This is a genomic window from Corallococcus terminator (assembly GCF_049194865.1).
In the GTDB taxonomy this organism is placed as follows: Bacteria; Myxococcota; Myxococcia; order Myxococcales; family Myxococcaceae; genus Myxococcus; species Myxococcus terminator_A.
In genome coordinates this window covers 1-57,671 of record NZ_JBLZWL010000009.1, presented here as the reverse complement: position 1 = coordinate 57,671, position 57,671 = coordinate 1, and the positions used below count along the sequence as shown (strand labels likewise).

The following is a 57,671-nucleotide window of genomic DNA, read 5'->3' as shown; positions in this document are numbered from 1 at the left end:
CTTCCTCCACCAGACAGAAGCCCGGGTGAGCGCCCGCCCCGCCGCGGGGCTTCAGTCCGCGCGGCAGGTGTAGCGCCGCGCTAGCGGCCCAGGGGCCCCGCGATGAACTTCGCGATGGCCCGCACCTGCTTGCGATTGCGCTTGCTGTCAATCGTCCGGGTGAGGTCGCGCGGCACCTTGCTCAAGGTCTTCAGGGAGTCGCTCATCGCCTTGCCGGAGTTCTTCATCAAGTCCCGCAGGGCGCCGTCCTTCTTCCTCTCCGCCGAGGCCTTCTGCTCCCGGCGGTAGGTCTTCAGCCCGTCGGAGACCGACGCGGACAGGTTCTCCATCGCACGACTCACGTTGTCGTGCGCCTTGTCCAGGTTCTTCAGCCCCTTGCTCGTCTTGCGCTTCTTCTTGCCCGCCGGGACGGTGCGCTCGACGATCACTTCCGTGGCAATCACCTGCCCGCTGTGGCCATCCACCCGGACTTGCGTCTCGGTGGTCACATCCTTGCCTTGAATGCTCATCGTCTCTTCTCCTTGAATCCACTGCGGGGGTTCACGGCATGAAGGGCGGAACGAAGGGCAGCGACAGCCCGCCGCGCCGCTTCTTCTTGGGCTGCCGCTGGTAGATGAGGACCACCGGCACGAGCTGCTTGCCGAGGACTTCCTCCCCCAGCCTTTCCCGGACCTCATTCAAGGCTTCGCCCACCTCGAGCATCAGCGCGCCCTGGCCTCGCTTGAGGGCCTTGAGCTTCTTGCGCCGCTGCTTGCCCATGTCGATGACGACGGGAATGGAGCTGATGGTGTTCAGGGTTTCGATTGTCATTCCGTGTTCTCCCTTCAAAGCGCGGTACGTGAGCCCGCTTCGCGGTCCTTGTCCGACAGTCGGAAGCTGATGCCCCGCAGCGTCACCGCCACCGCGACCAGCACGGCCCCCAGGAACAGCGGGCTGAGCAGCATCTGGCTCCAGGCCTGACCTGACAGCACCTCCGTGGTGAAGGCCTCGCCCGCACGCTCCCCTCGCCTGGCGACTCCCACCACCGCCGCGCCCACGCGAACCGCCAACGCTCCCAACAACAACCAGCTCCCCGCGCGCAATGCCTGGGACACGGCGAAGGAGAAGGTCCGCTCCGTCACCGCGAACCGATAGGTCGAGGAGTCGAGGAAGCGTTGGAGACGGTAGAAGCCAGCCACAGCCGCGTCGTAGACCTGTTCGTAGCGGATGAACGAGCGGTCCTCGGACAAACTGTCCAGTTTCCGGTTCAATCGCTGTCGCATCCGGCGCCCGAGCTGGACCTCGTACCGGCGGTACTCCCGGTAATGGTCTATGCGGGGTTCCAGCCGGGCCGCCAGGCTGTCGGAGAGCATGGTGGAGCGAATCATCCGCAAGGTGTTGAGGTTCATCGGGACCCTGTACTCCTGGGCCAGCTTGAAGAACCCAATCCAGAGGTTGGCGGAGGTGCGCTCCCACCAGCGCGAGGTGCGACTCTTGTTCGCGTAGAGGTCCTGCCAGAAGATGCCCTCCAGCTTGCGGGAGAACTCCTCCACATCCACCGCGGGCAGCGGCTCGAGCAGCGCGAGCACGGCCGACACCATCCGCCCCACGTCCTCGTTCGCCTGGGCGTCCGCGATTTCTCGCCACACGCGGCGCTCGCGCGCGGTGAAGGCACCACAGGAGCCGAAGTCGATGAGCACCAGCCGGCTGTCTGGTTGGACCATGACATTGGCCGGGTGGAGGTCCGCGTGGAAGAAGAGTCCCTCCTGCGCGCAGAGGCGGGCAATCTTGAGCAGCCTGCGAGCCACCTTGCGGGGGACGATTCCCAGCGTGGCCAGCGACGCCAGGCCCGACTCGTCCTTGCGCTCGGCCGTGGAGATGAGGTCCTTGAGCCAGATGCCGGAGACGAACTCGGTGACGAGCACCTCGTGGTTGGACAGGTCTCCGTACACGCGGGGTGAGCGCACGAAGCGCTGGCCCAGCTTGTCCATCCGGTCCTGGAACAGCTCCGTGTAGCGAGCCTCCCGGACGAAATCGAGCTCCTCATAGAGCATGGTGCTGAGCTCGTGGAGGAGCTGACGCGAGTAGCCGGGAGGAACGAACCAAAGCTCCGCCAGGCCGAGAATCCACCCCAGCGCGCGCATGTCCGCGGCGAAGAGCGAGCCGACGCCGGGCCGGCGGACCTTCACCGCGACCTCCTCGCCGCCATGCAGCACCGCGCGGTAGACACAGGCGACGGAGCCCGAGCCCACGGGCTCCGCGCCCAGCTCGGAGAACACCTCCGCTATCGGCCGCTGGAGGGAGCGCTCCACGAGTTGCCGCACCTGGGAGAAGGGAATCGGCGGCGCGGCGTCGAGCATCTTCTCCAGCTCCTGCGCCACCGGATATGGGAGCAGGTCCACGCGGATGGCCATCTGCTGGCCCAGCTTTATCCACGTCCCGCCCGCTCGCTCAATCAGCCGCCGCAGATGCTGGCCCCGGGATTGGATGGAGTCCCGGCGGCGGAGCACATCCGCGGCGATTCGCATCAGCAACCACAGGGCACCAGAAATCCAGACGCCCAACTGGAGCAGCGTCCGGCCGATGCTGGCGCGGTGCTGCTCCGCTTCGCGTTGGTGAGGCGTCGGTGGAGCCTCCCACGAGCGCGCGCGCAGCTCCTTGCCCAGCGCCTTCGCCGCCTGGATTCGCGAGTCCAGCTCCTCGCGCTTGCGCCAGCGCTGGACAGCGGCGGAGACCCGCTGCTCGCGCGCCACCGCCGGGCGCGCCGGTGAGGAGGGGGCCGCCTCCTTCACCGGCTGCACCGGGTCCACCTTCTCCGGGACGGCGCGGAGCGAGCTCACCGCGCGGCGCCGCGCAGTCGATGGACGATGGTCTCCAGGCTCGCCGGAGAGTGGAACGTCTCCGCGGTGAGGAGCGCGTCCGGGAAGGAAATCTCGAAGGCCCCTTCCAGCGCGAGCATCAGGTTGATGGCATTCATCGAGTCGAGCCCCATCTCGTTGCAGGGGCGCGCCATCTCCACTGGCTCGTCCGGAGCCACGCGGGGAAGGAACTCGCGAATCACCTCGATGAGTCTGGTCCTCACCTCGTCCGTATTCATCGTGTCTCCTCCGACGAAAGCGACCCCTGGATGGGCAGGCGCGTGTGGGGCTCGTGCCCCCAGCGCAGCCGATGCACCGCGATGACCTCGCCGTCCCGATGGACCAGCTCCAGCGGCGGCGGTCGACTCAAGAACCCCGTGAGGCTCGCCGTGGCCCCATAGGCCCCGACGTTGGGAACAAAGACCCGGTCGCCCACCCGAAGCGGCGGGAGCCTGACGTTGCGAGCGAAGCAGTCCAGCGGCGTGCACAGCGGCCCCACCACGTTGACCTCCTCGAGCACCCCAGCCGCGGCCTCCGCGCCGGCCTGGACGACACCGATGCCGACCAGCGGAACCCGCCCCAGGCCCGACATGCCCCCCAGGTGGTGGATGCCGCTGTCGAGGACGACGTACTGCTTGCCCTTCGAGCGCTTCACGTCCATCACCGTGGACCACAGCGTGCCCGAGGAGCCGCAGAGCCTGCGGCCCGACTCGAACCACAGCGCGGCGGATGCGGTCCTCCCGCGCTCCGAGGCCAGCCGGGCGAGCGGCTCGCGCAGGGACTCCAGCTCGGGCCCCACGCCAGACGTGGCGAAGGGCCAGGGGAAACCTCCGCCCAGATCCAACACCTGGAAGGGAAGCTCGAACGCATGGGAGAGCGACTCTCCGACTTCGAGCGCCACTCGCAGCGCGGAGAGCAGCGCCGGCACGTCCGCGAGCTGCGTGCCCTGGTAGACGTGCACGCCCAGCAGCTCGACACCGCTGAGCGCCGCCACCCGCGCGCGGCCCTCGCGCCACTCCGCCTCGTCGAGCCCGAACTGGCTGCTCACGCCACTCATCGCCAGCCGCGCCACGGGAGGCGCCTCCGGGTTGACGCGCAGGAGGACCCGGGCACGAAGCCGAGCGGCGCGCGCGGCCCGGTCGATGCGCTCCAGGTCCGTCCACGACTCGGCGGAGAAGCGCGTCACGCCAGCGCCGAGCGCGCCACGCACCTCCTCGGTGGTCTTGCCCGGGCCGGAGTAGAGCACCCGCTCCGGAGCAAAGCCGGCGGCCATCGCCACCGTCAGCTCTCCGGGCGAAGACACCTCCGCGTCGCAGCCGAGCCGGCAGAGCGCCTCCGCCATCGCCGGAAGCGGGTTGGCCTTGAGCGAGAACAACAGCCGGCTGCCCTCGGGCAGGACGGACATGAGCTCGCGCGTGCGCCGCTCCACGTCCCCCAGGTCATAGACATAGAGCGGCGAGCCGTAGGTCTCCAGCCACGCCGCGGCCCGGGCCGTCAGCGGAGGACTCATCGGCGCGCTCATGGCCGCCCTCCCGCCACAAGCCAGCTCGCGAGGGCCGCGCGGTCCAGCTTGCCATTGGCCGTCCTCGGCAGCTCCGGCACCCAGTGCACCTGGTCGGGGACCTTGTAGGACTCCAGCCGGCTGGAGAGCGCGTCGAGCAGCCCGGCCTCTCGTGGTGGCGGCGCGCCGGGAGTGGACGTGACGAACAGGTGCAGCCGGTCGCCCTGGGCCTCCTGCACCACGCCCGCCTCGGCGACGCCGGGCAGCCCGCACGCCACCTCCTCGATTTCCAGCGGATGCATCCGGAAGCCGCGGCGCTTGAGGAGGAAGTCCCGGCGCCCCACGAACTGGAGGAAGCCCTCCGCGTCCATCCGGAAGAGGTCACCGGAGTACAGCACGCGGCCCAGCCCGCGCGGGTGCGTGCGATAGCGCAGCGCGGTCTCCTCCGGCGCCCGCCAGTACCCGAGCGCGACGTGGCGCCCCTGGATGACCAGCTCCCCCACCTCTCCTGGCGGCAGCGCCTGGCCCTGCTCGTCCAGGATCATCGCCTCCGTCCCGGGCAACGCGCGCCCCACCGAGCCCGGGTGTGCCTCCAGCTCCTCGGGCAGGAGGATGGAGACGCGCTTGCACTCGGTCAGCCCATACATGGGGAACACGGAGACTCCGGGCAGCTGACGCCGGAGCTGCTCCACGTGGCTGGCCGGCAGATGCGCACCCGTGTTGGTGAGCGTCCTCAAGCGGAGCGAGCCCGCCCCACTCCGACCGAGCAGCTTGAGCAACGCGGCGAACAACGTGGGCACGCCGGGAAGCACGGTGACTCGCTGGCGCTCCAGCGTGGTGACCAGCGCGGGTCCGGCCAGCTCCGCGCTCCCGACGAACACGCCCGCCCCCACCTGCGCGGCGAGGAACACCTGATACAGGCCGTAGTCGAAGGAGAGCGGCAGGAAGACGCCCACCACGTCCTCGGCGCGGTACTGGAGCCGCGCCTGGATGGCGTCCACCACGAAGAGGATGTTGTCGTGGCTGAGCGTCACGCCTCGCGGCGCGCCCGTGGAGCCGGACGTGTAGATGAGGCAGACAGGGTCCACGTCCACACCCGCGAAGGGCGGACACTCCACCGGCTCGCTGTCCAGGATTCGCGACAGCCTCGGCGCCGAGGCGGACTGCGAGCCCTCGCCCACCCAGACGATGGGCACGTCGGCGAAGGCCGGCGCGAGGTGCGCGGTGGACTCGTCCAGGAAGGCCACCGCGGGCGTCACCTGCTCCAGAATCCTCCGCAAGCCCGGCTCGCGAATCGCGCCATGCAGCACCGCGAAGAGGCCGCCCAGCCGCGCCGTCGCGAACGCGGCCAGGGCCACCTCCGCGCGGTTGCGGGTGAGGATGACGGCCCTGTCTCCACGCCGGAAGCCCTGGCGCGAAAGCCAGCCACCCAGCCGCCGGGTGGCCGCGCCGAGCTGCGCATAGGTGAAGGAGACCCGTTCGTCGGACAAGAACAGGCGGTCGCCATGATGGCGCTCGGCTTCTTCCAGCAAACCGCAGAGGTGACGGGGCGTCATGCGTGTCTCTCCCAGACAGGTCAGGACAGACGGTCGTCGGTGAAGATCTCCTTCTTCACCATGAACCTCGTTGTCTTCGAAAGGATGCGCTCGTTGAAGGCCACGCGCTCGGGATGGGCCAGGAGCTCGTTGCGAACCTTCAGCGGCTCCGGCAGGCCCACGTCCTTGTAGATGTCCGGGTTGTAGAGCTTCTGCATCGACGTGAGCATGAAGCGCTTGAGCGCGCGCTCCACGTCCCGCAGCCGCTCCACCCCGTGCTTCGCGCGCAGCCCCTGGTGGAGCCGCTCGATGTTCAACCGCCCGTAGCTGATGTGGCGCGTCTCATCCGAGTGGTGCAGCCGGTTGATTTCACGCACGAAGGGAGGCAGCCGCGCGTCCTTCGCCATGTGGCTGTTGTAGCCGTCGACAATCTCCTCGAACACCAGCACCGTGGCGAAGGCCAGGAACTCCTTGATGTCCGTCTCGGGGAAGGTGTCGTAACGGATGCGACGGTCCTTGTATATCTTTCCGCCGTACGTCAGGCAGAACCGCGAGAAGTACCACATGTGCTCATTCTCCTCGAGCACCAGGTGGTGGAGGTATTCGGAGGACACCTCGTAGCCCGGGGTGTGGATCCTGCTGATCATCTCCGTGAGCAGCTCGCGGATGCCCGTCACATTCAGGCTGAAGAAGTTGATGCACTCCCACTTGCTGAGCCGCAGGAGCTGCTCCGGCGTCAGCTTCTCGGCCCAGGGCGTGCCGTGGACGGAGAGCAGCTCCGGACTCATCCAGGGCTGGTCCTCGGGCAGCGACTTCTCCCAGACCAGCTCCCGAAAGGGATTGGAGGTGTCCGCATTGGAGAGGTGGATGAGCCGATCCAGGGTGCGCGCGAAACCATCCTCGGCGGGCTGCACCGGAAGCGCCCCGGAGGGCGCGTGCTGGGCGAAGTCCTCAATCATGGCGGCCATCCCTTCGTCATAGAAATGGGAGAAGTGGTCCGCGTCCGGCTGGAGCACCGTCCGCGCGCCGACGAGCCGGGAGGCCAGGAGCGCCACCTGGTCCGGGTGGGAGATGGCATCCGCGCCACCTCCAAAGACGAGCACGGGCTGCTTCACGGAGGACGTCCAGGCGTCCTCCCGCTCGCCGAAGAGCGCGCAGACCATGTTCGCGTAGCGGAAGAGGCTGGACGGCGTGCGGAACGGCACGCTGGTCATGTAGAGCAGGTGGGGGTCCGTGGAAGTGAGGACGCTGGCCACCACCTTCCGGTCCTCGCTGTGCGGCGCCTCGCCTCCGGGGGCCCCTCCGAAAATCAGCTTGCAGTAGCGCTCCGCCACACGCGGGTTGGCGGCAATCTGGGGGAAGAGCTGGCGGAGGTTCTTCTCGAAGGACGTCATCGGGTGGTCCGGGGTCGCCGGAAGCGACACCGTCCCGTTGAGCAGCACGCCGCTCGCGAAGCGCTCGGGGTGCTCGGCCAGCGCGCGGAGCGCCACCTGCGCGCCACTGCTCCAGCCCACCACCGTCTCCACCCGGGAGATACCCAGCCGGTCGAGCACGGCGACCAGGTCCGCCACATGGACGCTGGAGTCACAACGGGAGGGATTGAAGTCCGGCGTCGGCGTGGGCAGCCAGCGGGTGTTCCACGTCACCACCCGCCAGTGCTGGGCCAGCCGCTGCGCGAGCGGCGCCAGGAACTCCTCGGGCATCGCGTAGGCGTTGCAGAGGACCAGCACCGGACGCGTCGAATCTCCCCGGGTGAAGGCACACACCTCCGCCCCATCCGGGGCGCGAACCTGCACGGGGGTGAACACCAGCCCCTCGCGCTCCCGCGCCAGCTCCGCGAGGTAGCTGGAGAGGTAGACATCCAGGTCCGCGAGCGTGAGCGGCGGGTGCGGGGGAAGGGTGCGGGCGAACCGCTTCGGGTTCAGCCCGTAGCTGGCGTAGAAGGCCCCGCGCAGATCGAACAGCTGTTCGATGGGGGACGCCTCCGTCTCACGGTGGGTGGTGAAGCTCAGGATGGGGAGCCGGAGCGCGTGGGACATCCGGTCCACCATCCCCAGGGCCGGAAGCTCCACCGGCCCCACCAGGTGATGCACCAGCCCCCCCTCGAACCCGGTGGCGCTCAGCCGGAGCATGTCCAGCACCACCTGGTCCACGGGCACCATGTTGACGCCCGCGCCCTCGTGTCCCAGCAGCCGCAGCGGGTCCGTGACTTGCGCCAGCTCCCGGCGCAGCCGGTACAGCTCCCGCACGAAGCCATAGATTCCGAACCGCGTCCCTCCGCTGCGGCGGCTCGCACTGGGGCCGATGATGACCGAGGGACGGACGATGGTGTAGGCGCGACCCGCGGCCTCGCAGGCGCGTGAGACTTCTCGCTCCGCCTGCGCCTTGCTCTCCTCGTAGTAGTTGTTGAAATCCGAGGCCCCCCCCATGGGCTCCGGATGCAGCTGCTCGGGAATCACTCCGCGCCGGGTTCCCGCGGTGTAGGCGGTGGAGACATAGACAAACCTCTCGGCCCCCACCTTCCGCGCGACCTCCAGGATGTTTCTGGTCCCAATGCAATTGTGTGCATGGATTTTATCCCGGTGGCGGTTCTCATACGCGAGGCTGGCCGCGGAATGCCACACCTCCTCCAGTCGCGCCTCCTCCAGTCGCTCCAGGTCCTCGGGTGAGAGACCACAGAGCGGGAGGGTGATGTCACCGACCAGGCAGGTGACATTTTTTTCGACGGCTTCGAGCGGAACGGGGACGTCATACGACGCCGCGGCCTCCGCGAGTGACTCCAGGAGTCTTTCGCGCGCATGCTCCGGCGACGTGCCACGAACCAGCACGAAGAGCCGCCCGCCCGCCCTCAATCGCCAGAGGAGGAAGTGGCTCCCCAGAAAGCCCGTGCCCCCTGTGAGGAGGAGCCGCGTGGGACGAAGCTCTCGACCGTCCAACTCCAGGGGATTCGCATATGTCGCACCCATGGGCCGCTCCGCTGGGTAGAGCTACAATTGCAGCCAGCCTTATGCGGGGCAAATCACAGCATGTCAACACGATCGCGATTATGTCGCATATGTCATTGATTGCATCGCAAGGCGATTGAACCATCTGATTCCAGACAGATGACCGGGAGAGGACGGCGCTCCCCGGCCACCTGCCTCACGAAGGCGTCACCAGACGTTGACGGGCAAGGTCCGGTACGACACCGCGCCCGTGCCGAGTTGACCGTCGGCGTTGCTCCCCCAGCCCCAGAGCTGGCGGTCCTCCAGCACCACCAGGGAGTGGTGGTCTCCCGCAATCACTGACACGGCGGGAGTGAGTCCTTGCACGACCTCCGGCCAGCGCCGCGAGACATTCGTCCCATCCCCCAGCTGCCCGGAATCATTGGCGCCCCAGGCCAGCACGGCCCCATTCACGCCCAGGGCGAGGACATGGCGAGCCCCCGCCGCCATGGCGGTGGAGCCTCTTGTCCAGGACACCGAAGAGGGGAGCGGGTTGTCGCCACCGCCACCGCCCAGTTGCCACTCATCGTTCCTTCCCCACGCCCACACATCGCCGTCCGTCGTCCTTGCCAACGAGAAGTCATCTCCGGTGTCGATGGCAATCACATCCGTCAGGCCGACCACCTGCACGGGAGTCCGACGGTTCGTGAACGAGCCATCTCCCAACTGTCCGTGGGAATTGCCGCCCCAACTCCAGACGGTGCCGTCCGCCTTGAGCGCCAGGGCATGGTTCTTCCGGGCGGAGATGGCCATGACGTCGGAGAGGTTGGACACCAGCACGGGCGAGTGACGCACGTTCAGGGACGTCCCATCGCCAAGCCACCCGCTCGTGTTGTCCCCCCATGCCCAGACAGTGCCATCCACCTTCAACGCGAAGGAGTGAGCCTCTCCCGCGGCGACAGCCACCACGCCCGTCAGCCCGGGAATCGCGACGGGGGTGAGGTGCACGGGCGCACCACCCGGCCCCTGCCCCAGCTGTCCCAGACCGTTGTTGCCCCATGCCCAGACGGTGCCACCCGCGCGGAGCGCCAGCGAGTGCTGGAGCCCCACATCCAGGCTCAGCACCTTCGAAAGCCCGCTGACGGCGACAGGCCACGGGCTCGAAGCCGTCGTGCCATCCCCCAGGAGCCCGGAGGACGTATTGGCGCCCCAACTCCACACCTTGCCGTCGCCCCTCATCGCCAGCGAGTGCCGCCGGCTCGCGATGGCGACCTTCGTCGGACCGAACACCGTTCGCGTGGGCGTCGGATGCATGGCGGAGACGCCGTCGCCCACCTGCCCCGAGGAGGCCGAGCCCCAGGACCACAAGGTGTTGTCGTCGCGGACCGCGAGGAGGTGAGCCTCCCCCGAGGCGAGTGACGTGACATTCGCCAGGCCCACGACGAGCCCAGGCACCAGGCGCTGCGTCGTCGAGCCATTCCCGAGCTGGCCGGCGACATTGGAGCCCCACGTCCAGACGGTGCCATCCACCTGTGTCGCGGCGGACTGCGCGGCTCCCGCGCTGATGGCGACCACATCCGAGAGGCCCGTGACGCGCGTGGGCACCAGGCGAGAGGTGGTGGTGCCATCTCCAAGCTGCCCCACCTCGTTGGAGCCCCAGGCCCAGACGGTGCCATCCATCCGCAGGGCCAGCGAGTGCATGGACTTGGAGGAGAGGGAGACCACTCCCGTCAGTCCCTGCACGGCCACGGGGAGCAGGCGCTGCGTCGTCGTGCCATCGCCGAGCTGTCCCTGGGTGTTGCTCCCCCATGCCCACACGGTGCCGTCCCGCCTGAGCGCCAGGGAATGGGCCTTGCCACCGGCCACCGCCACGACACCGGTGAGCCCTGGGACCTGGACAGGCTCCGGGCGAGACGTCGTGCCGCCGTCTCCCAGTTGCCCGGACGCATTGGAGCCCCAGGCCCACACCGTCCCATCCGCCTTGACCGCGAGCGCATGCGAGTCACCCGCCGAGATGCTCACGACGTCCCACAGCCCCATCACTTCTTGAGGGTAGACTTGCGGGGAGCTCCGCCCATTCGCCAGTTGCCCGTGGGCGTTGTCGCCCCAGGCAAAGACACCGCCCCAGAGACTCAAGCAGAGGGAGAAATCCCCTCCCGCGGCGACGGCCTGAACCCCGCCAGGCACATACACCTGGACCGGCGCGGCCTGGGCGGTCAGCGTGTCGTCACCCAGTTGCCCCAAGGCATTGGCGCCCCAGACCCACAGCGTGCCATCCGGCTTCAGCGCCAACGAGTGACTCCTCCCCGCCGCGAGCTCCACGCGAGTGACCATCCCGGCGGTCCAGGTGGGCGCCGTGCTGAGGATTCGCGAGCCATCCCCCAACTGACCGTCAATGTTGTTGCCCCAGGTGCTGACGGTGCCATCGACCAGCATCGCCACGGAGTGCTGCCCTCCTCCCGCGGCAACGCCGAGCACGCCCGTCAGCGCGGACACCCGCACCGGCGACAGCCGCTGCGTCATCGACAAATCCCCCACCTGCCCCCGCCCATTGCCGCCCCAACCCCACGCCGTGCCGTCGGCCTTCACCACCAGCGAGTGCTGTCCGCCGCCCGCCACCGCCGTCACGTTCGTGAGACTGGAGACACGCACCGGCAAGGAGCGCCGTGTCGTGCTCCCATCGCCGAGCTGGCCGAAGGTGTTCTGCCCCCAGGCCCACACCGTCCCATCGACCTTCAGGGCCAGGGAATGCGAGCCCCCGCCCACGAGGGCCACCACCGATGACAGGGCGGAGACGAGGCCGGGGACCAGGCGCTGCGTGGAGCCGCCATCGCCCAGTTGCCCGTCCGAGTTCGCGCCCCACGTCCACGCCGTCCCGTTCGCCTTGAGTGCCAGCGAGTGCGAGTTGCCCGCGCCAATCTCAGACACCCCGAACAGCCCCGACACGGGCACGGGCAGCAATCGCTGCGTGGTGGTGCCATCACCGAGCTGTCCCGTCGCGTTGTTGCCCCAGGCCCACACGGTGCCGTCCGCCTTCAACGCGAGCGAGTGGGAGAAGCCCGCGACCAGCCGGACCACGTTTGTGAGCCCCGGCACGAGCACGGGAGCCCGTCGTGCCACGGTGTCACCGAGCCCCAATTGGCCTCGCTCGTTGTTCCCCCACGCCCACACCGTGCCGTCCGCCTTCAGCGCGAGCGAATGCAGGTCTCCCGCCGAGACGATGCTCACCGAGGACAGTCCCCAGACTCGCGCGGGCACGGCCCGGGTCCGCAGGGTGCCGTCACCGAGCTGCCCGAAGGTATTCGAGCCCCAGCTCCACGCCGTCCCATCCGGCCGCAGCACCAGCGAGTGGAGACGCCCCGCGGAGACGGTTTGATTCCGGGGAAGCCCCTCCGCGGCCTTCACCGTGCCCACCTCTGGCACGGGGACCTCTCGCGAAACAGGCTCCGTACAGCCCAGGCCCCACAACCCGCACATCAACACCGCGCACACCCATGCCCTCGGGCCGCCCGGCATCGTCTCTTCACGTCTCATGTTTCCCCTCCACAAACACGGTGCGAGCACTTCCCGCACCTCGAACCTGGCTTCGGCGGGTAGCAGCAGCCCCGGTGGTGGAGCCAACTCGCGCTCCACCACCAGAGGCCCGTGTTGCTAGAGGCGCACCAGCTCCACGTCATCCATGTGGATGAAGTTGGCGCCGTTGCCCGTGGTGGCGCGGGTGTGGAAGCCCAGCTCCAGGGAGCCGCCCGTGACGTTGATGGCGGGCGTCTCCACCAGCGTCCACGCGCCATACGTGCCCAGGTCCGTGAAGGCCGGCCCGCACGAGGCGCACGTCTTCGCCTGGATGCGCGCCAGGTCGAACCCGCCGCTCTTCCTCACCCACGCGCGGACCTTGTAGTTGCCCGACACGAGCCCCGACACGGTCTGATACGTCCACACCTCGAAGGGCGTCCCGTTCGTCCAATGCGTCAGGTGGTAGCTGCCCGTGCGGCCGCCGTTGTGCGTCTCGCTGAAGTCCGCGGCCTCGGTGCCGTTGGGGCTCCAGGTCGACCAGCCGCTCATGTTCGCCTCGAAGCTGGGATTGGCCAGCGAGGGGCCACTGGAGCCGCCCGCCTGGTACCAGCGCACCCACTCCACCTCCATCGTCTTGCGCTGCCCGGCGGGCAGGTCGATGGCGGCCGGCGAGGCATTGCCATACCAGTTGCCGCCCAGCGCCAGGTTCAGCAGGACGTAGTGGTTCTGCTGGAACGCCGGGTCGTTGTGGACGAAGTCAGCGTTCGCCCGGATCTGGTTGTCCAGGCGGAAGATCATCCGGTCCGCCGTCCACTCCACCTCGTAGACGTGGAAGGCATCCGCGAGGCTGTAGCCCCGGTTGGCCCCCGAACCCCAGTGCTGCACCCCGTTGGACGAGTGCGTGGCGACCTTCATCCACGACGACTCGTTGGAGTGCCATTCCAGGATGTCGATTTCACCGCTCGCCGGCCAGCCGACGTTGGAGATGTTCGCGCCCAGCGTCCAGAACGCCGGCCACATGCCGTAGCCAGATGGAATCTTGATGCTGGCGACGAGCTTGCCGTAGCGCCGCTCCACCTTGCCCTTGGTGTGGATGCGCCCCGAGTAGAACGAGCGCGGCCCATAACCCGCGCAGCGCGAGTCATACGGCCCATCCGACGTCCGCTCGGCGGTGAGGATGAGCTTGCCGCCGCTCACCGTGACGTTCTGCGCGCGAGGGAACTCCAGCTCTCCCGTGCCGAAGTTGCAGTTGTTCGTGACGGGGTCGTGGTTGCTCGTCAGCACGGTCCAGTTGGCCGCGTTCAAGCTCGTGCCGCCGAAGTCGTCCTGCCACGCCAGGTTCCAACCCGCCCCCGGGTCGTACCCCAGCTCCTTCTGCGCCTGACTCGCCAGCGGTACCGCCTCGGGCTCCACCGCCACTTCGCTGCCACAGCCCGCCAGCACCAGCCCAGCAACCACCCACCACGCCTCGGTCCGTCCTGCCATGCATTCCTCCCGGAAAGGGTTGAGACCTCTCTTTCCAGGAATACCAGCATTTCCAACTTCATTGCAGGGGGCTGTGCGGTCCTCTTCAGATGGCGTAGTCCCCCACGAAGACGGAGGCGGTGAGCACATCGGCGCGCACCGCGTCCCCTTCCACGACGCCGAGCGCGTCGAACTCCGGGCGAGACACCTGCACCGTGACTTCGTCTCCGGAGGGCATGCGCAAGAGCACCTTGACGAAGCCGCCCACGGGCTTGAAGCGCTCCACCCTGCCCGTGAAGGGCGTGACTCCATCGGTGGAGACGGAGCGGGCCAGCTTGATGTCGTGGGGCCGCACGAAGGCATGCACCGCCTCGCCTTCCCGCGCGGCGGCGGGCACGGACAGCGCCAGCGCGCCCAGCGACGCCCTGCCCTCCTGGACATGGCCGCGAAGGACGCTCGCCCCGCCGATGAACGACGCGACGAAGGGTGACGCGGGCCGGTCATAGATGTCCTCCGGAGAACCCGCCTGCGCCACGCGCCCCTCGCTCATCACCACCACGTGCTGCGAGATTTCCAGGGCCTCCTGCTGGTCATGCGTCACCAGCAGCGTCGTCAACCCGGTGCGCTCATGCAGCGCATGGAGCCACTCGCGCAGCTCCTCGCGCACCCGCGTGTCGAGCGCGCCGAAGGGCTCGTCCAGCAGCAGCACCCGGGGGCGGATGGCCAGCGCACGCGCGAAGGCCACGCGCTGCCGCTGTCCGCCGGAGAGCTGCCCCGGATGGCGCCCACCCAGCGCTTCGAGCTGCACCAGGCGCAGCATCTCGTCCACGCGCGCCTCCACCTCCGCGCGAGGCAGCTTCCGCACGTTGAGCCCGAAGGCGATGTTCTCCCGCACCGTCATGTGGCGGAACAGGGCGTAGCTCTGGAAGACGACGCCCACGTTGCGCTGCTGCACGGGCAGCGACGTACAGTCCACGCCGTCGATGAGGACGCGACCGACGTCAGGGACCTCCAGCCCACAGATGAGGCGCAGGAGCGTGGACTTGCCCGCGCCGGAAGGCCCCAGCAGCGAGGTGATGGCGCCCGCGGGCGCGTGGAACGAGACGTCCGAGACGGCGGGACTTCCACCCGGGGAGAACCGCCGGGTGAGCTGCTCGACGATGATGCTCATGACACCTCACTCCTCCACTCCACGTACTTCTTCAGCACCAGCGTCACGAGCGCGAGCAGCGTGAGCAACGACGCCACGGCGAACGCTCCCGCGAAGTCATATTCGTTGTAGAGAATCTCCGCGTGCAGCGGCAGCGTCGTGGTGACGCCGCGCACGTGCCCGGATACCACCGAGACGGCTCCGAACTCCCCCATCGCCCGCGCGTTGCAGAGGATGACGCCGTAGAGCACGCCCCACTTCACCTTCGGCAGCGTGACCCGCAGGAAGGTGCGCCAGCCGCTCGCCCCCAGCGTCAGCGCCGCCTCCTCCTCGTCGCTGCCCTGCGTCTGCATCACCGGCAGCACCTCGCGCACGACGAAGGGCAAGGTGATGAACACCGTGGCCAGCACGATTCCCGGCACGGCGAAGATGACGTGCACGTCATGCTCGGACAGGAACGGCCCCAGCCAGCCCTGCCGTCCGAAGAGCAGCACGAAGATGAGCCCGGCGATGACGGGCGACACACTGAACGGCAGGTCGATGAGCGTCAGCAGCAGCGCGCGCCCCCGGAAACGGAACCGCGCCAGGAGCCACGCCGCCGCCAGACCGAAGACCAGGTTGAGCGGCACCGCGATGGCCGCCGCCGTCAACGTCAGGACGATGGCGGAGCGCGCCTCCGGCTCGGTGATTGCGGCCAGGTACGCCTCCCAGCCCTTCTGGAAGGCGAAGGAGAAGACGGCGAGCAGCGGGACAACGAGGAAGACGGCCAGGAAGCCCAGCGCCAGGGTGATGAGCGTCCATCGGACCCACGGAGAACCCTCCAGCGTCCGAGCCCTTCGTCGGGGCAGATGTATCGTCGGAGCGAACATGCCCGTCACGCTCCAGGCCCGGCTTCCAGCCGGCGGTGGCTCCAGCGCTGGAGCAGGTTGACGATGAGCAGCAGGAGGAACGACGCCAGCAACATGACGACGGCGATGGCCGTGGCCCCCGCGTAGTCGTACTGCTCCAGCTTGGTGACGATGAGCAGCGGGACAATCTCCGTGCGCAGCGGCATGTTGCCGGAGATGAAGACGACGGAGCCGTACTCCCCCAGCGCCCGCGCGAAGGCCAGGGTGAAACCGCTGAGCAGCGCGGGGAAGATGGCCGGGAACAACACGCGCGTGAAGGTCTGCCACGGCGTCGCCCCCAGCGTGGCCGCCGCCTCCTCCACGTCCACGTCGATGTCCTCCAGCACGGGTTGCACCGTGCGCACCACGAAGGGCAGGCCGATGAAGGTCAGCGCCACGGCCACGCCCACGGAGGTGTAGGCCACCTTCAGGCCCCAGGCCTCCAGGTACTGGCCGTACCAGCCCTTCGCGGAGAACAGCGTGGTGAGCGTCAGCCCCGCCACCGCCGTGGGCAGCGCGAAGGGCAGGTCCACCAGCGACTCCACCAATGAGCGGCCCGGGAAGCGGTAGCGCACGAGCACCCAGGCCACCAGCAGCCCGAAGACGACGTTGGCCAGCGCCGCGCAGAGCGACGCGCCAAAGCTGAGCCGGTACGCCGCGAGCGCCCGGGGCGCCGTCACCGTCTCCCAGAACTGGGGCCACGTCAGGGAGAACGTCTTGAGGAACAGGCTCGACAGCGGAATGAGGACGAGCAGCCCGACATACGCCCAGGTGAAGCCCAGGGACAGCCTGAAGCCGGGCAGGACGTGGCGGCGAGTGAGCGAGGCCATGGCTCAGCGCGCCTGGGGGACGTAGATGCGGTCGAACACGCCGCCATCATCGAAGTGGGCGGCCTGGGCCTTGCGCCAGCCACCAAAGACTTCGTCGATGGTGAAGAGCGTCAGCTTCGGGAACCGCGCGCCCTGCTTCAACGCCACCGCCTCCGAGCGAGGGCGGTAGTGGTGCTTCGCCGCGAGCCGCTGCCCCTCCTCCGAGTAGAGGAACTGGAGGTACGCCTCCGCCACCGCGCGGGTGCCGCGCTTGTCCACGTTGCGGTCCACCACCGACACGGGAGGCTCGGCGAGGATGCTCGACGACGGGACGATGATTTCGAAGCGACCCTGCCCCACCTCGTCCGTCAGCAGGAAGGCCTCGTTCTCCCAGGCGATGAGCACGTCACCCAGGCCGCGCTCGGCGAACGTCGTGGTGGCGCCCCGCGCCCCCGAGTCGAGCACCGGCACGTTGCGGAACAGCGCGTCCACGAAGGCCCGCGCGGACTCCTCCGTGCCGCCGGGCTTGCGCAGCGCATGGCCCCACGCGGCCAGGTAGTTCCAGCGCGCGCCTCCGGAGGTCTTCGGATTCGGGGTGATGACGGCGACGCCCTCGCGGACCAGGTCATCCCAGTCCTTGATGCCCTTGGGGTTCCCCTTGTGCACCACGAAGACGATGGTGGACGTGTACGGCGCGCTGTTGTTCGCGAGCCGCGTCTGCCAGCCCTCGGGGATGAGCGACGCCTTGTCGTGGAGCATGTCCACGTCGTAGGCCAGCGCCAGCGTGACGACGTCCGCGTCCAGCCCGTCGATGACGGCCCGCGCCTGCTTGCCGGAGCCGCCATGGGACTGCTTGATGGAGACCTTCTGCCCGTGCGTCGCCTCCCAGTGCTTCGCGAAGGCGGCGTTGACGTCCACGTACAGCTCTCGCGTGGGGTCATACGAGACGTTGAGCAGCGTGACGGTGCTCGGGGTGGCGGACTCACCGCCGGACTTCGAGCATCCGGAGAGGGCGAGCAGGACGAGCAGGGACAGCCGGAGTGGGACGCGCATGACGAGGCCTTTCACCAGCTCACCTGGAAGCGGGACATGACGACGTCCTCGGGGATGCGGTCTCCATCCACCGCGCCCCCATCGAAGCTCGTGTGGTCGAAGGACGTGGCCACGCGGACGTTGCCGTTGAGGTACCAGTTGGCGACCGCGCCCCACCCTCGCGCGCCGCGCGCCGAACGCGTGGGGTCCGCGTAGATGGGGAAGGCCTCCGGGTCGACATGCAGCGCGGAGTAGCGCGCCCCCAGCTCCACCGCGCCCCAGCCGCCCGTCTCCGCGCCCAGCGGATCCGTCGGCTTGACGCCGTCATAGGCCGCCTTGCCCCCGAAGAGGACATACGACGCGCTGGCCTGCCACGACTCGAAGCGCAGCCGCGCGTGCTGCGCTCCCAGGTTGACCTCCTGCGTGGACGACACGTACTCGGCCATCGCGCCGACGGGGCCCACGTAGAGGTAGCCCTGGGGCGACAGCCGCACGTGCTCGCCGTGGGCAATCACCGTCTCCCCCGCCCCCGTGCCCGTCCGGAAGATGAAGAACGTCTGCTGCCCCATGGTGCGCAGCGGCGCCTCGCCCGTGGTGGACGCCGAGCCGAACTGCAGCCCGCGCGACGCGGCGATGCCCAGCCCCAGGCCGGAGAGCTGCTTGAACTTCGTGGCTCGGAACGGATGCGTGAACAGGCGCGCGGCCAGGTCGAAGCTGTCATCCAGGTTGGTGTCCGCGCTGGCGCCGTCCGCGGTGCCATTGAAGGCCCCCACCGCGTAGTTCAGCGTGCCTTCGAGGAAGTCACCATGCACCATCACCCCCACGTCCCGGTTGGGCACCAGGTCCGTGGGCAGCGCGCGCTCGATGAAGAGCGTGTTGATACCGGACTGGTTGCGCTCGAGCCCCACCGGAGGGCGGAACTTGCCCACTCGCACGCGCACCGCCTTGCCAGGCCGGTACTCCAGATACGCATCCCAGAGCGGCGGCACGTTGGCCGCGAAGTCCGTCAGCAACCGGAAGTCGAACAGGTTGAAGAGCGTCCCCTCCAACAACGGACGCGCGCGCCGGATGAGCAACGTGGTGGAGCCCGGCCGGTCCGCATCGCTCTCGAAGAAGCGGCCATCCAGTTGGATGTAGCCGCGCAGCTTCAGCATGACCGACTTGTCGGCGGACGAGACGGAGATGCCCTCGGGGGTTGCCTTGACGGCGACGTTCCCCGGAGTGGGTGACGGCGCGGTGGGAGCCGCTTCGGGTGCCGGTGTCTGCGCCGCCGCGCACGGCGCGAGCAGCCATGCCAGCCCGGCGGCCAGCCATGAGCAACGGTGCGGTGTGGGACCTGCCATGCGGAACCTCGACTGCGAGAGGAGCGCGATGGACGGCGGACTCGGGAACCAGAAAGCCGAAAGCCCACCTCCTCGCGGATGGTGGGCTCGTCGAACCAGCTCAACCCTGGGCGTTCAGGCCTAGGGGCGAGAGGCGCCCACCGCAGGTGCGTGACAGCAGCAACATGCGTGGGTCGTCAGGCGGGCCATGAAGTGCCACCACGATGCCCGGCACCCTCTGGCTTGTCAACGCACCCCACCGTGACGAACCCGCTGACTCCTTCCCTTTCCAGCGTGGTCAGCGACGTCCTTCGTCCACGGAATGCCGCGCACGCGGCCTCCCTGGTGCAATGCATATCTCACCATGCAAATCACGTATAATCAGAACTCCACGTCAGGAGCTCCGCATGTTCACTCGACGTAATTTGGCGTTGGTTCCACGACTCGCGCCGCTGCTCGCCGCGCTGTTGTCCTCCCCGGGTGCCCTCGCCGCGGAGCGCCCCTCCCTGGTGAACACGCGCATCTCCACGCCCTTCGGTGCGAACGGGCATTCCTCCACCCTCGACGGGCGCGTCTTCGTGGGCAACATCCGGGAGGACCAGGCGACGACGACGACGACGTGGCTTGCGCGCGTGTTCCGGCCGGAGGCGGTGACGTACGACGCGCAGGGCAAGCCGGGCTTCTCCACGGCCTTCTCTCCGGGACGAAGCACCCAGGTGACGAACGGGGAGAACGCGCTCGCGTTCTGCTTCACCAACCCGGCGCAGCCCTACGTCCTGTCGGGAGGGCTCGCGGTGTATCAGCCCTTCCTCTTCGACTCGCAGATGTTCAACGGGCCCAACCGCTTCCGTCGCCGTCCGGTGGACATCCGGGTGTCACAGCCCTTCACCCCGCAGGCGGACATCTCCTCGTTCACCACCGGCAACCTGGACTATCTGACCACTGTCACCGGCGCGAGCATCCGAGGCATCGAGCCGACGATGACCTCCGACGGGCGGCTGCTCATCTATCAGGGCGGTCCCGTCAACGACGGCGGCATCGACCACCTGATGTACTCGTACAACGCCACCCCCTGCGCGGCCACGGGCTGGAGCAATCCGCGCCCGCTGTCCATGATGTACAGCGACACCACCGCGGGCGTGAAGCGCTACCCGCTCGCGTGGCAGAAGCTGAAGGCCTCCACTGGCGAGCTCTTCGGTGAGACGACGTCCGGGGCGCTCCTCCGGGCCGCCTACGCCTGGGTGGACCACGAGGGACGCAACGTCACGTACACCGGAGTCGTCTACACGGACGGGGCGCGCCGCGAGGCCGTCAGCCTGATTGGCGCGGACACGGGCTGGACGGCGTACCACATCGATGGCGCCATCAACACGGACCGCAGCGACATCGCCCACCTCTTCTATTCAGGCCCCATGTGGAACCTGGAGCAGGAGCGCGCACCGGAGCAGAACTTCCCGCCGGGCTCCAGCAACGAGGACCACTACCTGCCCGTCACCAAGACGCATGACGTGCTCGCTCTCTTCGGCAGCAACACGGGGGACTACAACGAGGTGGACATCGGCGAGCTGGTGGACCCCTTCCACGTGCTCTCCCTGCCGATGAACGAGCTGGTGACGCGCGCGGGCGCGTATGACCTGACGCGCACCCCGGACCTGTCCGGGAACTTCTACACGGGCACGCTGGTGGGCACCGCGTCCATCTCCGCCGGCAACGCGGTGACGCAGCCGACGTCCGGCTCGCTGTGGGAACCGCACGGCAAGGGCAAGGCGCTCGTCGTTCCTGGCGGTGGGGCGCTCACGGTGAACCTGACGGACGCCTCCGGCACCAGGCCCGGCGTGGGCGGCCTCGCGCGGGGCTTCACCGTGCAGCTCGCGGTCCGCCCGGACACGGGCATCCACACCGGCTGCACCACGGGGAACCCCTATCGGTACCTGCTCCAGAAGGGCAACGCGCTGGACCTCATCTACGAGCCAGACAACACGGTGCAGATGTCCTTCGTCATCAACGGCACGCGCGTACGCCTGGGCCGGAGCCCCGCGCTGCCCCTGGGCGCGTGGACCCACCTGGCCTACACCTGGGACGGCGTCACCGGCGCCTTCGGTGAGTACGTCAACGGAGTGCCCACCGGCCGCGCGCTGCCTGTCGCCACGGGCACCTTCCGGCTGGCCACCGGCGCGCTCGCCATCGGCGCGGGCAACACGCTGAACACGCAGGCCTGCCCCACCAACGGCGAGGGCTCCTTCCGGGGCGCCATCGACGAAGTGCGCTTCTTCTCGCATGCGCGCTCCGCCCGCTCCATCTGCATGTCCTCGCATGGCGCGGACTGCCGGGACGAGGCCATTCAAGAGACGCCCTCCGCGGGCCAGTTCGGGATGAGCCAGCAGCAGCCGACCTGCAACACCTACGCGGCCCTGGGAACCCTGGCGTGCGCGTCCGCCATGCACCGCGTCTGCGCGCAGCGCGGCGCCCACGACGCGCTGGCCACCACGACCAACACCTACGAGACGATTCAGCAGCTCATCGGAAACCGCCCGCCCATCTCCCTGCTGGGCGCGCTGGCCGGCGCCACGACGACGGACGTGACGGTGGCGTGTGCCCCCATCCAGCATGAGAGCCTGGGCGTCACCTTCGAGGAGCTGGCGCGCAAGCACGCCGGCTGTGTGGACGAGCGCGTCGCGCAGAGCTTCGACTGCTCCGCCGCCGTGCACCGCTGGTGCAACAGCCTGGGCTGGAGCACGGGGCAGATCTTCGAGATGACGTCGCGCCCCTGGGTGGGCTGCTTCAACGCCGGGCTCATCCAGGACGTGGCCAAGGACCTGCTCGGCCCCGCGTCGAGCGCGGGCAACTTCAGCTCCACCGACTCCAAGCTGGAGGTCAGCAAGTGGTGCCAGACGCAGGGATATGGCGCGGGCGTGGTGCAGGAGCTGGGCGCGGGCATCCAAGCCAACGTGCACTGCTTCCAGCCCGCCGTGACGGTGCCCTGGAAGCTCAATCCGTGAAGTGACACCAGAGGCCCCCTGGAGTCGGAAGGGGGCCTCCGGGAGTTGCGTCAGCCAGGTGCGGCACGCCTCGTCCCTGCGCCGCCCCATGCTAGCCTGAGCGCACTCCATGAACTTTCGCTTCCAGTGCTGGGTGCAGCGTCACGCCAGCGGTCGGGTGACGCTCACACCCCTGTCCCTGCCTCATCTCGCGGTGCACGCGGACACCTTGGAGAAGGCCACCGAGGAGCTGTCGCTCGCGCTCGATGACCAGCTCACCCGCATCCATCCGCGTCGCGTGCCGGAGTTCATCGCCGCGACGGGCGGCACGCTGCACACGCTGGAGCTGGACGCGATTCCCGTCTGGGGCAATGAGGAGAACACCCTCGCGCCCCTCACCTTCGCCTCGGCCGTCGCGCCCACGCATCAGTCCTACCTCGGGCTGCATGCGCCCCGGCTGGAGACGCACCTGTGGTTCCAGGGCAAGAAGGTGCCCGACGATGCCGCCGAGCGGCTGCGCGAGCAGCTGGAGGGACTGCCCGACGCGCGGCTCCTCGCCCTGCGCGCGGATGGCGGCGAGGCCCTGATTGACGTGGAGGTGGAGGCCACGCCGACGCGACTGTCGGCCCTCACGCCCCGCCAGCTCCACCTGGATATCCGCCCACCGCCCCGTCCACCGGACGCGCCCCCCGAGGAGCCACCGGCCTCCAGCCTCTCGATAAGCCTCGACGCGGACGACGACGAGGACGCGCTCGACGAGGACACCTGGGAGCCCCGCAAGCGCTCCCGTCGTCGCGAGCCGGGAGCGAAGCCGGAGAAGCCGCCGCCCACGCCCACGCTGGACCGCATCGCGGTGCCCTGGCATCGGCTGGCGACGGAGGGACAGCTCGACCCCGCCTATGAGCAGGACGCCCTGGTGACGCTGCTGCGAGCCCGGCTGGCCGCGAAGGACGCGGAGGCCGTGGTGCTGGTGGGCCCCTCGGGCGTGGGCAAGTCCGCGGTCCTCCATGCGCTCGCGGAGGCGCTCCAGGCCTCCACCGCCACTCCCGCCGAGAAGGCCCGCCCCTTCTTCTTCGTCGACGGCAGTCGCCTCATCGCCGGAGAGGGCATGTGGGGCGACTGGCAGCAGCAGGTGCTGAAGTCCTTCCGCGAGGCGAACGAGTCCCGCTCCATCCTCTCGTTGGGCCACGCCATCGACCTGCTCGACGCGGGCAAGAGCGCGCACAGCGACCAGAACGTGGCCCAGCTCCTGTTGCCGCTGCTCGTCACCCGCGAGGTGTCCGTGGTGGCCGAGGCCACCCCCGAGGCCTGGGCCCAGGTGGAGCGCCGCAACACCAGCTTCGCCCGCTTGTTCTCCGTCGTCCGCGTGGAGGAGCCGACACCGGACGCGCTCGCCCGAATCCTGACGCGCGTGGCCCAGGACACGCCGAGCGCCACGCCCCTGGAGGTGCTGCCCGAAGCGCTGGAGGAGTGCCGCTTCCTGTGCCGGCGCTTCCTGCCGTATGGCGCGCAGGTGGGCAACGCGGTGGCCTTCCTCCGACGGTTGATCGCCACGTGCGCCCACGCGGCCCAGCCTCGAGTCATCCGTCTGGACGCCGTGCGCCAGTTCGCCTCCGAGTCCGGCATCCCGGAAGCGCTCTTGCGCGACGACGTGCCGCTGGAGCCCGCACAGGTCCGTGCGTTCCTCACCACGCGCGTGCTGGGACAGCAGACGGCGGTGGAGCGCGTCTCCTCCGTGGTGTCCGTCCTCAAGGCGGGGCTCGCGGACACGCGCAGGCCGCTGGGCGTGCTGCTCTTCGTGGGCCCCACGGGCGTGGGCAAGACGGAGCTGTCCAAGGCCCTGGCGGAGCTGCTCTTCGGCTCGCGCGAGCGCATGGTGCGCCTGGACATGGGGGAGTACGCGGGGCCGGACGCGCTGCTGCGCCTGCTGGGCGACGGCGCGACGCCGGGCTACCTCTCCGCGGCCGTGCGCCGCCAACCCTTCTGCGTGGTGCTGCTGGACGAAATCGAGAAGGCCCACCCCGCCGTGCATGACGCGCTCCTGGGCGTGCTGGGCGAGGGGCGCCTCACCGACGCGTCGGGACGCTTCACCGACTTCCGCAACGCCGTCCTCGTGCTCACCAGCAACCTGGGCGCCGACACGTGGCGCGCGCGCGTGGGCTTCGACTCGCTGGGCGGCGTGCCCGACGTCGCCGCGCTGCGCACGCACTACCTGGCGGAGGTGCAGCGCTTCTTCCGTCCGGAGCTGTTCAACCGACTGGATGACACCGTCGTCTTCTCGCCGCTCTCCGAGGAGCTGCTGCGCAAGCTGGTCGTGCGCGAGGTGGACGCCATCCGGAAGCGCTCCGGCCTGTCTCGCCACGATGCCAGCCTCGTCGTCTCCGAGTCCGCCCTGGACTGGCTGTCCGCGCGCGGCTTCGACCCGCGCTACGGCGCACGGCCCCTGAAGCGCGCGCTGGAGCGGGAATTGGTGGTGCCGGTGGCGGCCTGGCTCGCGGCGCACCCGAAGACGGGGCCGGTGCGCCTGCACGCGGAGGCCAGCGGCGACGGGCTCACGCTGCGCGCGGAGGCCGTGGGTGGCGCGGCGGAGGGCGTGGGACGGCAGGCCATCGAGCAGGTGCTGGAGGACGCCGCCACGCTGCGCGCGGAGGTGCAGCGCTGGAGCCGCTCGCCGCCCATGCTCGCGTTGCGGCGGGAGCTGGCGGTCTTCGACAAGGTGTCCCGACAGGCCTCGTATTGGGAGGAGCGCTCGCTGGCGGAGGAGTCCGCGAGGAAGTCGGGAGACGCCCGCGAGCTGGACAAGGCCTTCCGTGAGTGCTCACAGCAGACGGAGGCCATCGAGGACCTGCTCTTCGAGGCCCACCTGTCACGCGCGGTGGGACAGGCGGAGTCGCTCGCGCGCGACGTGGCCACGCTGCGCGCGACGTTCCTGCCCCTGCGGGAGCGGCTGTACGCAAGCCTCTACCAGTACTCGCGAGGCTCCACCCTGATACTGGTGCCCGGCCGCGGCGCATGGCCGCAGCTCTGCGTCCTGGCGAAGGCCTACGAGCGCTGGTGCAACCGCCACTCCCTGGGCATCCAGCGCGCGCTGCTGTGGACGCCCAAGCCCGCTGACGGAGAGAAGCCGCCGCGCCATCCACCTCCGCCGGACTGGGTCTACCCGAAGGTGGATGAGCTGCTGGACCTCAAGCCCACGCCCTTGGCGTACGCCCTCCATATTTCAGGCGAGACGCGCCCGTTGCTGCTCTCCGCCGAGCACGGCGTGCACCGCTTCGTGGAGGGCAGCCAGGCGGCGCTGGTGCGCGTGTTCTTCACCGCCCACCCTCGCAGTCGGGACGTGCTGCCGGAGTGGGAGAAGCTCGATGCGCTGCTGCCGAAGACCGAGGTCCGGCGAATCCGTCCGGGCTCGACGGACACCTCGGGCGGCTCGGTGGAGGACCTGCGCACCGGAACCCGCGTGCGCTACGGCGGCGGAGGCCTGGAGTTGGATTCCTTGTTGGAGCCCTGGATGAACTGGCGCGTGTTCGGCGAAGCGGAGGAGGACTGACCATGGAACTCAAGCTCCCCCTGATCGTCGCGCCCATGGGCGGACGTCTCGTCGAGGCGTGGGTCCCCGCCTTCTGGCCCAGGATTCACCGCGTGGGCCCCAGCCTGTCCTCGATGAGGGACGACCTGGCGCTCGCCGTCATGGAGCGCTTCGAGAAGGAACACCCGTCGCAGGTGGCCAGCTACCAGCTGCCGCCCCACCTGTCGCTCAAGCACGTGAAGATCGACACCGAGGCGAGAGACCGCGAGAAGGGTCTGCGCGTCGTGCTCAAGGGCCGCATGGCGGTGCTGCTGGAGAAGTGGCCGCGCGATGACTTCTGGGTGGTGACGCCCACGCGGCTCGCGGAGGCCCGCTTCGCGATTCCCGACACGGAGTCCCTGCCCCTCGCGCTCGGACGCAGGCTGGGGGCGTGGTGCCTGGAGCACGGGCTGACGAACCTGGAGGGCTTCTGGGCCCAGGGCCGCGAGCGGCTGGAGCTGCTGGAGGTGGATGCCTATGCGCCCTCCATCCTCCCTCGGACGCCGTTCAAGCCGCCCAAGCCGCCCAGGCGCCGCCGCACCACGGGGAAGGAGACCAAGGTCGCCTCGCCAGAGACCCCGGAGCAGCGCGAGGCGCGACGCAACCGCCGCCGCCTCACGCTCACCGAGCTGCGCGAGGTGGCGCGCAACCTGAGCCACGCCGCGCGGGATGACGGGCTGGAGCACTGCTACGGCCGCGAGGCGCTCGTGCGCGAAGTGGTGGACGCGCTGGAAGGCCGGGAGGGCGCGGCCATCGTCCTGGTGGGGCCGCCGGGCTCCGGCAAGACGGCGCTGGTGCACGAGGTGGTGCGCCGCCTCACCGCGCGCCAGGACGCCGCGGGACAGCGCCGGGACGTGTGGCGCGTGGACGGCAATCAGTTCATCGCGGGGATGATGTACGTGGGCCAGTGGGAGGCCCGCGCGCGCGGCGTGGTGAAGGAGCTGGTGGAGGTGGGCGACCTGCTCTACGTGGACGACCTGGCCTCGCTCGTCTACGCGGGGCGCACCTCCAGCGAGCGCACCAACGTCGCGCAGTTCCTGGAGCCCCACATGGCGCGCGGCGAGCTGACCGTGCTGGCCGAGTGCACGCCCGAGCGCTTCGAGCGGGTGCGCGAGGAGGCCCCCACGCTCGCCTCGCTGTTCCGCGTGGTGCACGTGCCCGCGCTGGAGCCGCGCACCACGCTGCCGGCCCTGCTGGGGACGCTGCGGGAGCTGGAGGGCTCGGGCGAGAGCGGGCCCGCGGTGCGGCTGTCCCCGCTCGCGCTGGAGACCCTGCTGGACCTTCAGCAGCGCTTCGTCGCGCACGAGGCCTTCCCGGGCAAGGCGGTGCGGCTGCTGCGCCGGGTGCTCGCGAGGCCGGGCACGGTGGACCAGAACGTGCGGCGCTTCACGGAGGAGGATGTCACCGCCGCGATGCGCGCGCAGACGGGCCTGCCCGACTTCGTCCTGGGGAGCGCGCCGCCGAAGCCCCGAGAGGTGCTGGAGCGGGAGATGGCCGCGCAGGTGGCCGGACAGCCGGAGGCCGTCGCCGCGGTGGTGGACGCCATCCTCACGCTCCAGCGCTCGCTGCAGCCGCCGGACAAGCCGCTGGCCACCTACCTCTTCGTGGGCCCCACCGGCGTGGGCAAGACGGAGACGGCCAAGGCGCTGGCGCGCACCCTCTTCGGCAGCGAGGAGCGGATGGTCCGCTTCGACATGTCGGAGTTCGTCTCCGCCTCCAGCATCACCCGGCTGCTCGGGCTGCCCGGCGCGCCCGACGGCGAGCTGACGACGGCGCTGCGCACCCAGCCGTTCTGCGTGGTGCTGTTCGACGAGGTGGAGAAGGCGCACCCGCGCATCTTCGACGCGCTCCTCCAGTTCCTCGGCGAGGGGCGGCTGACGGACGGCGCGGGACGCACCGTGGACGCGAGGCAGGCGGTGGTGGTGCTCACGTCCAACCTGGGCGTGCGCGAGGCCGCCGCCCGCACGGGCTTCCACCGCGCTCCGGAAGGCGCGGAGGCGCACTACCTCTCCTCGGTGCGGGCCTTCTTCCGTCCGGAGTTCTTCAACCGCCTGGACCGCGTGGTGCCCTTCCGCTCCCTCACGCCCGCCGCGCTGCGCGTCGTCGTGGAGCACGCCCTGGAGTCGCTGCTGTCGCGGCGGGGCATCCGCAAGGGCAACGTGCTGGTGGAGGTGGAGTCCGCGTTGCTCGACCTGCTGGTGGAGCAGGCGTACGACCCGCGCTACGGCGCTCGTCCCCTGAAGCGCGCGCTGGAGCGACGCCTCACCGTGCCCCTGGCCCACCACCTGGTGCGGCGCGGCGGCGAGGACCTGGCCCGCGTGGAGCTGTTCCGCCGGGGCGAGGACATGGGGCTGTCGGTGCAGTTGCTCATGCGCGAGCCCGCGTGGGCGCGCGAACAGGACCCCACCTCGTGGACACTCCCGGGTTTGGCCCGGGTGCTGGAGGAGGTGACGGCGCGGCTGGAGGCGCTCCTGGCGGCGGAGGCGCGCCCCTCCGAAGGCGAGACTCCGCGCGGTGGCCCCGAGGCCGTGGAGCTGCGAGAGCGCTTGGAGCGCCTGGCGGCGGAGGCCCTGGACATCCGGGAGAACGAGCTGGCGGACCGCGACTTCCTGGAGACGGAGGAGCCCGCGGGCAAGATGGAGCGCCTCGGGTACGCGGCCAGTTGGCGGAGCAGCCGGGGACGTGGCGGACTGCGTCCCCGTCCCAGCTACGGCTCGGAGCCATTGCCGGTGTCCCCCGAGGAACGGCTGCGCCGCTGTCGCCCCAAGGTGGTGAGCCTGCGCGACGAGGTGGAGTGGCTCGCGCACCAGCTCGCCACCCGGGAGCGCGGAATGGAGGTGCGCGCGTTGCTGGTGGAAGGACTCGCGGACTCACCGGACTTCGCGCTGGAGGCCGTGGTGAAGGCACTTCCCCAGGGCCTGGGACGCGTGGCCATCCACGAGGAGCGCGTGGAGCCAGACGGCGGCGTCGCCTGGGCCGCGCCGGGCACGACGCGCCCCGCGGGAGTGCGAGTGCGGCGACAGGTGGTGAGCCTCTCGGCGTTCGGCTTGTCGGAGGTGCTCGCGACGCTGGAGGGCTATGCGCTGGTGCACCTGGGCACGCGGCCCGCGTTGGTCCGCGTGGAGCTGCTCGCGAAGGCACCGGAATTGATGGCGCACGTGTCCCGGACGGTGGCGACTCGCGATGCGGTGAAGCTGACGGAGCGGGAGGCTCGTCGCGCGGGGCAGGCGCCCGAGTCGCCCCAGGGCCACGTCGTCGTGGAGGGCGAGCCCGAGAACATCCTGCATCTGGGGAGCGGGAAGCCTCCCTCCGAGTCCGTGGCCTGGGCGGCACAAGTGCTGCGCGACCCCGCGCGAGGAGGGCGCTGACATGGACAAGAACTTCCATCTGTTCGTGCGGAACTACCCCGGTGTGGGGGTGGCCGCGCACGTGTTGACCCACCCGCATCTGGCCTCGTTCGCGCCGGACCTGGCGACGGCGCGACTGGACGTGGCGGAGGTCCTGCGCCGACTGCTGAAGCGCGGCGAGCTGCGGGACGCGCAGACGCACTGGCCGGACCTGCGCACCAAGAAGATGAACCTCACCGTGCGCGCCGTGCAGCACGGACGGCTGTTGCCCGTGCCGCTCAAGCTCACGGTGGTGACGCGCGGGGGCCGCGGGAAGGCGGAGCGAACCAGCAAGAAGGGCGCGGTGAAGGGCCCCGTGCACGTCTGGGTTCCTCGCGTGGACGTGGAGGGCTCGCTGCAGGACCTCGCGGACCTGGAGGCCTATGTGGACGAGCTGGTCCGCCACGAGCTCTACATGGCGCCACTGGAGCGCCTGCACTCGCTGGCCTACCTGGGCGATGAGACCGTCGAGACCCTCTCCGTGACGGTGAAGGCCCGTGAAGCAATCCGCCTGCGTGCGGTCGAGGAGCCGCGAGGGCCGGTGCGCCGCCCTCCCCCACCTCCCGGTCTCGCCGAGGCGAGTCGCTGCCTCAACGAAGAGGCCCGCGCGGGGCTGTTGGAGCGCGCGTGGGAGCGTGACGCGGAGGTCGGCCTGCTGGCGGAGGCCGTCACGGCCCGGGCGCGGGCGAGCGTGCTCCTCGTGGGCCCGCCCTCCGTGGGCAAGACGTCGCTGGTGCATGAGCTGGTGCACCGGGCGGAGTCCTCCGCGTCGGGCAACGCGCTCCAGGGGCTGGAGGTCTTCAGCACCTCGGGCGGTCGCATCATGGCCGGCATGCGCTACCTGGGGCAGTGGCAGAAGCGCGTGCAGCTCATGGTGAACGAGCTGCGGGTGCGGCGCGCGGTGCTCCACCTGGACAGCCTCTCCGAGCTGCTCTCCCTGGGCGGCGGCGACACGGGCCTGGACGTCGCGCGGCACCTGCTGCCCGCCCTGGAAGGTGGCGAGGTGGCGCTGGTGCTGGAGGCCACGCCGGAGGACGTCGCGCGGGCGGAGCGGACCCATGGCGCCTTCCTCCAGGCGCTGCGACACCTCGTCGTGGACCCGCTGGTTCCGGAGAAGGCACGGGCCGCCGTGCAGCAGGCGTCCCAGCGCGTCGCGAAGGCGCGCAAGGTGCGCTTCACGCCCGACTCGCTGGAGCGCGCGGCGGAGTTGACGGAGCGCTTCGGCGAGGGCCCGCCTCCGGGTGGCGCGGTGTCGCTGCTTCGCGCCGCGACGGCGCAGGCCGACACGGGAACGGAAGTGGACGCGGGCGCGGTGACCTCCGCGTTCTGCACGCGCACCGGCTACCCGAGGGAGCTGGTGGACTCCTCGATTCGCCTGGACCCGGATGCCTTGCTGCGCCGGTTCCGGGAGCGCATCGTCGGCCAGGACGAGGCCACGCTGCTCTTGCGCAACCTCGTCGTCACGCTGAAGACGGGACTGGCGGACCCCTCGCGTCCCCTGGGGGCGTTCCTGCTCCTGGGTCCCACGGGCGTGGGCAAGACGGAGTCGGCGCTGGCGCTGGCGGAGTACCTCTTCGGCGACATCACCCGGCTGGCCCGCTTCGACATGGCCGAGTACGCCGCGCCCGGCAGCGCGGGACGGCTGGTGGGTGAAGGAGGAGGACAGCAGGGAGGCCTCGCGCGGCGCGTGCGAGAGCAGCCCTTCGGCGTGGTGCTGCTGGACGAGGTGGAGAAGGCGGACGCGGGGGTGCATGACCTGCTGCTGCAGGTGCTCGGCGAGGGACGGCTGACGGATGGCACGGGCCGCACCGTCAGCTTCCGGAACACGGTGGTGCTGCTCACCAGCAACCTGGGCGCGGAGTCGGCGTCACGCTCGCTGGGCTTTGGGGGGGACACGCCACGGGACATGGAGGCGCACTACCTGGGCGCGGCCACGGCCTTCTTCCGGCCGGAGCTGCTCAACCGACTGGACCAGGTGGTCCCCTATCGTGCGCTCGCACCGGACGTCATCCGGACGCTGGCGAGGCGAACCCTGGAGGCGGCGCTGGGACGCGAGGGACTCTCGCGGCGCGAGGTGAAGGTGAGCTTTGGCGAGGACGTGGTGGACTACCTCGCGAAGGCCGGCTTCGACGCGCGCTACGGTGCGCGCCCGCTGAAGCGCGCGGTGGAGCAGCACGCCATCGTCCCGCTGGCGCAGTGGCTCGCGACGCATGCGGGCACTCCACATCGACAGGTGATGCTGCGCGTGGGCGCACAGGGCCAGTTGGAGCTGGAGGCCCGGACCTGACTCACGCGCCGAGCAGTCGCACCGGACCGCCGTGGCTCCACGCCAGGATGTCCTCCACCGCGTCGCGGTAGTAGACGGCGTGGTTCTCTCGCGTGGCATAGCCGAGATGAGGCGTGAGCACCGTGTTGGGGAGGGACCTCAACGGGTGCTCGCGTGGCAGCGGCTCGACGGAGAAGACATCCAGTCCCGCACCGGCGATGCGTCGCTCGCGGAGGACGGAGACCAGCGCATCGTCGTCCACCAGCCCCGAGCGTGAGGTGTTGACGAGGTAGGCCGAACTCTTCATCGCCCCCAGCTCCGCCGGGCCCACCACGCCCTGCGTCCGCTCTCCCAAGACGAGATGCAGCGTGACGACATCCGACGAGGTGAAGAGCGTGGCCTTGTCGACGAGGCGAACTCCGGCGGCCTCGGCGCGCTCGGCCGTCAGGCGAGGACTCCACGCCACCACGTCCATCCCGAAGGCGAGCCCCACCTTGGCCACCTGCGTCCCCAGCTTGCCGAGTCCCACGACGCCCAGGCGCTTGTCGGACACCGTCTCCGTCAACCCCGTCTGCCAGCCCCCCGAGCGCATCGAATGGTCCTCGGCGGGGATGCGCTTGAGCAGCGCGAGAATCAACGCCCACGTCAGCTCGGCGGCGGGTGCACCCACCGCGCCCGTGCCGCACACGGTGACGCCCTGGCGTCGACAGGCGTCCAGGTCGATGGCCGCGTTGCGCATGCCCGTGGTCACCAGCAGGCGCAGGCGGGGCAACCGCGTGAGGAGCGACGCGGGAAAGGCCGTGCGCTCGCGCATCGCGACGATGACGTCGAACTCCTGGAGCGCCCCCGCCACGGCGTCTTCTCCCGCGAGCGGCGCGTGGAAGAAGCGCGTCTCGAAGCCGGCGGGGAGTCGAGACCAATCCGCCGAGGTTCGAGCGACGTCCAGGTAGTCATCGAGGATGGCGACTCTCATGGGGCACTCCTCCTGCCGATGACGCTGCCATGAAGGGGGAGCGAGCGCACGCGCGACATCACCCGTTCGCCGAGGGGAAGACCGGGACCCGAGGCGTGGCTCGGCACCAACACGCCTGGCCCGTCCGCACCCCACTCCCTGTCGCCCGGGGACACTCTGCTATCGTCGCCGACGCCCACTCCCCACCGTCGGACCCTCCCTTCATGCGCTGCGTCGACGAGACCGTCTTCATGAAGCTGCTGCTGGGCGAGCTGTCGCCCGAGGAGACCGCCGAGGTGGATGCCCACCTCGACACGTGCGCCTCCTGTCGCACGCTCGTGGCCGAGGGACTGCGCGCCCAGTCCCCGGACAACACCAGCAGCGCGACGCCCACGGAGCCCCTGCCTTCCTCCACGGCCCGCCGTGAAGACGCGGCGCTGGAGAAGGGCACGGCGGTGGGGCGCTACCTCGTCCTCGAGCTGCTGGGCGCAGGAGCCATGGGGGTCGTGTACGGCGCCTATGACCCCGAATTGGATCGCCGCGTCGCCCTCAAGCTGCTGCGCACCGGCGCCCTGGGCCTGGACGTAGAGAAGGAGCGCGCCCAGCTGCTGCGCGAGGCGCAGGCCATGGCCCGCGTCTCCCACCCGAACGTGGTGGCCGTCTACGACGTGGGTACCTTCGGCCAGCACGTCTTCCTCGCCATGGAGCGGGTGGAGGCCCAGACGCTGGGCGAGTGGCTGAAGGCCGCGCCCCGCCCCTGGCGCGAGGTGCTGGACCTCTTCCTGGACGCGGGCCGAGGACTCGCGGCGGCGCACGCCGCGGGCGTGGTGCACGGCGACTTCAAGCCCGCCAACCTCCTCGTCGGCGGCGACGACAACGTCCACGTCACCGACTTCGGCCTCGCGCGCCTGGGCGCATCCACCACGCACGAGAGCGCGCTGCCGCCTCGCGCCGACACCGCCACCACCAAGGTCGTGGAGCGCTCGCTGACAGGCGGCACGCCGGCCTACATGGCGCCGGAGCAGCTGCTCGGAGAGACCCGCGCGGGCGCGGCCGGAGACCAGTTCTCCTTCTGCGTGGCCCTCCACGAAGCCCTCTACGGCGCGCGCCCCTTCGAGGGCACCACCCTGGCCGAGCTGGCCTCGCAGGTGTCCTCGGGACAGGTGCGCCCGCCGCACGCAGGCACCCGTGTCCCTCCGTGGCTGCGCCGCGTGCTGCTGCGCGGACTCTCCCGGCGCGCGGAGGACCGCTTCCCCCACCTGGAGGCCCTGCTCGACGCGCTCCAGAAGGACCCAGCCGCGAGGTGGAAGCGAGGGCTCCAGCTCGTAGGCGCGGTGACGGTGCTGGCCACCGCGGTGGGCCTCACCCACGCGGTGCACACCCGCGGAGCCCGGGCCTGCGCGAGCGCACCGCAGGAGATGACCACCATCTGGGGCCCCGAGCAGGCCGCCGCCATCCAGGCGGCGTTCACCGCCACCGGCCGCCCCTATGCCTCCGCCGCATGGGAGCGCGTGCGCCGGGAGCTGGACGCGTACACCGCCGCCTGGACGACGACGCGCACCACCGCCTGCGAGGCCACACGCGTCCGGGGCGAGCAGCCCGAAGAGGTGATGGCGTGGCGTATGCGCTGCCTCGACAACCGGCTGGCGGATGTCTCGGCGCTCACGCGGCTGCTCTCCCAGGCGGACGCCAGGACGGTGGACGAGGCGCACCGCGCGGTGAAGGGCCTGCCGCCGCTGTCGGGCTGCTCGGAGGCGCTGGCGCCCGGCGGAGGGGCCACGATGCCCGAGGGGCCCGAAGCACGAGAGCGCCACACGGCGCTGCGCGCGACGCTCGCACGAGGCCGAGCGCTCCTGGCCACTGGGCGCTACGCGGAAGGTGTCACGCTGGTGGAGCCGACGGCGCTCGCGGCGAAGCGGACGGCGAACCGTCACGACGGCGCTGAAATCTCCCTGCTGCTCGGAGAGCTGCGCGAGGGAGCCGGAGACTGGCGTGGCGCGGAGGCCTCGCTCTTCGAGGCGCTGAACGCGGCGGAGGCCACGCGCCAGGACGCCGTGGCGGCACGCGCGTGGACGCTGCTGGTGCGCGTGTCCTGCATCGGCCTGGACGAGTACGAGCTGGCCTCTCGCTGGAAGGACCGCGCCGCCGCCGCCATCGAACGGCTGGGCGGTGGCAATGAGCTGACCCGCGTCAACCTCCTCACCTACTCCGGCACCGTCCTGCGCAAGCAGCGCCGCTTCGAGGAGGCGGTGGCGTTGCAGGAGCAGGCCCTGCTGTTCGCGGAGAGCACCTTCGGTCCGGACAGCCTCGAAGTGGCGGACGTGCTCCTGGAGCTGGGCGCCACGCAGTGGGTCCACCCCCGACTCGACGAGGCGCGGGCCCACCTGGAGCGCGCCGCCACCATCACCCGACAAGCCCTGGGCGCCGAGCACCCGGAGGTCGCCCGGGTGCGACTGGCCGTGGTTCCCGTCCTCAGGGACCAGGAGGACTTGAAGCTGGCGGAGTTGATTGCACGTGAGGCCCTCGGCGTCTTCGAGCGCACGCTCGGCCCGGACCATCCTCGCGTCTACGACGCGCTCAACGACCTGGCCTCGACGCTCGTCGTCCAATCGCGCATGGATGAAGCCCTCCCCTTCTACGAGCGCGCCCTGACCATCGTCGCGAAGACAGACGGGGCGGAGAGCTTCGGCGCGTCCGTCATCCACGCCAACCTGGGCGTCCTCTACTTCCAGAAGAACCTCATCGACCTCTCCCTGGAGCACTTCCTGCGGACCGTCGCCCTTCGCGACAAGGTGCGCGGACTGATGGACCCGACGCTGGTGAGCCCGCTGCGCCTCGTCGGAAAAATCATGTTCATCAAGAAGCGCTACGCGGACATGCTGCCCTACTGCCAGCGGGCCGTGGACATCATGCTCCTGCAACCGGATGACAGCTCCGGTCAGTGGACCCTCAGCCACCGGGACTTGGGCACCGCCTTCCTCAAGCTGAACCGGCCCACGGAGGCGCTCGTGCCCCTGGAGCGAGCCGTCGCCGGCTGGGACAAGGCGATGCCGGGGCCCGGGCATCGCACCGAGGTGAAGTTCCTGCTCGCCCAGGCCCTGTGGGAGTCAGGCAAGGACCGCGCGCGGGCCCTGAAGCTCGTCGCCGAGGCGCGGACCATGGCCATGAAGGACGACCCCTCGGAGAAGACGCTCCCGCTCATCAACGAGTGGCTCGCGGAGCACAAGGTCCGCTAAAGCCCGAGCACCACGCTCAACGCGGCGTGGGAGACACCTGCCGCTCGGCGGGACGGCCCCGGCTCCCCGCCGCCCACTCGTCCCAGATGTTGAAGGACTTCAGCTGCTCGGTCAGGTCGGTGGCCTTCATCAGCGCCTCCACCTCCGCGCGCCCCTGACGCGCCAGCCGCTCGTCCATGGTGGCGAAGCCCCACGCCAGCGCGCCCACCACCGCGGCGTTGGTGCGCAGCGTGCGCGCGTCGCACTGCTCGAACTCGTCCGAGCGCGCATGGTAGTTCGGCCCATACGTGGCGGACTCCTGGTTGGCGATGAGGTTGGCCACGCCGCTCAGCATGAAGTCCAGGTTGTCGGTGCCCACCACCGGCACGTCCACCTGCGTGAAGGGCCCCAGTCCCGACACCGGGACGAGCGCGCGCTCCACCAGCGGCACCAGCGGAGGCCGGCCATTGGTGAAGAAGCCGTTGATGCGACCACAGCCGATGTCCACGGACAGCGCCATCACATGGCCATCCAGCTCCGCCGCGTGCGAGCGCACGTAGCCCGCCGAGCCATACATGCCCTGCTCCTCGCCATTCCACAGGGCGAAGCGGATGGTGCGCGCGGGCTTGAGCCCCAGCCGTCGCATCTGCCGCGCCAGGTCGATGAGCATCGCCACGTTGGCCCCGTTGTCGAGCGCGCCGCCGCCCAAGTCCCAGCTGTCCAGGTGCGCGCCCAGCACGACGACTTCCTCGGGGCGCGTGGTGCCGCGCAGCTCACCGATGACGTTCTGCGCCTCGTAGGGCCCGCCCGTCTTCAGCTCCAGCGACGCCTTCAGCGTGAGCGCGGTACCGGCCCGCAGCAGTCGCTGCGCGCGACTGGCGCCATCGCGCTCCATCACCATCATCGGCCGGGTGTTCTTGGCGCCCGTCGACACGTTGTGACGGTAGAGCTGATTGCCCGGCCGGCTGCCCTTGTAGACGACGCCCGCCGCGCCCGCGCTCACGGCGCGCGCCTCGATTCCCACCGCCTCCGCGTACTCGCGGAAGAGGCCGTCCACGTCCCGCAGCTCCTCCGTCTCCACCAACACGAATGCGCCCTTCGCCTTCGTGCCCACGCGCGCGAAGTCCGCCTCGGCGCCTCGGCCGACATCCAGCAACGGCGCGGTGAGGCCTCCCTTCGGCGTCGCGGCGGAGAAGGGCATCGCCGCCACCCGGGGCGTGAAGCTCACGTCCCGCCCCTGCACCGCCGCGCTCGCGGAGTGCTCCAACCACAGCGCGGGCATCCGGAAGGACTCCGCCGTCGCGGGCACACCCGCCGCGCGGAAGCGCTCCAGCGCCCACTTCACCGCGCGACGGTTGGACTCCGAGCCCGTCGCGCGCCCACCCACCTCGTCCACCAGCGAGCGCAGGTCCTCCACCATCGGCGTGGCGCCGAGCACGGCCCCCGTCAACACCATCGCCTCGCGCTCGCGCTCGTCGGGCGCGGCCGCTGGGGCCTCCCCTCGCGCGGGTGACACGAGGACCAGCGACAGCAACGCGGCGCTCCAACTCCACGACCTGCGGGATGGCGTCATATGCCGCAGCTTTCCCAGCCCCACGGGTTTCATTCAAGACGCGGAGTGCCAAGGGGCTCTCGGCACCTCCGACTGCAAGCACCAACTTCGTTTCACTTTGATTGCTTGAGTTTCAGTTTCAGCGGTGGCAGACGGGCGCGAACATCAGGGCGGTCGCCGGAGAGCGAAACCCGCGCCTCCGTCCTCACTGACACGGGGCCGAGACGATGCGTGGAAACCTGAAGCAAGCCTGGCTGTGGATGCTGCCGGTGGCGTTCCTGAGCGCCTGTGGTGGCGCGCCCGAGGCCGCGCTCGAAGACGGGACGCTGGAGCAAGACGCGCGGGGGCTCATCGCCGCGCCGACGCTGCCGTCCACCGGCAACATCGCCGACAGCACCACCCTCAAGGGCCCCCTGGCCATTGGCGGCGCGGTGGCGGGCTATCCGACGGCGCTGCCGGGATACTTCGGCTACACGCTCCAGGCGAACGCGGGCGCGCAGCTCGCGCTGGAAGTCACGCACCTGGGCAGCTCCATGTACCTGGACACCGGCCTGTTCCTCTACGGCCCCAAGGACGCGAGTGGCAGCTACGGCGCCGCGCTGCACGCGCAGGATGACGACTCCGGCTACGGCACGCTGAGCAAGATTGGCCTGGTGACGGTGCCGAAGACGGGCGAGTACCTGGTGGTGGTGGGCTTCGTGAACGGGGTGGACAAGCAGTTCCGCCTCCAGGCGGGGTGCATCGGTGGCACCTGCCTGCTCAACCCGCAGCCGGCGCCGGCGAACGCCGTGCTCACGTACGTGGAGCAGCCCATCACCGAGCGGCTCCAGTACGTGCTCGACACGGCCAACACCGTGCGCGAGGACATGGCGTCGTACGTGCGTCGGCTCGACTACCAGTGGCCGTACGCGGGTGAGGCCACGCTCAACCAGGCCGCCGCCGCGGTGCTCGCCCAGGGGCGCTACATCGGCTACCGGAGTGATCCGGCGCCAGTCGTGCTGACCTTGACGGAGATGAGCAACTCCATGTTCCTCCAGTTCCAGCCCCTGCTGCCGGTCATGCTGGAGACGTACGGCAACGGCACGGAGACGGTGCAGGTGAAGCGCTACTACCGCACGTTCTCCACGGGCCCCAACGGGGACAACTGGCGCTGGCTGTACGTCGTCCTCTTCCCCCAGTCGTACAAGGTCCTCGTGTACGAGCAGACGGCCCACGAAATCTGAGGGGCCGGGCTGGCGGCCCGTCGAGCGCCAGCCCTCCGTTTCTCCCTGGAACCGGGGCGGCGCCAGGCTTGCGCCAGCTCGCTTCCTGGCGACGCGTGGCTCCCCTGGGATGCCGGGGATGCACAGCCTCATGTGTGGATGCCGTGCTCCCGGAACAGCGAGCAGGCACCCCTACCCTGTCGACATGTCCAGGGTAAGCACAGCCGGGGGCACCGTGCGGGGACCAGGCGCCAGCGAGACGGACAGGGAACCCATCGAAGGCATCTCCCCGGAGCAATCGCGCTTCTTCCTGGAGACGATGGTCGCGGGAGCGCCCGTGGGCCTGGCCTTCGTGGACCTGGAGCTGCGCTTCATCCACGTCAACGACGCGCTCGCGGAGATGAACGGCCTGCCACGCGAGGCCCACCTGGGCCGCAAGGTCCGCGATGTGGTGCCAGACCTGTGGCCCTACATCGAGCCGCACTACCGCCAGGTCATCGAGCACGGGCAGGCGGTGCGCAACCTGGAGATTGTCGGCACCACCGAGAAGGAAGCCGGCGTCCCCCGCGACTTCCTCGTCAACTACTACCCGGTGAGGGACACGGGCGGCGCGCTGCAGGGCGTGGGCATCACCGTGGTGGAGACGACCGACCAGAAGCGCGCGAACCAGGCCATCCGGCTGAACGAGCAGCGCTACCGCTCGCTCGTGGAGGCCACGGCGCATACGGTGTGGACCACCGACGCCCGGGGAGGCATCAGTGAGCCCGCGCCCCGCTGGATGGCCTTCACGGGCCAGTCGCTCGGGGCCCACCTGGGCCTGGGCTGGCTGGATGCCATCCACCCCGCGGACCGGGGACGCTTCTTGACGGAGTGGGCCTCCGCGCTGGAGACGCGGGAGCCGTACCGGGGGGAGCTGCGGTTGCAGTTCCACGACGGCACCTGGCGCGACGTCATCGTGCGCGGCGTGCCGGTGTTCGACGAGGACGGCCTGGTGCGCGAGTGGATGTCCACCGCGGAGGACGTCAGCGAGCGCAAGCAGGCGGAGCAGGAGCTGCGCCACACGACGCGGGCGCTGGAGGCGAGCGACGAGCGCTACCGGACCTTCGTCGCCCAGAGCACGGAGGGCATCTGGCGTCTGGAGATGGACCCACCGCTCGACACGCGCGCGACGGAGGACGCGCTCGTCGAGGCCATGGCCGGCACCGGACGCATCGCGGAGGCCAATGACGTCATGGCGCGCATGAGCGGCTTCGAGTCGGCCCGCCACATGGTGGGGTGCACCCTGCGGCAGCTCGTCACGCGCATCGGAGACGTCGGCGGATCCACCATCCGCGACTTCGTCCGGGCCGGCTTCCGGGTGCAGGACCTGGAGACACGGCTGGTGGACCGCGACGGCGGCCCGAGGGTGCGGCTGGCCAACCTCTTCGGCGTGGTGGAAGACGGCTGGCTCACCCGGATATGGGGGACGCAGCGGGACGTAACGGAGCAGGCGCAGGCGAAGGAGGCCCTGGAGCAGAGCCGGGAGCAGGCGCGTCAGCGCGAGCACCAGCTGCGCACCATCACCGACGCGCTTCCCGCCCTGGTGGCCTACCTGGACCCGGAGGAGCGCTATCTCTTCTGCAACCGCACCTTCGAGACCTGGTTCGGCCAGCGGCCCAGCGACGTGGTGGGCCGGACGGTGCGAGAGGTCGGCGGAGAGATGCTCTATCCGCTGTTCAAGGACTGGGTGCACAAGGCACTGGCGGGAGAGCGCGTCAGCTACGAGACGGCGCTCGCCTTGAATGACGGCCGCCAGCTCCATGTCCAGTCCACGTATGTCCCGAGCGCGGACGCCCAGGGGCGCATCCAGGGCTGTGTCGTGCTGGTCAACGACATCACCGACCGGAAGCGGACGGAGGCGGAGGTGGAGGCGCAGCGCGCGCGGCTCTACGACATCCTGATGAATGCCCCGGCGTCCATCGCCATCCTGTCCGGGCCCGAGCAGATCTTCAGCATCGTCAACCCCGTCTACAAACAGTTGTCGCACGATCGGGACCTGGTGGGTCAGTCCCTGCGCGAGCTGTCGGTGGGGAACGACAAGGGGCGGGCCTATTCCCAGGCGCTCGAGGAGGTCTATCAGACAGGCAAGCCCCGGCGGCTCACGGAGATGCCGTTGCTGCTAGGCCTCGAGGGTGTGCCCCTGGCGCAGCGCTACTTCAACATCATCTACCAACCCCTGCGCGACGCGCGCGGGCAGGTGGACTCGGTGATGTCCTTCGCGCTGGACGTGACCCAGCAGGTCCAGGCACGGCGTCAGGCGGAAGAGCTCGCCGCGCATCTGGAGAGTCAGCAGAAGTGGCTGGAGTCGGTGCTGGACCTCAGCCCCATTGCCCTGCTGTTGATGGAGCCCCACAGCGGCAAGGTGCTCTTCGCCAATCAGGCGGCGCATCAGCTCTTTGGAGGCAAGTTCCCGCTGGGAGTCCCCGTGGAGCAGTACGACGTCTTCTTCCACGTCATCGGCCCGCGGGGCGCCACCCTTCCCAACGAGGAGACGCCGGGGGCGCGAGCCGCGAGGGGAGAGACGTTGCGACGGGCACCGCTGACCTTGCAGACGGGCCCTGGAGTGGTGCGAGAGTTCCTGGTGGACTCGGAGCAGCTCCCCGCCATGCATGGGCATCCGGCCACGGTGGTGCTGGCGCTCCAGGACGTGACGCAGTTGAAGGATATCGAGGTGCGGCTCCAGGAGGCGGTGCGGCTGCGAGACGAGTTCCTCACGGTGGCGTCGCATGAGCTGAAGACGCCGCTCACGCCCCTTCAAATCAAGCTCCAGGGACTCGCGCGCGAGGCGGCGATGCCGACGTCCGAGGAGCACCTGCGGGAGAGTGTGCTGCGTGCCTCGGAGAGCACCTCGCTCCAGGTGCGCAAGCTGGCCGCGCTCATCAATGACTTGCTGGACGTCACGCAGCTCACGGGTGCACCGCTGCCCCTGGAGTTGGGGCGGGTGGACCTGGCGGCTGTGGCTCGCGAGGTGGCGGACCAGCTTCGTTCCCAGGCGGCCCAGGCGGACTGCGTGCTGGAGGTGCAGGCTCCCGGGCCGGTGATGGGCTGGTGGGACGCGCGACGGCTGGAGCAGGTGGTGCGAGGGCTCATGTCCAATGCCATCAAGTATGGGCCTGGGAGGCCCGTGCGCATCCGGGTGGAGGAGCGGGATGGCCGAGGGCGGCTGACCGTGCGGGATGAGGGCATCGGCATCGCCCACGAGGACCTGGGCCGCATCTTCGAGAAGTTCGGACGGGCGGTGTCCTCGCGGAACTATGGAGGGCTGGGATTGGGGCTCTTCATCAGCCGCCGCATCGTCGAGGCCCACCAGGGCACCATCCGCGCGGAGAGCCAGCGAGGGCACGGCGCCACGTTCCTCGTTGAATTACCTCTCACGGGGCCGGAGCCGGTTCCACCTCCGTCAATTCATTGAAAAATCATCCAGACACGACGGCAACATCCGGATAGAGCCTTGGCAACCCGCTAAGAGAGTCTGACGAACATTTCCATTTCTGGAGCTGTTCGTGGCCTCTGCTGAATCACCTCCCTTCTCCACAGACGATGAGCGCTGGAAGGCGGTGGTAACGCGAGACATTCGCTCTGAGAGCGTCTTCGTCTATGGCACCTGGCGGAACAGCATCTTCTGTCGTCCCACCTGCCCGGCTCGCCGCCCCACTCGGAGCCAGGTGCGGTTCTTCGTGACGAGCGCGGCGGCCCTGGCCGTGGGCTACCGCGCATGCCGCCGCTGCAAGCCAGGCACAGACTCACTTCAGCAAGGGCATTTGTCGATAATCCAAAGAGCCTGTTTGCTGCTGGAGGCGTCTGAAGTCCCGCTGTCACTCAAGCGTGTCGCCAGCAATGTCGGGCTCAGCCGCTTCTACTTCCACAGGCTGTTCAAGCGGTACGTTGGCATCACGCCCAAGGAATACTCGGCGAGGTGTCAAATCAGACGGCTGGAGACGCTGCTCGAGCGAGGCGTGCCCATCATCGACGCCATCTACGACGCGGGCTTCAGCTCCACCAGCCGGATCTACGAAAAAACAGACAGGGAGCTGGGCATGACCCCCCGCCAAGTTCAAATCCGGCGCGACCGGCCTGCAAATCTCTCATGCGATCGTCGAGTGTCCGCTCGGCAAGCTCCTGGTGGCGATGACCGGAAAAGGGATCTGCATGCTCGAGCTCGGACGGACTTCGTCGGAGCTGCTGGACAAGCTGATGACACGCTTCCCTGGAGCAACGCTCGTCGCTCCCCCTCCGGAGCTCACGACGGCGCTGCTCGCGGTCATCAACCTGCTCGACGGCCTCCAGGGCAACACCGACCTCCCGCTTTCGCTCCGGGGAACAGCCCTCCAGCAGAAGATCCGCAAGGCCTTGAAACAAATCCGCCGGCCCCCGAACGCGCCTCTCAAGCCAAGAGTCCGCCCGCGCGTCCCGGCCGCGGTGCCCGGGCGCGCTTCGAGCACCGGGCGGAGCCGCTTCCGCGCCACGCCCGCGCCGGGCTGAAGCGCCGCCACGCCCCTCCTCCCGTCCCTTCACGGAGCCAGTCCCGATGACCAACGTCCTCAATGATGCCGTTCGCCTCTCCAGCGCCGAGCCCCCGCACGAGTCCATCGAGTCCTTCGAGGCGGACCTGGCCCGCCAGGTCCCCGCCGGAATCCCAGGCAATGCCCTCAATCGCATCTACCGGAAGCTGGTCCCCCGCTGGCATTTCGCGATGCTCAATGACACGGAACGCAATCAGGCGTTCGCCTCCGCACTGCAGTCGTGGGTCAAGCCAGGGGACCTGGTCCTGGATGTAGGGGCGGGCTCCGGGGTGCTGTCGATGATGGCCGTCAGGGCCGGTGCCCGGGCCGTGGTCTCCTGCGAGGTCGTCGAGCCCGTCGCCCATATCGCCCGGCGGATTGTCGAGGCCAATGGCCTCTCGGACCGCATCTCCGTCGTCGCGAAGCAGTCCTCCCTCCTCGCGCTCGGAAGGGAGCTCCCCGCCCGCGCCGACCTCCTTGTGACGGAGACAGTCGATTGCGGCCTGCTGGGAGAAGGCATCCTGCCCATCATCCGGCACGCGCGCCAGGAGCTCCTCAAGGAGAGCGCCCGCATCATTCCAGCGAAGGCGCGTGTCTTCTTCTCCCTCCTGGAGAGCAGCGTCATCCACCGCATCAACTACACGAAGGAGGCCGGTGGATTCGACGTCAGCCTGTTCAACCGTTTCTCGACCCAGGAGTACTTCCCGGTCCGCATCTCGACCTGGAGCCACGCCCTCCTGAGCCCGCGCACCGAAGCCCTTGCCTTCGATTTCGCGCGCGACTCGCTGGAGCCGCGGACCCTCCGCGTCCCCGTCACTCCCTCACGGAGCGGTGTCGTTCACGGCGTCCTCTTCTGGTTCGAGCTGGACCTTGGAGGAGGAATCTTCCTGTCCAACTCACCCGACAACCCGGCGAGTCACTGGATGCAGGCGGTCCAGTGTTTCGAAACACCGCTGCGGGTAGAGGGCGGCCAGTCGGTCTGCGCGGAGGTCACCCAGGACCTGACCAGCATCCACTTCACCCTGACCCATTGAACCCGCCAGACATCCTGCCCTCCAGCCGAAAGGAACTCCGACGTGAAACACTCGCCCGTCAAATCCACTCCTCCTGCCATCGACCTCGAGGATTACGACTTCTTCAAGCGCTGTCTCATCCAGTACGGCGAAAGCGAGCTGTTCACCGATACGGAGGAGTGGCTCAGTCATGACAACCCCTACCGGCGCACGCTGCGTCCGCACGTCTTCAAGCACCTGGACTACTCCAGACCGCTGCGACGAGACGAGCTCTTCACGTACAACAGCCTGAGCGCCAACCGGACGCTCCTCACCATCTACGAGCAGGACTTCGTCCTGCTGCCGGACCGCGCCTTCGAGGCCAAGCGGACTGACTTCCACGAGTTCTACTCGAACCGCTCCATCGCCCTGGGCTCCGTGGTGCGGCCCTGGCTCGAGCGCTACCTCTTCGGGTTCCTCGACAAGGAAGTCTCCGTCACCGGTCGTTGGACCGCCGCGTCCCTCAAGGCGTACTTCCAGGACTTCGCCGACTCGGTTCGCGGCTCGAGTTCGAACAAGGCGATGGAGGCCATCCTGGCGTCGTCGAACCGCGAGCACGCGGCGCGCACCTTCCTCATCCAGCTCGCGGGAGATTTCCTGCTCGAGGCGTCCGCCATGGGCAGGAACGTCCTCGGACACTATGGCGCGCTCCAATCAGACCTCTTCAAGATCATGATTGACGAGTATGGCTATGGCGTACACGAGACGAAGCACAGCACCTTGTTCCGCGACGTGCTGTCGGCGGGCGCGCTTGCTCAGACGCCGCATGCCTACTGGCAGTTCTATCTGACGTCCTCGCTGCTCGTGAACAATTACTACAACTGGCTCTGCCGGGACCATTCGAAGTTCTTCCGTTACCTCGGAGCCATCTTCCAGGCGGAGACGGCCTTCATCCAGTCCTGTGCCCAGATGGCCGAGATGATGCGCGCGGTCTTCGGCAAGGAGGTCGACGTCAGGTACTTCACCGAGCATGTGCATATCGACCAGCACCACAGCCGCATGGTCTTCGACAAGCTCATCGCGCCGGCGGTGGCCGCGCATGGGGAAGGCATCATCCCTGAAATCCTCCGCGGCTTCGAGGAGGCGACGCTGCTCGGACAGCTCGCGGAGCAGGACTTCTGCGACCAGGTGAGCTGGTCGGACGACGGCCCCTTGCTCAAGTCGCTGCATCCGGCCATCCACGCGAAGATTCTGAGGGGTGAAATCCAGCCGTCCCGGCAGCAGTTCATCGAGCCGCGAGGCGAACTCTCCGTGACGCACGTCCACGATGGGGACGAGCTGTGTCACATCGACTCGGGGGTGATGCACTTCGTCACGGGACATGAGCGCCACACCGTGCTGAACCAGGGCGAGGGCATCGTCATCCGGCGCAACCGCCTGCACGGAGCCATCATCGACTCCGCGCAATGCACCTACACCATCCACTCGATTGGAGATCACAAGAAATGCCTGTCTTCGGCTTCGACCCGCGCTCCGTGAACTACCTGGAGGCGGATGGAAACCGCTACTTCCTGCTGTCGCAGGACGGACGGGCGCCCCTCCTGGTCCGGGATGAGTGTCCGCATCGCGGAGGCCCCCTCCACCTGGGGCGGCTGGACGCGGCGGCCGAAGCCATCCACTGCCCCTGGCACTGCCAGCGGATTCCCCTCCGCCACCTGCACCGAAACGCGCTGCCCCTGATTGTCAGGCGGGACAGCGCCGTGGTGGTCCTCCCCGGCTCCGAGGAGGTACCCGTCCGCGCCCAACAACGCGTCCTGCTGGCGCGGTGCGCTGGCACTCCGGCCGAGCCACCCGCCAGCGAGCACCACACCACCGCGTCTTGAATTGGCGGCTGGCGCGGCACCGAGCCGCGCCAGCCCCTCCTGGCCTCGCGCCAGGAATCAGGAGCCCTGGCGGCCGAGCAGCGCCCTGAAGCCTTCGCACAGGGTATCGAAGGCCTCGGAGGCAAAGGTGTAGTGCCCTCGGGCCCTCAAGCAGCCATGGACCACCCCTTCGTGGATATGGCACTCGGCGGGTACGCCCGCGGCCCGCAGGCGCTCCGCGTAGGCCTTCGCCTCCTTGCTGAGGGGATCCGACTCCACCGCCCAGATGAAGGCCGGCGGAAGCCCCGACAGGTCCTTCGCCAGGAGCGGCGAGGCATACTCTGGTAGCAGCTCCATGTTGGAGCCCAGGTAGTTGCTCGTGTAGTGGTGCATCTCGACCTGGAACTCCTCCGAGCAATCCTCCACCTCGCGACGCGCCCAGCGGTGGAGATTGAAGACAGGGTTGATGGGCACCTGACCGAACAAGCGGGGGCCTCCCCTGTCACGCGAGAGCATCGAGACCCCCGCCGCGAAACTGCCCCCGCAGCTCTCGCCCGCGAAGACAATCCTCGCCGGGTCGATTCCATGGGACGCGGCCTGCTCCGCGACAGCCACCAGGGCCTGGTAGCAGTCTTCAAGCGCGGCGGGATGGCGGAACTCCGGCGCCAGCCTGTAGTGCAGGGTGATGACCGTCAGCCCCAGCCGGTCAGCCAGGTCCGCCGCGATGCTGTCGGACGCCTCGAGCGCACCGTTCACGAAGCCCCCGCCATGGGCGTACAGGATGCAGGGCTCATGGGCTCCCGCGGTCCTGGACCTGTAGATCCGCAGCGGAATCTCGTGCGTGGGTGTGACCACGGCGTCATCGCGGACGACGATGTTGGCGGGTCTGGGTATCGGAAACGCCCGGAAGAGGTTGAGGTACCACTGGCGCTGCTGCGAGAAGCGATACTTGTAGAACTCTGCGGAGTCGACGCCCTCACACGCGCGCTGACACGCTCGCTTGTAGTCTTCAACTCCTGGCGCATAGTTCGCCATTGTCGGCTTTCTCCCCTGGTGTGCAATGACAGGCGGGCCATGGGCCCTGCCAGGGGTGGACACTTGACATGCGGCGTCTGGCTGGCTCTATCCAGTTCTTGCCGAGGCGTGCGGCGCCGAAACCCTGATGGCAACTTCCGGATAGAGCCATCCCAGCCAGATGATGGAGCCTTCGCGTCGTTCCACCTGCTGGGAGCCGCTTGAGATGCCTGTCCATCGACTGGAACAACTGCTCCGCTTCGTCCGCCAGAACTCGGCCTTCTACCGGAAGCTCTACTCCACCCTGCCCGAGGATGAGACACGCCTGGAGGCATTTCCGGTGGTCCCACAACAGGACTTCTGGGAAGCCAACTCGGCTCGCGAGAGCCGGCTCCTGACAGGGCCTACCCACAATGGTGTCGTCTACAAGAGCGGCGGCACCACGGGGAACCCCAAGTTCTCCTTCTACCTGCGCGACGAGTGGGATGACTTCTGCCGGGCCTTTGGCAGGGGAATGGCCGCCAGCGGATTGCGTCCGGGCGAGCGCATTGGAAATCTCTTCTACGTGGGCGAGCTCTACGCCTCCTTCCTCTTCATCCATCGGTGCCTGGAGCTCTCACCGGTACCCGTCCTGCAGTTCCCCATCGGAGGCGCCGCCTCGCTCGACTCCATGGTGAAGACCGTCCTCGACTTCGACATCGAAACCCTCGCCGGAGGCCCCACGACCATCATGGCCTTCGCGGAGCATGTTGCCTGCCACCTGGAGAAATCCGGCAGGCCGCGGCTGACGAAGGTGCTCTTCGGCGGTGAGTCCTTCTACCCGGACCAACGTGCCCGCCTCGAGGAGATCTTCCCGGGCATCCAGGTGCAATCCATCGGCTGCGCGAGCGTGGACGCCGGTTTCATCGGGTACTCGGATGAGTCCTGCCATCCCGACGAGCACCGTGCGTTCGGCGCCGAGAGCATCGTGGAGATCCTCGACGAGAAGAGCGGCGAGCCCATCACCGGCACCGGCTGCGCCGGCCGGCTCGTCGTGACGAATCTGATCCGCGCGCTGATGCCCATCATCCGCTACCCGTCCGGTGACAGGGCCGAATGGGTGGACCCTCGGGAAGCGGGCCCCGACAGGAAGTTCCGTCTCCTCGGCAGGGCCGAGGAAGGCGCGCGCGTGGGGTCCATCACCCTCTACTACGATGATGTCAGGCCGATTCTGGCACCCTTCCAGAAGCCGCTTGGGATTGTGAACTACCAGCTCCGGGTTGTGCATGAACAGCGAAAGGACCGGCTCTCGCTGGTAGTGGCGGTCCAGGACCCGGCCGCCCTGCCAGAGTCCGCAACCCAGACACTCCTCACCGCGCTGCACGCCCAGCGGCCGATGCTCCAGGCATGGACGGCCTCGGGACAGATACACCCGACCCGCATCGACTGGGTTGCTCCCGCCCAGCTCGCCGTCAATCCGCGGACGGGCAAGCTCCGCCGCATCATGGATGAGCGGTAGGCGCTCGACGTGGAGACGGGAAGCTCATGTCCATCAATGCAGTCCGCCCGCCCGCCAACAAATGGCTGGTCACAGTCGCTGTGTCCGCGGGAACGCTCATGGGTGCGCTGGATGCGTCCATCATCACGGTGGCGCTCCCGCAGATACGCGGCGCCCTGGGCGCGACCGTGCAGGAGAGCACCTGGGCCAGCACGAGCTTCATCGTCGCCACCGCGGTGGTCCTTCCGCTCACGGGCTTCATTGGCCGCCTCTTCGGCCAGAAGCGCGCCTACCTTGCCTCCCTGGCGCTCTTCATCGTCAGCTCGGGGCTCTGCGGGCTGAGCTGGAGCCTTCCCTCGCTCGTCTTCTTCCGCGCACTGCAAGGCATTGGGGCAGGAGCGCTCACCCCCACGGAGCTGGCCATCCTCCGGAGGACCTTCCCGGCACATGAGCAGGGCATGGCCATGGCCCTCTTCACCACGGTCATCGTCGCGGGTCCCACCATTGGCCCGGTGCTCGGCGGCTACCTCGTCGACCATTTCGCCTGGTCGTGGATCTTCTTCATCAACCTTCCCATCGGGGTGATGGGGTTCATCATGGTGTGGTACTTCGTCGACGAGCCGGAAGAGGCGCGGCTCCCTCGCCAGGCGGAGCCGGCGCTCCGGCCGGGTCAGCTGGACTGGGGTGGTCTCGCCTTGCTGACCCTGGGCCTGGCGCTGCTCCAGTACGTGCTGGAAGAGGGACAGCGTCATGACTGGTTCGACTCCGGCCGGATCTCCCTCCTGTCGGGGGCGGCGCTCCTGTGTCTGGTGGCCTTCGTCTTGCGCGAGCTTCACGCGCGCGTGCCCATCGTGGACCTCCGCGTCTTCCAGGAGCCGGTGTTCTGCTCGGGTGCCCTGATCGGCGTGATTGTGTACTCCGTCGTCACCGCGAACATGTTCCTGCTTCCCATCTTCATGCAGGAGGTGCTCGGCTTCACGGCCACGCAGGCGGGAAGCGCGCTCATCCCTCGCACGCTGGTGATGATGGTCATGATGCCCATCGTCGGGCGCTTCTATGGCCGGCTGTCGACCCGGGGGCTCGTGGTGGTGGGCCTGCTCATCAACGGACTCGGGGTCTACGCGGTCAGCGGCGTGTCGCTCGACACCGGCACGAACAACATCCTCCTGCCGCTCGGACTCCAGGGACTGGGCGCCAGCCTCGTCTTCGTTCCGCTGAACACCGTCATCTTCACCCACGTGCCGCAACAGCGGATGGCGGACGCCGCCGGAGTCAATCTGATGATGCGCCATGTCGGCAGCTCGCTCGCGCTCGCTGGCTTCGCGCTCCTGCTGCCCCGGTTCGCGGAACAAGCCCGGCAAGCGATTCTCATGAGCCTCAATGTCGAGCGGACGGAGGTGTTGGAGCGGCTTGCCCAGCTCCAGAGCGGGCTCATGGGGAGTGGCCTCGAAGCCAGCACCGCCCAGGAAGCGAGCCGACACCTGCTCGAACACACCACCCTGCGCCAGGCGATGGTCATCGCCTTTGACCAGCTCTTCCTGCTGTCCGCCCTGCTGTTCGTGGTCACGGTGCCGCTGTTGCTCCTGCTCCGCGCCCCCCCAGGCCGCGCGCAGCCGGCACCGCTGCACCTGAGGGAGGAGTGAGGCCATGAGCGCGAGACTTCACGGGCTCAAGCACGAGGACGCGCCAGGGACGGATTCGGCGCCGCCCATCAGCAGGGGATGGCGGGATACGCTCATGCTCGGCGCCTTCGCGGCGGCGGTGATCCTCGCCACGGGCTGGCATGCGCTGCTGACACGCCACCAGGAGACGACGGACAACGCCCAGGTGGAAGCGGATGTCGTGCCGCTCAGCTCCCGCCTCAATGGCCGGGTGTCGAGGGTGCATGTGGCGGACAATGCCTTCGTGCGGGAAGGAGAGCTCCTCCTCCAATTCGACGCCCGCGAGTTCGAGATTCGCGTCAAGCAGGCGGAGGCGGAACTGGATGCGGCACGGGCCCAGGAGGCCGCGGCCGAGGCGCGCGCAATCGTAGGGGAGGCAGGGGCGCGGGGAGGCCACTCCACCGCGCGGGCCGTACTCGCCGCCAACCTGGCGGCGACAAACACCGCCGAAGCGCAGATCCTCGTCGCCCGTGCGGCCCTCCGGCGGGCGGATGCGGAGGCGCACCGCATGAAGCAGGAGTTCGAGCGCGCGCGCGTCCTGCTCGCCAGTGGCGTCCTCACCCTGGCGGCCTTCGAAACCGCCGAGGCCGCCAGCGAAAGTTCCCTGGCGGCGCTGGCCGGTGCGCAAGCCCAGCTCACCTCGGTCGAACAGGCTCAGCAGACGGCGCTGAGCAAGGTGGCCGAGGCCCGGGGCCAGCTCGACCAGAGCGCGCCGGTGGATGCGAAGATCGCGGTGGCGCGCGCCGACGCCGCGCTCGCACGCGCGCGCACGCGGGGCGCCGAGGCCACGCTGGCAGAGGCCCGGCTGCTGCTGGAGTACACCCAGATTCGCGCGCCCATGAGCGGCCAGGTGTCCAAGCTGTCCGTGAACAGCGGCCAGTTGCTGTCCTCGGGACAGCCGGTCGCGAAGCTCGTATCGCGAAAGACGCATGTCGTCGCCAACTTCAAGGAGACCCAGGTGGGAGACATGCGCCCCGGGCAGCAGGTGGAGGTCTCGGTGGACGCGTACCCGGGCGTCGGGCTGAAGGGCGTCGTGGAGAGCATCGCGGGCGGCACGGGCGCCCGCTTCTCCCTGCTCCCCCAGGACAATGCTTCGGGCAACTTCGTGAAGATCGTCCAGCGGGTGCCGGTCCGCATCTCATGGGCTGACCTGCCCCCCGGGCTGCCTCTGTATGCGGGCCTGTCGGTCGAGGTCACCGTCTTCACGAGCCGCTCCCATCCGCCGACAGCCAGGTGACTCCATGTACATCCCCCACGACTTCGAAGAGCAGGACCCGGAGCGCCTCCTCGGGTTCATGAAGCAGCACTCCTTCGCCACGCTGGTGACGGCAGGCGGAGACGGGCGCTCCGTCGTCGCCACGCACCTCCCCTTCCTCATCGAACGCACGGAGCAGGGCCACCTCCGCCTCCTCGCGCACATGGCCCGGCTCAATCCGCAGTGGCGCGGCTTCACGGAGGAGCGTGAAGCGCTTGTCATCTTCCAGGGGCCCCACGGATATGTGTCCCCCACCTGGTACGTGACCGCGCCGCAGGTGCCCACGTGGAACTACGCCACCGTGCATGCCCATGGCCACCCGCGAGTCATCCACGAGCCGGACGCGCTGCTGCGCATCCTCCGCGACACCGCGGCCCACTTCGAGTCCGGCAATCCCGCGCCCTGGCAGCTCGAGGACTCCGAGGACTACGTCCACCGGCTCCTGCCCGGCATCGTGGCGTTCGAGCTTCTCGTCACGCGCATCGAGGGCGTGTTCAAGCTCAGCCAGAACAAGGGCCCAGAGGACCGGCAGGGCGTCATCAACGGCTTGGAGCGCGGCGCCTCTCCCGGAAACCACGCGCTCGCGGCCCTGATGCGCTCACTCGGGAGTTGAGCGACCTCCCCGTCAAAGACTGCCAAGGAAGGCGAGCAGCGCCAGGCGGTCTTCTGTCGGCAGCGCCACCACCGCGTCCCGCGCCGCCTGCGCTTCTCCGCCGTGCCACAGCACCGCCTCGAGCACCGAGCCGGCCCGCCCATCGTGCAGCAGGTTGACGGCGCCAGACACCTGCCCCGTGAAGCCCAGACCCCACAGGGGAGCCGTGCGCCATTCACTCGCCTCGGGTAGGCCGGAGTCGTCCGCCAGCCCCGCGCCCATGTCGTGAAGCAACAGGTCGGTGTAGGGGCGCACCGTCTGCGCGCGGAGCTCCTCGAACGGGTGGCGCCCCCCCGTCGTCAGCTCGCGCAGGTGACAGGCGCCACACCCCACCGCGGCGAACACCTCGGCGCCGCGACGGACTCGCACCGGCGACGTCACCCGCTGAGGAAGGACTCCGAGCAGCCGCAGATAGGTGACGAGGCGAGCGCGGTCTTCGCCGCCGGGCGTGCTTGCCGTCACACCGACTCCGAGGTGGGCCTGGAGCTCGGCATCGACCTGCGCGGAGACCGACGGGTGCTCAGCCTTCCAACCAAAGCGGCCGAGCCGCGGTTCTTCACCCGGAGAGCCACGGCTCAGCGCGGGCCGGCCCGAGATGCCGTCCCCGTCGCAGTCGTTCTCGTCGGCGGCCTCCAGGAGGGTCGCTTCGTCGACCGCCTCGAGCAGCCCCAGGCCAATCAACGCCGGTGCCAGCCGCGCCGACGAGCGCAGCGGCCGGCCGGCATCGAACACCGGCCGGTGCAGCATCACCACCTCGCCATCGCCGAGCGTCACCGGCTGCGACTCGATGCGAGAAAGCAGGACAGGGGCTTCTTGGGGCTGAAGCTGGTCGCCGAAGTCCGGCTCGCCGGTCAGCCTGAGCACCAGCGACCGCACCGGCCCTCCCACCGGCGGCAACACGCCGCGGCCGTTGAAGGCATGGCAGGCGATGCAACTGCTGGCGTTGAACAGCGGCCCCAGAACGCCCTGCAACAGGAGGGGCGGGTTGCCCGCCTCCGCGTGGGCGCCCGTGCCGAAGTCGGTGTGGAAGAGCCGGCGCCCCTCGAGAAACCCCTGCGGATGTGGCCACTGGATGTTGAGCGCCAACTGGGAGAGCGCGTACTTCGGCGCGACCGGAGTGCCATCGTCGAGGGCGACGAAGGGCACGGTGGTGCCCGCGCCGAGGCGGGCTTCGACAGAGGGCCCCAACATGCCCGTGGAGTCGAAGTTCTCGGGCGTGAGCCCGCCGAGGCCGACCTGGTAGCGGAAGGTGTCGGAGAAGTAGGCCGACCCGCCAGCAATGGGGGCGGGGTCCATGGGATCGGCACCGGCAAGGTAGATGCCGAGCTCGAAGTCGAGGATGTCACCCACGCGAAGCGGCCGGCCTTCGCGGGCGTTGTCGGTCACCGTCTGCTCGAGCTGGCGCGGCGACACCTCGCGCATCTGCTGATTGACGTGAAAGGTATAGCCCCCGTTCTGGTTTCCCTCGACGCCGTACATCTTCCAGCTGCGGAAGTTGGTGCCTGGGCCGTGCAGCGAGACGTCGACGAGGGGGTAGTACGTGAGCTTGATTTCGGAACGGCCGGCCAAGACCGCGTCTTCGACCACGAGCCGGTAGCTCCGGTTCTCGAACGAGCGCGTGTCGAAGGTGGCGAAGCGCTCCTCGCGCTCATGACGGCCGCGCACCCGCCCGGCGGCCTCGGTGACGAGCACGCCGTCCTCCCGACGACGGATGATGGGGCCCGTCTCAGCGGGGCCTTCGGCGAACAGCGGAGTCACTCGGGGGAGCGACTTCTCCCGGCACAGCCGGGGACCAGGACCGAGCACCACCCCAGCACTGCCACCGAACGTGAACGGCTCGCATCCCGCCAGCATCAGCAACAGCACCAGCATCTCGGGCGACCGTCCGCGCATCGGTTTCGCCAGTCTACCAGCCGCGCACGCCGCCCGAGAACCAGAGCGCACCGAAGGCGCCGCCGACGCGAACAGGCGACTCGTCCACCACGGTGCCATCGAGGCGCGGAGCCCAGATGCCTCCATCCACACCCAGCCCGAGCGCAAGCCAGCTCCACGGTCGCCACTCGCCGCTCACTCCCGCCTGTGGTCCCCAGAGCACGCCCCGCGTGACAGCCCCCACATGCCCCTCCTCCGGCAGTCCCTCGAGCACCCCGAGTCCGCCGCGCAGCCCGACGCCGCCCCGAACCATCCACCCCGCTCGCTCGGCCCGCAGGTCGAAGGTGAAGCCCCCATCGACCAGCGTCGCCAACACCAGGCCCGAGGCCCGCTGTGCCTCTCCCCGCAGCGCCGCCACGTCGAGACGCAGGCCCACCCAGCTCCCAAGCCGCACGTCGGCCGAGAGGCCTCCACCCAACAACACCACCTCTCCCAAGCGGCCCACGCCAAACAGGCCAAGCTGCCCCCTGCCCGGCTCGGCCATGGGAGCGGGCGGGACCTGGAGGGTGGGCGGAGCCAGGGGGACAGGCGGGGCCTCGAGAGGAGGCAGGGCCTCGGGAGGAGGCGGGATCTCGACTGGCGGGAGGGGCGGTTCGGCGGGGGGCGAAGACCACAGCCGCGCCGCGGCTTCGGCCACCAACAACGCGACCGTCCGAGGAACGGCCAACGCGCTGACACCGGAGATGTCGACCTCGAACTGCTCGGGCTCCCGGTTCAACACCTCGAGCGCCACCTTGTAGCGCGGCGCCGTGCAGTCGACCGTCACGCGCGTGTCACCCTCGCTGGACGCCGCGTCGACGGGCACCTTGAGCTCAATCGCCAGCAGCCGGCGCAGCTCCGGTTCGACGCCGGGTGGGCAATCGGTGGCACTCATCGCCACGCTCCCCGAGCCAGACATCGAGACGGCGGCAACCCACCACACCACTGCGACCATCACGCCAGGGCCACCTGCACAGCGCCGGGGTACCCGGACGGAAGAAGGGACATCACGGTGCTCCGAGCCTCCCCCACTTTCTCACGGCGTCGACCCGCCGCGACTGCGGAAACTCGTCGACGAAGCGCTCTGCGGTACCGCGCGCGGCCGCGACGTCTCCCGCCTGGGCCTGGGCCTCGACGGCACGGGAGAGCGCGTCGGGAGCGAGCGGGCCCTTCGGAGCCAGCGCGTGCGCCTCGAGAAACGCCTCGGCCGCGTCTCGCGGGTTGCCCAGGTCGTCAAGCAGCACCCGACCGAGGGTAAAGGCGGCGAGCGACGCGCGCGGGTCACCGCGAAAGCGCGACAGCACCCGGCGCAGCGGGGCGAGCGAAGCCTCGGGGTGTCCACTGAGGCGCGCCACGTCGGCGGCGCGCAGCAGATCGCCGGGCTCGTCATCGGGAGCGCCCTCGCGCTGCAACGCCGACCATGCCGTCTGGAAATCACCCTGCTCGGCGTGTGCTCGCCAGGTGGCGGGACGACGCACGCTCTTCCTGGCCGGGGGGAGCGGTGCGGGCGCCACGCTCGGCGCCCCGGATATCGCGGGCACACCCCCGTCCTCGCGCTCCTCGGTCGTCCCCTCGTCGGGCGCGGTGGGCGCGTCGACGACTTCAGGGACGAGTGCCTCGACGCGGAAGGTGCCTTGCTCGCCCGCCGCCAGCAGCGTCTCCCGAGCTCCGGCGCGCACCCGGACACGGCCCTCGGTGACGACCACGCTCACCTGGTGGTCACCCCGGGTGACTGAAAACGCGGTGCCGACCACCTCGACCTCCACCTCACCCGCCGACACCCGCACCAGCCGCCCATGCTGAGGCGCGACACTGAAGCGCATGGAGCCCCGCTCGAGGTCGAGCCACAAGAGCCCCTGCTCCGAGCGAAGGGTGCGCACCGGCGCGCCGATGGGCATCACCACTCGCGCGTCTTCACCAATCACGACCTCGGGAACGCCGGGCCCGCGCGTCTTCGACGGGACGAGGAGCCCGACCAGCAGGAGCGCCGCGACGCCGAGCCCGGACAGCACCACCCGTCGGCGCACCTCCCGTTGGCGATAGCGCCGACGCACCTCGGCTTCGAACAGGGTCGCCTCGTGGGTCGAGTATTGAGGTTCGAGCGAGCGCGCCGCCTCAGCCCAACGCTGGTGCCGTTCAGTCACGGTGCGCCTCCTCCATCGCCGCGTCCACCGCGGCGATGCGTCGCTTGGCCGTCGAGACCGAGCACCCCAACAGCTCGGCGACGTGCTCGAGCCGCTCACCTTCGAGGTAGCGCAGGCTCCACGCCACCTGCTCGTCCGCCGACCTGCTGTCGAGCACCCGGTAGACGTCGCTCAGAATCGCCCGGTGCTCGCCGTTGGCGCGGGGCGTGGAGAGCAGCGTGGGGTGCCAACGCTCCCAGAGGCCGAAGACGCGCTGCAACCGCCGCCTTCGCAGCCGCCTCAACGTCAGCCGCACCGCGGTCGACGCCAGGTAGGGCTTGACCCTCAGGGGGTTTTCGAGCCGCTTGAGACCATCGAGGGCACGCACGAAGGTGTCCTGCACGATGTCGTCGACCTCGTCGTCACGCCCCAACATCCGCTTCACCACCCCCGCGACATAGGGACGGTACGCCCGGACCACTGCGGTGAGGTCGGATGGATCGACCTCCAGCTCGGTGGCGTCCTGGTGCAATGAAATGAGTCGCCCGGGTACGGACATGCCCCTCTAGAGACACTACCGCCCAAAACGGCTCACGCCAACGTCGAGAAAACGAAGGGCGGAGGCAAGTGCTTCCTTCCCCTACACCAGGCGCCACCTGCCTCCACGCCTCGAACAAAACACCGCGCCTCGTCGAATTCGTTGAGCCGAATTCCGCCGCACAAGTCTCTACGGCGGCGATGCAGAGGCCGTCCCCCCGCGCAACTCCACCGCAGCTTCGTTTGATCCTTCTGCGTCTCCGCAAGGAGCGACCATGCGTCTCGCCTTAGCCTCCAAACGTGCTGGAGTCTGTCTTCTCCTTCTCGGACTCTCCGCATGTGAGGGTTCATCCACTCTTTCTCTGTCGGACTCGCACCGAGGGGAGGGCGAGTCGCTGCCGGCGCATCTGCTGACAGCGTCGGAATACAACGCGACCGTGCAGGACCTGCTCGGAGTCACGGTTCGTCCGGCCGACTACTTCCCGGCGGCCTCATCGTCCGAGTTCGACGCGAACGTGGGCGTGCTCGCCTCCCTGTCGCAGGTTCAAAGCGAAGCCGTCTTCAACGCCGCCCGCGACGTGGTGGGCAAGGCCTTCGAGTCGCCCGAGCTCACCGCGCGACTGGTCACCTGCACTCCCACGAGTGACACGGATGATGACTGCCCGAAGTCCCTCGTGACGACGCTGGGTCGCCGCGCGTTTCGCCGCTCCCTCGATGACGAAGAGGTGGGCGCGTACCTGGCGACCTACAAGAAGGCCCGGCAGTCCCTGGAGCTGGGCCACGTGGACGCGGTCGGACACGTGCTCCGGGTGATGCTCAGCAGTCCGTCGTTCTTCCTTCGCATCGAGCGTCCCGGACCCCGGAAGAACGCGCTCGAGTCCGCGGCGCTGGCGAGCCGACTCTCCTACCTGCTCTGGGGCTCCATGCCCGACGAGGAGCTGCTGGCCATCGCCGAGAGCGGCAAGCTCGATGATGACGCGGCCCTGATCGCCATGACGGACAAGATGCTCGAGGACCCTCGAGGTCAGCGCTTCGTCTCCCAATTCCTCGGCCAGTGGCTCGGCACCGTGCGTCTGTCGAGCCACAACGTCGACACCAGCCGCTTCCCCCAATGGACGCCGGAGGTGGCCAAGGGAGTCGAAGCACAAGCCCACGAGTTCTTGTCGGGCTTCGTGACTGGGACGACGCCCTGGAAGGAATTGTTCCTGGCCCCGCACCCGGTGAACCCGGCGATTCGGCCGCTGCTCACCGCCGACCCGACGACCTTTCAGCGTCGCGGCTTCCTGACGCTGCCGGCCTATCTGGCGCTCAGCTCACACAGTGATCGCACCTCGCCCACCGCTCGCGCCAAGGGCGTCTTCACGTCGCTCTTCTGCACCGACATGACGCCTCCGCCCGGAGTCGTCACGGAGCTCCCACCGGAGGAGGGCCAGTCGCCCAGAACCGTCCGTGAGCGACTGGAGGCACACCGGCGCAATCCGTCCTGCGCGGGCTGCCACAGAATGCTCGATCCGCTCGGGCTCAGCCTCGAGAACTTCGACCCCGTGGGTCGCTAC

Annotated in this window: 38 protein-coding genes and 1 pseudogene (1 of these 39 running past the window's edge); 18 read left to right on the top strand and 21 right to left on the bottom strand. The window is 69.2% G+C overall.

Annotated features, from left to right (window positions below; all coding sequences use genetic code 11):
• Positions 1-73, top strand: partial view of an alpha/beta fold hydrolase gene (locus ACN469_RS06130; RefSeq protein WP_498765084.1) — the final stretch only. 911 nt of this gene lie to the left of the window's left edge; 73 of the gene's 984 nt are visible here — the last part of the coding sequence; its start codon lies beyond the left edge, outside the window; its stop codon occupies positions 71-73.
• A 7-nt stretch (positions 74-80) separates the two neighbouring features.
• Here ACN469_RS06130 and ACN469_RS06125 read toward each other — a convergent pair whose 3' ends face one another.
• From ACN469_RS06125 to ACN469_RS06060, 14 genes are all read right to left on the bottom strand, one after another.
• A complete protein-coding gene (locus ACN469_RS06125) occupies positions 81-509 on the bottom strand; it encodes a DUF6312 domain-containing protein (protein ID WP_498765082.1) in 429 nt (142 codons plus the stop codon).
• A 31-nt stretch (positions 510-540) separates the two neighbouring features.
• Positions 541-810, bottom strand: coding sequence for a DUF6200 domain-containing protein (locus ACN469_RS06120; RefSeq protein ID WP_498765080.1), 270 nt, complete (start codon positions 808-810; stop codon positions 541-543).
• Between the two features lie 14 nt (positions 811-824).
• Positions 825-2,819, bottom strand: coding sequence for an ABC1 kinase family protein (locus ACN469_RS06115; RefSeq protein ID WP_498765078.1), 1,995 nt, complete (start codon positions 2,817-2,819; stop codon positions 825-827).
• A complete protein-coding gene (locus ACN469_RS06110) occupies positions 2,816-3,076 on the bottom strand; it encodes a phosphopantetheine-binding protein (RefSeq protein WP_163870724.1) in 261 nt (86 codons plus the stop codon). The genes ACN469_RS06115 and ACN469_RS06110 overlap by 4 nt, the downstream gene beginning before the upstream one ends.
• Positions 3,073-4,359: a type III PLP-dependent enzyme domain-containing protein gene (locus ACN469_RS06105; protein WP_498765076.1), complete on the bottom strand. Its 1,287-nt coding sequence runs from the start codon at positions 4,357-4,359 to the stop codon at positions 3,073-3,075. Before ACN469_RS06105 ends, ACN469_RS06110 begins: the two co-directional genes overlap by 4 nt.
• Positions 4,356-5,894, bottom strand: a complete 1,539-nt coding sequence (locus tag ACN469_RS06100) for a class I adenylate-forming enzyme family protein (RefSeq protein ID WP_498765074.1) — start codon at positions 5,892-5,894, stop codon at positions 4,356-4,358. Before ACN469_RS06100 ends, ACN469_RS06105 begins: the two co-directional genes overlap by 4 nt.
• 20 nt (positions 5,895-5,914) lie before the next feature.
• Complete coding sequence (locus ACN469_RS06095; RefSeq protein WP_498765072.1) at positions 5,915-8,839, bottom strand: alpha/beta fold hydrolase; 2,925 nt, start codon at positions 8,837-8,839, stop codon at positions 5,915-5,917.
• Between the two features lie 186 nt (positions 8,840-9,025).
• Complete coding sequence (locus ACN469_RS06090) at positions 9,026-12,331, bottom strand: RCC1 domain-containing protein (RefSeq protein ID WP_498765070.1); 3,306 nt, start codon at positions 12,329-12,331, stop codon at positions 9,026-9,028.
• A 117-nt stretch (positions 12,332-12,448) separates the two neighbouring features.
• Positions 12,449-13,795 carry a glycoside hydrolase family 16 protein gene (locus tag ACN469_RS06085; protein ID WP_498765068.1) on the bottom strand — a complete coding sequence of 449 codons (1,347 nt, stop codon included), beginning with the start codon at positions 13,793-13,795 and terminating at the stop codon, positions 12,449-12,451.
• Positions 13,796-13,880: 85 nt separating this feature from the next.
• Positions 13,881-14,945, bottom strand: coding sequence for a sulfate/molybdate ABC transporter ATP-binding protein (locus tag ACN469_RS06080; RefSeq protein ID WP_498765066.1), 1,065 nt, complete (start codon positions 14,943-14,945; stop codon positions 13,881-13,883).
• Positions 14,942-15,793, bottom strand: a complete 852-nt coding sequence (gene cysW / locus ACN469_RS06075; RefSeq protein ID WP_498765064.1) for a sulfate ABC transporter permease subunit CysW — start codon at positions 15,791-15,793, stop codon at positions 14,942-14,944. The genes ACN469_RS06080 and cysW overlap by 4 nt, the downstream gene beginning before the upstream one ends.
• Positions 15,794-15,798: 5 nt before the next feature.
• Positions 15,799-16,641, bottom strand: coding sequence for a sulfate ABC transporter permease subunit CysT (cysT, locus tag ACN469_RS06070; RefSeq protein WP_498765062.1), 843 nt, complete (start codon positions 16,639-16,641; stop codon positions 15,799-15,801).
• A 3-nt stretch (positions 16,642-16,644) separates the two neighbouring features.
• Positions 16,645-17,673, bottom strand: coding sequence for a sulfate ABC transporter substrate-binding protein (locus tag ACN469_RS06065; RefSeq protein ID WP_498765060.1), 1,029 nt, complete (start codon positions 17,671-17,673; stop codon positions 16,645-16,647).
• A gap of 11 nt (positions 17,674-17,684) precedes the next feature.
• Positions 17,685-18,995, bottom strand: a complete 1,311-nt coding sequence (locus tag ACN469_RS06060; RefSeq protein WP_498765058.1) for an OprO/OprP family phosphate-selective porin — start codon at positions 18,993-18,995, stop codon at positions 17,685-17,687.
• A 386-nt stretch (positions 18,996-19,381) separates the two neighbouring features.
• On the opposite strand from ACN469_RS06060, the gene ACN469_RS06055 reads away from it, so the two are divergent.
• The 4 genes from ACN469_RS06055 (at position 19,382) to ACN469_RS06040 (ending at position 31,190) form a co-directional block, all read left to right on the top strand.
• The gene (locus tag ACN469_RS06055) at positions 19,382-21,973 is read left to right on the top strand and encodes a LamG domain-containing protein (protein WP_498765056.1); all 2,592 of its coding nucleotides are present in this window, start codon (positions 19,382-19,384) and stop codon (positions 21,971-21,973) included.
• A 109-nt stretch (positions 21,974-22,082) separates the two neighbouring features.
• Complete coding sequence (locus tag ACN469_RS06050) at positions 22,083-25,499, top strand: ATP-binding protein (protein ID WP_498765054.1); 3,417 nt, start codon at positions 22,083-22,085, stop codon at positions 25,497-25,499.
• A gap of 2 nt (positions 25,500-25,501) precedes the next feature.
• Entirely contained in the window at positions 25,502-28,885 is a 3,384-nt protein-coding gene (locus ACN469_RS06045) for an AAA family ATPase (protein WP_498765052.1), read from the top strand.
• A 1-nt stretch (position 28,886) separates the two neighbouring features.
• On the top strand, positions 28,887-31,190 hold the full coding sequence (locus ACN469_RS06040) for an AAA family ATPase (RefSeq protein ID WP_498765050.1): 2,304 nt from the start codon (positions 28,887-28,889) through the stop codon (positions 31,188-31,190).
• Position 31,191: 1 nt separating this feature from the next.
• Here the strand turns inward: ACN469_RS06040 and ACN469_RS06035 are convergent, their stop codons facing one another.
• Entirely contained in the window at positions 31,192-32,142 is a 951-nt protein-coding gene (locus tag ACN469_RS06035) for a D-2-hydroxyacid dehydrogenase family protein (protein WP_498765048.1), read from the bottom strand.
• 203 nt (positions 32,143-32,345) lie between these two features.
• Here ACN469_RS06035 and ACN469_RS06030 point away from each other — a divergent pair, with 203 nt between their 5' ends.
• A complete protein-coding gene (locus tag ACN469_RS06030; RefSeq protein ID WP_498765046.1) occupies positions 32,346-35,357 on the top strand; it encodes a tetratricopeptide repeat protein in 3,012 nt (1,003 codons plus the stop codon).
• Positions 35,358-35,373: 16 nt separating this feature from the next.
• On the opposite strand, the gene ACN469_RS06025 is transcribed toward ACN469_RS06030, so the two are convergent.
• Entirely contained in the window at positions 35,374-36,870 is a 1,497-nt protein-coding gene (locus ACN469_RS06025) for a M20/M25/M40 family metallo-hydrolase (RefSeq protein WP_498765044.1), read from the bottom strand.
• A 245-nt stretch (positions 36,871-37,115) separates the two neighbouring features.
• Here ACN469_RS06025 and ACN469_RS06020 point away from each other — a divergent pair, with 245 nt between their 5' ends.
• The 7 genes and pseudogenes from ACN469_RS06020 (at position 37,116) to ACN469_RS05990 (ending at position 45,506) form a co-directional block, all read left to right on the top strand.
• Positions 37,116-38,111: a hypothetical protein gene (locus tag ACN469_RS06020; protein ID WP_498765042.1), complete on the top strand. Its 996-nt coding sequence runs from the start codon at positions 37,116-37,118 to the stop codon at positions 38,109-38,111.
• 214 nt (positions 38,112-38,325) lie between these two features.
• Positions 38,326-41,541 (top strand): PAS domain-containing sensor histidine kinase, encoded by a 3,216-nt coding sequence (locus tag ACN469_RS06015; RefSeq protein WP_498765040.1) that lies wholly within the window; start codon positions 38,326-38,328, stop codon positions 41,539-41,541.
• Between the two features lie 91 nt (positions 41,542-41,632).
• Positions 41,633-42,175 (top strand): annotated as a pseudogene (locus ACN469_RS06010) (bifunctional transcriptional activator/DNA repair enzyme AdaA); the annotation flags it as partial.
• 28 nt (positions 42,176-42,203) lie between these two features.
• Positions 42,204-42,611: a hypothetical protein gene (locus ACN469_RS06005; RefSeq protein WP_498765345.1), complete on the top strand. Its 408-nt coding sequence runs from the start codon at positions 42,204-42,206 to the stop codon at positions 42,609-42,611.
• A 46-nt stretch (positions 42,612-42,657) separates the two neighbouring features.
• Positions 42,658-43,665 carry a class I SAM-dependent methyltransferase gene (locus ACN469_RS06000; protein ID WP_498765038.1) on the top strand — a complete coding sequence of 336 codons (1,008 nt, stop codon included), beginning with the start codon at positions 42,658-42,660 and terminating at the stop codon, positions 43,663-43,665.
• A 42-nt stretch (positions 43,666-43,707) separates the two neighbouring features.
• On the top strand, positions 43,708-45,162 hold the full coding sequence (locus ACN469_RS05995) for an iron-containing redox enzyme family protein (RefSeq protein ID WP_498765036.1): 1,455 nt from the start codon (positions 43,708-43,710) through the stop codon (positions 45,160-45,162).
• Positions 45,129-45,506: a Rieske 2Fe-2S domain-containing protein gene (locus ACN469_RS05990; RefSeq protein WP_498765034.1), complete on the top strand. Its 378-nt coding sequence runs from the start codon at positions 45,129-45,131 to the stop codon at positions 45,504-45,506. Before ACN469_RS05995 ends, ACN469_RS05990 begins: the two co-directional genes overlap by 34 nt.
• A 57-nt stretch (positions 45,507-45,563) precedes the next feature.
• On the opposite strand, the gene ACN469_RS05985 is transcribed toward ACN469_RS05990, so the two are convergent.
• On the bottom strand, positions 45,564-46,520 hold the full coding sequence (locus tag ACN469_RS05985) for an alpha/beta hydrolase (RefSeq protein WP_498765032.1): 957 nt from the start codon (positions 46,518-46,520) through the stop codon (positions 45,564-45,566).
• Between the two features lie 205 nt (positions 46,521-46,725).
• On the opposite strand from ACN469_RS05985, the gene ACN469_RS05980 reads away from it, so the two are divergent.
• From ACN469_RS05980 to ACN469_RS05965, 4 genes are read left to right on the top strand one after another with little or no spacing between them, the layout of a single operon-like run.
• The gene (locus ACN469_RS05980) at positions 46,726-47,997 is read left to right on the top strand and encodes a phenylacetate--CoA ligase family protein (protein WP_498765030.1); all 1,272 of its coding nucleotides are present in this window, start codon (positions 46,726-46,728) and stop codon (positions 47,995-47,997) included.
• Positions 47,998-48,023: 26 nt separating this feature from the next.
• A complete protein-coding gene (locus ACN469_RS05975) occupies positions 48,024-49,619 on the top strand; it encodes a DHA2 family efflux MFS transporter permease subunit (RefSeq protein WP_498765028.1) in 1,596 nt (531 codons plus the stop codon).
• 4 nt (positions 49,620-49,623) lie between these two features.
• Complete coding sequence (locus ACN469_RS05970; RefSeq protein ID WP_498765026.1) at positions 49,624-50,874, top strand: HlyD family secretion protein; 1,251 nt, start codon at positions 49,624-49,626, stop codon at positions 50,872-50,874.
• A gap of 4 nt (positions 50,875-50,878) precedes the next feature.
• Positions 50,879-51,505, top strand: coding sequence for an FMN-binding negative transcriptional regulator (locus tag ACN469_RS05965; protein WP_498765024.1), 627 nt, complete (start codon positions 50,879-50,881; stop codon positions 51,503-51,505).
• 12 nt (positions 51,506-51,517) lie between these two features.
• Here the strand turns inward: ACN469_RS05965 and ACN469_RS05960 are convergent, their stop codons facing one another.
• From ACN469_RS05960 to ACN469_RS05945, 4 genes are all read right to left on the bottom strand, one after another.
• Complete coding sequence (locus tag ACN469_RS05960; RefSeq protein ID WP_498765022.1) at positions 51,518-53,437, bottom strand: di-heme oxidoredictase family protein; 1,920 nt, start codon at positions 53,435-53,437, stop codon at positions 51,518-51,520.
• A gap of 13 nt (positions 53,438-53,450) precedes the next feature.
• On the bottom strand, positions 53,451-54,350 hold the full coding sequence (locus tag ACN469_RS05955) for a hypothetical protein (protein WP_498765020.1): 900 nt from the start codon (positions 54,348-54,350) through the stop codon (positions 53,451-53,453).
• Between the two features lie 112 nt (positions 54,351-54,462).
• The gene (locus ACN469_RS05950; protein WP_498765018.1) at positions 54,463-55,599 is read right to left on the bottom strand and encodes a tetratricopeptide repeat protein; all 1,137 of its coding nucleotides are present in this window, start codon (positions 55,597-55,599) and stop codon (positions 54,463-54,465) included.
• Positions 55,592-56,137, bottom strand: a complete 546-nt coding sequence (locus ACN469_RS05945; protein ID WP_498765017.1) for an RNA polymerase sigma factor — start codon at positions 56,135-56,137, stop codon at positions 55,592-55,594. Before ACN469_RS05945 ends, ACN469_RS05950 begins: the two co-directional genes overlap by 8 nt.
• Before the next feature lie 253 nt (positions 56,138-56,390).
• On the opposite strand from ACN469_RS05945, the gene ACN469_RS05940 reads away from it, so the two are divergent.
• The coding region (locus ACN469_RS05940; protein ID WP_498765015.1) for a DUF1592 domain-containing protein at positions 56,391-57,671 on the top strand (1,281 nt) is incomplete at its 3' end.

Coding starts and splice junctions, on each gene's coding strand:
- ACN469_RS05965 (WP_498765024.1), top strand. CDS start 50,879: ATGTACATCCCCCACGACTTCGAAGAGCAGGACCCGGAGCGCCTCCTC.
- ACN469_RS06110 (WP_163870724.1), bottom strand. CDS start 3,076: ATGAATACGGACGAGGTGAGGACCAGACTCATCGAGGTGATTCGCGAG.
- ACN469_RS05960 (WP_498765022.1), bottom strand. CDS start 53,437: ATGCGCGGACGGTCGCCCGAGATGCTGGTGCTGTTGCTGATGCTGGCG.
- cysT (WP_498765062.1), bottom strand. CDS start 16,641: ATGGCCTCGCTCACTCGCCGCCACGTCCTGCCCGGCTTCAGGCTGTCC.
- ACN469_RS06030 (WP_498765046.1), top strand. CDS start 32,346: ATGCGCTGCGTCGACGAGACCGTCTTCATGAAGCTGCTGCTGGGCGAG.
- ACN469_RS06125 (WP_498765082.1), bottom strand. CDS start 509: ATGAGCATTCAAGGCAAGGATGTGACCACCGAGACGCAAGTCCGGGTG.
- ACN469_RS05975 (WP_498765028.1), top strand. CDS start 48,024: ATGTCCATCAATGCAGTCCGCCCGCCCGCCAACAAATGGCTGGTCACA.
- ACN469_RS06055 (WP_498765056.1), top strand. CDS start 19,382: ATGTTCACTCGACGTAATTTGGCGTTGGTTCCACGACTCGCGCCGCTG.
- ACN469_RS06040 (WP_498765050.1), top strand. CDS start 28,887: ATGGACAAGAACTTCCATCTGTTCGTGCGGAACTACCCCGGTGTGGGG.
- ACN469_RS06035 (WP_498765048.1), bottom strand. CDS start 32,142: ATGAGAGTCGCCATCCTCGATGACTACCTGGACGTCGCTCGAACCTCG.
- ACN469_RS06045 (WP_498765052.1), top strand. CDS start 25,502: ATGGAACTCAAGCTCCCCCTGATCGTCGCGCCCATGGGCGGACGTCTC.
- cysW (WP_498765064.1), bottom strand. CDS start 15,793: ATGTTCGCTCCGACGATACATCTGCCCCGACGAAGGGCTCGGACGCTG.
- ACN469_RS06050 (WP_498765054.1), top strand. CDS start 22,083: ATGAACTTTCGCTTCCAGTGCTGGGTGCAGCGTCACGCCAGCGGTCGG.
- ACN469_RS05990 (WP_498765034.1), top strand. CDS start 45,129: ATGCCTGTCTTCGGCTTCGACCCGCGCTCCGTGAACTACCTGGAGGCG.
- ACN469_RS05985 (WP_498765032.1), bottom strand. CDS start 46,520: ATGGCGAACTATGCGCCAGGAGTTGAAGACTACAAGCGAGCGTGTCAG.
- ACN469_RS06095 (WP_498765072.1), bottom strand. CDS start 8,839: ATGGGTGCGACATATGCGAATCCCCTGGAGTTGGACGGTCGAGAGCTT.
- ACN469_RS06000 (WP_498765038.1), top strand. CDS start 42,658: ATGACCAACGTCCTCAATGATGCCGTTCGCCTCTCCAGCGCCGAGCCC.
- ACN469_RS06105 (WP_498765076.1), bottom strand. CDS start 4,359: ATGAGCGCGCCGATGAGTCCTCCGCTGACGGCCCGGGCCGCGGCGTGG.
- ACN469_RS06100 (WP_498765074.1), bottom strand. CDS start 5,894: ATGACGCCCCGTCACCTCTGCGGTTTGCTGGAAGAAGCCGAGCGCCAT.
- ACN469_RS05945 (WP_498765017.1), bottom strand. CDS start 56,137: ATGTCCGTACCCGGGCGACTCATTTCATTGCACCAGGACGCCACCGAG.
- ACN469_RS05980 (WP_498765030.1), top strand. CDS start 46,726: ATGCCTGTCCATCGACTGGAACAACTGCTCCGCTTCGTCCGCCAGAAC.
- ACN469_RS06120 (WP_498765080.1), bottom strand. CDS start 810: ATGACAATCGAAACCCTGAACACCATCAGCTCCATTCCCGTCGTCATC.
- ACN469_RS06080 (WP_498765066.1), bottom strand. CDS start 14,945: ATGAGCATCATCGTCGAGCAGCTCACCCGGCGGTTCTCCCCGGGTGGA.
- ACN469_RS06020 (WP_498765042.1), top strand. CDS start 37,116: ATGCGTGGAAACCTGAAGCAAGCCTGGCTGTGGATGCTGCCGGTGGCG.
- ACN469_RS05955 (WP_498765020.1), bottom strand. CDS start 54,350: ATGAGTGCCACCGATTGCCCACCCGGCGTCGAACCGGAGCTGCGCCGG.
- ACN469_RS06065 (WP_498765060.1), bottom strand. CDS start 17,673: ATGCGCGTCCCACTCCGGCTGTCCCTGCTCGTCCTGCTCGCCCTCTCC.
- ACN469_RS05970 (WP_498765026.1), top strand. CDS start 49,624: ATGAGCGCGAGACTTCACGGGCTCAAGCACGAGGACGCGCCAGGGACG.
- ACN469_RS06060 (WP_498765058.1), bottom strand. CDS start 18,995: ATGGCAGGTCCCACACCGCACCGTTGCTCATGGCTGGCCGCCGGGCTG.
- ACN469_RS06085 (WP_498765068.1), bottom strand. CDS start 13,795: ATGGCAGGACGGACCGAGGCGTGGTGGGTGGTTGCTGGGCTGGTGCTG.
- ACN469_RS06090 (WP_498765070.1), bottom strand. CDS start 12,331: ATGAGACGTGAAGAGACGATGCCGGGCGGCCCGAGGGCATGGGTGTGC.